This window comes from Rhodococcus sp. ARP2 (genome assembly GCF_001029585.1).
GTDB lineage: Bacteria > Actinomycetota > Actinomycetes > Mycobacteriales > Mycobacteriaceae > Rhodococcus_F > Rhodococcus_F erythropolis.
The window spans coordinates 1-56,287 of sequence record NZ_LEKE01000042.1 but is presented as its reverse complement, the minus strand read 5'-3'; the positions used below and the strand labels follow the sequence as shown (position 1 = coordinate 56,287).

Annotated in this window: 59 protein-coding genes and 1 pseudogene (1 of these 60 cut by a window edge); 27 read left to right on the top strand and 33 right to left on the bottom strand. The window is 62.8% G+C overall.

Going from position 1 to position 56,287, the window contains the following annotated elements; genetic code table 11:
* Window positions 1–446: the 3' portion of a pyridoxamine 5'-phosphate oxidase family protein gene (locus ABX74_RS09360; protein WP_029254754.1), read on the top strand. 19 nt of this gene lie to the left of the window's left edge; only the last 446 of its 465 coding nucleotides appear in the window; the start codon falls outside the window, past its left edge; its stop codon occupies window positions 444–446.
* On the opposite strand, the gene ABX74_RS09355 is transcribed toward ABX74_RS09360, so the two are convergent.
* From ABX74_RS09355 to ABX74_RS09345, 3 genes are all read right to left on the bottom strand, one after another.
* A complete protein-coding gene (locus tag ABX74_RS09355) occupies window positions 436–1,365 on the bottom strand; it encodes a cation diffusion facilitator family transporter (protein ID WP_019749454.1) in 930 nt (309 codons plus the stop codon). The two genes, ABX74_RS09360 and ABX74_RS09355, sit on opposite strands and share 11 nt — an antisense overlap.
* Window positions 1,366–1,456: 91 nt before the next feature.
* Entirely contained in the window at window positions 1,457–2,602 is a 1,146-nt protein-coding gene (locus ABX74_RS09350; protein WP_019749453.1) for an FUSC family protein, read from the bottom strand.
* The gene (locus ABX74_RS09345) at window positions 2,589–3,005 is read right to left on the bottom strand and encodes a DUF3151 domain-containing protein (protein ID WP_003944361.1); all 417 of its coding nucleotides are present in this window, start codon (window positions 3,003–3,005) and stop codon (window positions 2,589–2,591) included. Before ABX74_RS09345 ends, ABX74_RS09350 begins: the two co-directional genes overlap by 14 nt.
* A gap of 124 nt (window positions 3,006–3,129) precedes the next feature.
* On the opposite strand from ABX74_RS09345, the gene ABX74_RS30730 reads away from it, so the two are divergent.
* Complete coding sequence (locus ABX74_RS30730) at window positions 3,130–4,053, top strand: nuclear transport factor 2 family protein (protein WP_047888714.1); 924 nt, start codon at window positions 3,130–3,132, stop codon at window positions 4,051–4,053.
* Window positions 4,054–4,132: 79 nt separating this feature from the next.
* Here the strand turns inward: ABX74_RS30730 and fbaA are convergent, their stop codons facing one another.
* Window positions 4,133–5,170, bottom strand: coding sequence for a class II fructose-bisphosphate aldolase (gene fbaA / locus ABX74_RS09335; protein ID WP_021343256.1), 1,038 nt, complete (start codon window positions 5,168–5,170; stop codon window positions 4,133–4,135).
* A gap of 180 nt (window positions 5,171–5,350) precedes the next feature.
* Here fbaA and ABX74_RS09330 point away from each other — a divergent pair, with 180 nt between their 5' ends.
* On the top strand, window positions 5,351–6,088 hold the full coding sequence (locus tag ABX74_RS09330) for a VTT domain-containing protein (RefSeq protein ID WP_029254751.1): 738 nt from the start codon (window positions 5,351–5,353) through the stop codon (window positions 6,086–6,088).
* A gap of 29 nt (window positions 6,089–6,117) precedes the next feature.
* Window positions 6,118–6,780, top strand: coding sequence for a DedA family protein (locus tag ABX74_RS09325; protein WP_019749448.1), 663 nt, complete (start codon window positions 6,118–6,120; stop codon window positions 6,778–6,780).
* 11 nt (window positions 6,781–6,791) lie between these two features.
* Here the strand turns inward: ABX74_RS09325 and ABX74_RS09320 are convergent, their stop codons facing one another.
* Together ABX74_RS09320 and ABX74_RS09315 are read right to left on the bottom strand one after the other, a co-directional pair.
* Window positions 6,792–7,919: a GTP-binding protein gene (locus tag ABX74_RS09320; protein ID WP_047888713.1), complete on the bottom strand. Its 1,128-nt coding sequence runs from the start codon at window positions 7,917–7,919 to the stop codon at window positions 6,792–6,794.
* 44 nt (window positions 7,920–7,963) lie between these two features.
* The gene (locus tag ABX74_RS09315; RefSeq protein WP_047888712.1) at window positions 7,964–9,316 is read right to left on the bottom strand and encodes an LLM class flavin-dependent oxidoreductase; all 1,353 of its coding nucleotides are present in this window, start codon (window positions 9,314–9,316) and stop codon (window positions 7,964–7,966) included.
* A gap of 91 nt (window positions 9,317–9,407) precedes the next feature.
* Here ABX74_RS09315 and ABX74_RS09310 point away from each other — a divergent pair, with 91 nt between their 5' ends.
* On the top strand, window positions 9,408–10,406 hold the full coding sequence (locus ABX74_RS09310) for a GNAT family N-acetyltransferase (RefSeq protein ID WP_223257869.1): 999 nt from the start codon (window positions 9,408–9,410) through the stop codon (window positions 10,404–10,406).
* Here the strand turns inward: ABX74_RS09310 and ABX74_RS09305 are convergent.
* From ABX74_RS09305 to ABX74_RS09285, 5 genes are all read right to left on the bottom strand, one after another.
* On the bottom strand, window positions 10,369–11,076 hold the full coding sequence (locus ABX74_RS09305) for an alpha/beta fold hydrolase (protein WP_020968806.1): 708 nt from the start codon (window positions 11,074–11,076) through the stop codon (window positions 10,369–10,371). The genes ABX74_RS09310 and ABX74_RS09305 overlap by 38 nt on opposite strands.
* Before the next feature lie 11 nt (window positions 11,077–11,087).
* On the bottom strand, window positions 11,088–12,209 hold the full coding sequence (locus tag ABX74_RS09300) for a glycoside hydrolase family 76 protein (RefSeq protein WP_019749443.1): 1,122 nt from the start codon (window positions 12,207–12,209) through the stop codon (window positions 11,088–11,090).
* A 57-nt stretch (window positions 12,210–12,266) separates the two neighbouring features.
* Window positions 12,267–12,959: a TrmH family RNA methyltransferase gene (locus ABX74_RS09295; RefSeq protein WP_020906640.1), complete on the bottom strand. Its 693-nt coding sequence runs from the start codon at window positions 12,957–12,959 to the stop codon at window positions 12,267–12,269.
* On the bottom strand, window positions 12,959–13,558 hold the full coding sequence (locus ABX74_RS09290) for a DUF6636 domain-containing protein (protein ID WP_020968805.1): 600 nt from the start codon (window positions 13,556–13,558) through the stop codon (window positions 12,959–12,961). Before ABX74_RS09290 ends, ABX74_RS09295 begins: the two co-directional genes overlap by 1 nt.
* Before the next feature lie 67 nt (window positions 13,559–13,625).
* Window positions 13,626–14,408: an SDR family oxidoreductase gene (locus ABX74_RS09285; RefSeq protein WP_020968804.1), complete on the bottom strand. Its 783-nt coding sequence runs from the start codon at window positions 14,406–14,408 to the stop codon at window positions 13,626–13,628.
* 34 nt (window positions 14,409–14,442) lie between these two features.
* On the opposite strand from ABX74_RS09285, the gene ABX74_RS09280 reads away from it, so the two are divergent.
* Window positions 14,443–14,886, top strand: a complete 444-nt coding sequence (locus ABX74_RS09280) for a hypothetical protein (RefSeq protein ID WP_020906637.1) — start codon at window positions 14,443–14,445, stop codon at window positions 14,884–14,886.
* 4 nt (window positions 14,887–14,890) lie between these two features.
* Here the strand turns inward: ABX74_RS09280 and ABX74_RS09275 are convergent, their stop codons facing one another.
* On the bottom strand, window positions 14,891–15,604 hold the full coding sequence (locus ABX74_RS09275; RefSeq protein WP_021343244.1) for a lysoplasmalogenase: 714 nt from the start codon (window positions 15,602–15,604) through the stop codon (window positions 14,891–14,893).
* 49 nt (window positions 15,605–15,653) lie between these two features.
* On the bottom strand, window positions 15,654–16,334 hold the full coding sequence (locus ABX74_RS09270) for a lysophospholipid acyltransferase family protein (protein WP_019749437.1): 681 nt from the start codon (window positions 16,332–16,334) through the stop codon (window positions 15,654–15,656).
* 64 nt (window positions 16,335–16,398) lie between these two features.
* Here ABX74_RS09270 and ABX74_RS09265 point away from each other — a divergent pair, with 64 nt between their 5' ends.
* Genes ABX74_RS09265 through ABX74_RS09255 form a run of 3 tightly spaced genes read left to right on the top strand, consistent with a single transcriptional unit; the run spans window position 16,399 to window position 18,719 of the window.
* On the top strand, window positions 16,399–16,962 hold the full coding sequence (locus tag ABX74_RS09265) for a TetR/AcrR family transcriptional regulator (protein ID WP_019749436.1): 564 nt from the start codon (window positions 16,399–16,401) through the stop codon (window positions 16,960–16,962).
* A gap of 33 nt (window positions 16,963–16,995) precedes the next feature.
* Window positions 16,996–17,439 carry a MarR family winged helix-turn-helix transcriptional regulator gene (locus ABX74_RS09260; protein WP_047888710.1) on the top strand — a complete coding sequence of 148 codons (444 nt, stop codon included), beginning with the start codon at window positions 16,996–16,998 and terminating at the stop codon, window positions 17,437–17,439.
* A gap of 23 nt (window positions 17,440–17,462) precedes the next feature.
* A complete protein-coding gene (locus ABX74_RS09255; RefSeq protein WP_020906634.1) occupies window positions 17,463–18,719 on the top strand; it encodes an MFS transporter in 1,257 nt (418 codons plus the stop codon).
* 51 nt (window positions 18,720–18,770) lie between these two features.
* On the opposite strand, the gene pyrE is transcribed toward ABX74_RS09255, so the two are convergent.
* From pyrE to clpB, 5 genes are all read right to left on the bottom strand, one after another.
* Complete coding sequence (gene pyrE / locus ABX74_RS09250) at window positions 18,771–19,304, bottom strand: orotate phosphoribosyltransferase (protein ID WP_019749433.1); 534 nt, start codon at window positions 19,302–19,304, stop codon at window positions 18,771–18,773.
* Between the two features lie 74 nt (window positions 19,305–19,378).
* Entirely contained in the window at window positions 19,379–20,179 is an 801-nt protein-coding gene (locus ABX74_RS09245) for an SDR family NAD(P)-dependent oxidoreductase (protein ID WP_024487417.1), read from the bottom strand.
* Window positions 20,180–20,225: 46 nt separating this feature from the next.
* Window positions 20,226–21,113, bottom strand: a complete 888-nt coding sequence (locus ABX74_RS09240; RefSeq protein WP_020968800.1) for a hypothetical protein — start codon at window positions 21,111–21,113, stop codon at window positions 20,226–20,228.
* Between the two features lie 86 nt (window positions 21,114–21,199).
* The gene (locus ABX74_RS09235; protein WP_047888709.1) at window positions 21,200–22,171 is read right to left on the bottom strand and encodes a hypothetical protein; all 972 of its coding nucleotides are present in this window, start codon (window positions 22,169–22,171) and stop codon (window positions 21,200–21,202) included.
* A 158-nt stretch (window positions 22,172–22,329) separates the two neighbouring features.
* Window positions 22,330–24,882 carry an ATP-dependent chaperone ClpB gene (gene clpB, locus ABX74_RS09230; RefSeq protein ID WP_047888708.1) on the bottom strand — a complete coding sequence of 851 codons (2,553 nt, stop codon included), beginning with the start codon at window positions 24,880–24,882 and terminating at the stop codon, window positions 22,330–22,332.
* Window positions 24,883–25,082: 200 nt separating this feature from the next.
* Here clpB and ABX74_RS09225 point away from each other — a divergent pair, with 200 nt between their 5' ends.
* The gene (locus ABX74_RS09225) at window positions 25,083–26,261 is read left to right on the top strand and encodes an FAD-binding oxidoreductase (RefSeq protein ID WP_020968799.1); all 1,179 of its coding nucleotides are present in this window, start codon (window positions 25,083–25,085) and stop codon (window positions 26,259–26,261) included.
* A gap of 16 nt (window positions 26,262–26,277) precedes the next feature.
* Window positions 26,278–27,024: an FAD-binding oxidoreductase gene (locus ABX74_RS09220; protein WP_047888707.1), complete on the top strand. Its 747-nt coding sequence runs from the start codon at window positions 26,278–26,280 to the stop codon at window positions 27,022–27,024.
* A gap of 3 nt (window positions 27,025–27,027) precedes the next feature.
* On the opposite strand, the gene ABX74_RS09215 is transcribed toward ABX74_RS09220, so the two are convergent.
* Window positions 27,028–28,188 carry a globin domain-containing protein gene (locus ABX74_RS09215; RefSeq protein ID WP_047888744.1) on the bottom strand — a complete coding sequence of 387 codons (1,161 nt, stop codon included), beginning with the start codon at window positions 28,186–28,188 and terminating at the stop codon, window positions 27,028–27,030.
* Window positions 28,189–28,423: 235 nt separating this feature from the next.
* Here ABX74_RS09215 and ABX74_RS09210 point away from each other — a divergent pair, with 235 nt between their 5' ends.
* Window positions 28,424–29,611, top strand: coding sequence for a nitric oxide synthase oxygenase (locus ABX74_RS09210; protein ID WP_020906627.1), 1,188 nt, complete (start codon window positions 28,424–28,426; stop codon window positions 29,609–29,611).
* Window positions 29,612–29,617: 6 nt separating this feature from the next.
* Here the strand turns inward: ABX74_RS09210 and ABX74_RS09205 are convergent, their stop codons facing one another.
* Complete coding sequence (locus ABX74_RS09205; RefSeq protein WP_003944372.1) at window positions 29,618–31,003, bottom strand: CitMHS family transporter; 1,386 nt, start codon at window positions 31,001–31,003, stop codon at window positions 29,618–29,620.
* Between the two features lie 93 nt (window positions 31,004–31,096).
* Complete coding sequence (locus ABX74_RS09200; protein WP_223257868.1) at window positions 31,097–32,104, bottom strand: Bug family tripartite tricarboxylate transporter substrate binding protein; 1,008 nt, start codon at window positions 32,102–32,104, stop codon at window positions 31,097–31,099.
* A gap of 179 nt (window positions 32,105–32,283) precedes the next feature.
* Here ABX74_RS09200 and ABX74_RS09195 point away from each other — a divergent pair, with 179 nt between their 5' ends.
* Together ABX74_RS09195 and ABX74_RS09190 are read left to right on the top strand one after the other, a co-directional pair.
* A complete protein-coding gene (locus tag ABX74_RS09195; RefSeq protein WP_223257867.1) occupies window positions 32,284–33,936 on the top strand; it encodes a sensor histidine kinase in 1,653 nt (550 codons plus the stop codon).
* Entirely contained in the window at window positions 33,933–34,616 is a 684-nt protein-coding gene (locus ABX74_RS09190; RefSeq protein WP_042951073.1) for a response regulator, read from the top strand. Before ABX74_RS09195 ends, ABX74_RS09190 begins: the two co-directional genes overlap by 4 nt.
* A gap of 24 nt (window positions 34,617–34,640) precedes the next feature.
* Here the strand turns inward: ABX74_RS09190 and ABX74_RS09185 are convergent, their stop codons facing one another.
* On the bottom strand, window positions 34,641–36,215 hold the full coding sequence (locus ABX74_RS09185) for an AMP-binding protein (protein WP_047888742.1): 1,575 nt from the start codon (window positions 36,213–36,215) through the stop codon (window positions 34,641–34,643).
* 222 nt (window positions 36,216–36,437) lie between these two features.
* Here ABX74_RS09185 and ABX74_RS09180 point away from each other — a divergent pair, with 222 nt between their 5' ends.
* The 5 genes from ABX74_RS09180 to ABX74_RS09160 all read left to right on the top strand — a co-directional run bounded on the left by ABX74_RS09180 (window position 36,438) and on the right by ABX74_RS09160 (window position 41,504).
* Window positions 36,438–36,983 (top strand): hypothetical protein, encoded by a 546-nt coding sequence (locus ABX74_RS09180; RefSeq protein WP_020968793.1) that lies wholly within the window; start codon window positions 36,438–36,440, stop codon window positions 36,981–36,983.
* 126 nt (window positions 36,984–37,109) lie between these two features.
* Entirely contained in the window at window positions 37,110–38,306 is a 1,197-nt protein-coding gene (locus ABX74_RS09175) for a Rieske 2Fe-2S domain-containing protein (RefSeq protein ID WP_020906621.1), read from the top strand.
* 51 nt (window positions 38,307–38,357) lie between these two features.
* On the top strand, window positions 38,358–39,539 hold the full coding sequence (locus tag ABX74_RS09170; protein ID WP_019749417.1) for an acyl-CoA dehydrogenase family protein: 1,182 nt from the start codon (window positions 38,358–38,360) through the stop codon (window positions 39,537–39,539).
* A 39-nt stretch (window positions 39,540–39,578) separates the two neighbouring features.
* Window positions 39,579–40,490, top strand: coding sequence for a biphenyl-2,3-diol 1,2-dioxygenase (gene bphC, locus ABX74_RS09165; RefSeq protein WP_020968791.1), 912 nt, complete (start codon window positions 39,579–39,581; stop codon window positions 40,488–40,490).
* A gap of 231 nt (window positions 40,491–40,721) precedes the next feature.
* Window positions 40,722–41,504 (top strand): IclR family transcriptional regulator, encoded by a 783-nt coding sequence (locus ABX74_RS09160; protein ID WP_020968790.1) that lies wholly within the window; start codon window positions 40,722–40,724, stop codon window positions 41,502–41,504.
* A 1-nt stretch (window position 41,505) separates the two neighbouring features.
* Here the strand turns inward: ABX74_RS09160 and ABX74_RS09155 are convergent, their stop codons facing one another.
* A complete protein-coding gene (locus tag ABX74_RS09155) occupies window positions 41,506–42,207 on the bottom strand; it encodes a PadR family transcriptional regulator (RefSeq protein ID WP_019749414.1) in 702 nt (233 codons plus the stop codon).
* A gap of 239 nt (window positions 42,208–42,446) precedes the next feature.
* On the opposite strand from ABX74_RS09155, the gene ABX74_RS09150 reads away from it, so the two are divergent.
* The 3 genes from ABX74_RS09150 (at window position 42,447) to ABX74_RS09140 (ending at window position 43,694) form a co-directional block, all read left to right on the top strand.
* Complete coding sequence (locus tag ABX74_RS09150; protein ID WP_020906617.1) at window positions 42,447–42,947, top strand: flavin reductase family protein; 501 nt, start codon at window positions 42,447–42,449, stop codon at window positions 42,945–42,947.
* A 115-nt stretch (window positions 42,948–43,062) separates the two neighbouring features.
* The gene (locus ABX74_RS09145) at window positions 43,063–43,449 is read left to right on the top strand and encodes a nuclear transport factor 2 family protein (RefSeq protein ID WP_020906616.1); all 387 of its coding nucleotides are present in this window, start codon (window positions 43,063–43,065) and stop codon (window positions 43,447–43,449) included.
* A complete protein-coding gene (locus tag ABX74_RS09140; protein ID WP_020906615.1) occupies window positions 43,449–43,694 on the top strand; it encodes a hypothetical protein in 246 nt (81 codons plus the stop codon). The genes ABX74_RS09145 and ABX74_RS09140 overlap by 1 nt, the downstream gene beginning before the upstream one ends.
* Here ABX74_RS09140 and ABX74_RS09135 read toward each other — a convergent pair.
* Window positions 43,667–44,152, bottom strand: coding sequence for a flavodoxin family protein (locus ABX74_RS09135; protein WP_047888705.1), 486 nt, complete (start codon window positions 44,150–44,152; stop codon window positions 43,667–43,669). The two genes, ABX74_RS09140 and ABX74_RS09135, sit on opposite strands and share 28 nt — an antisense overlap.
* Window positions 44,149–44,349 (bottom strand): hypothetical protein, encoded by a 201-nt coding sequence (locus ABX74_RS09130; RefSeq protein ID WP_021334256.1) that lies wholly within the window; start codon window positions 44,347–44,349, stop codon window positions 44,149–44,151. Before ABX74_RS09130 ends, ABX74_RS09135 begins: the two co-directional genes overlap by 4 nt.
* Window positions 44,350–44,441: 92 nt before the next feature.
* Between ABX74_RS09130 and ABX74_RS09125 the strand changes: the two genes are divergently transcribed.
* From ABX74_RS09125 to ABX74_RS09110, 3 genes and pseudogenes are all read left to right on the top strand, one after another.
* Window positions 44,442–44,876, top strand: coding sequence for a nucleotidyltransferase domain-containing protein (locus ABX74_RS09125; protein ID WP_037126192.1), 435 nt, complete (start codon window positions 44,442–44,444; stop codon window positions 44,874–44,876).
* Window positions 44,873–45,484 carry an AAA family ATPase gene (locus ABX74_RS09120; RefSeq protein WP_047888704.1) on the top strand — a complete coding sequence of 204 codons (612 nt, stop codon included), beginning with the start codon at window positions 44,873–44,875 and terminating at the stop codon, window positions 45,482–45,484. Before ABX74_RS09125 ends, ABX74_RS09120 begins: the two co-directional genes overlap by 4 nt.
* 403 nt (window positions 45,485–45,887) lie before the next feature.
* Window positions 45,888–47,329: pseudogene (locus ABX74_RS09110) on the top strand (FAD-dependent oxidoreductase).
* 1 nt (window position 47,330) lies between these two features.
* Here the strand turns inward: ABX74_RS09110 and ABX74_RS09105 are convergent.
* From ABX74_RS09105 to ABX74_RS09090, 4 genes are all read right to left on the bottom strand, one after another.
* Entirely contained in the window at window positions 47,331–47,633 is a 303-nt protein-coding gene (locus ABX74_RS09105) for a hypothetical protein (protein ID WP_047888703.1), read from the bottom strand.
* An 82-nt stretch (window positions 47,634–47,715) separates the two neighbouring features.
* Window positions 47,716–48,546, bottom strand: coding sequence for a mycofactocin-coupled SDR family oxidoreductase (locus ABX74_RS09100; RefSeq protein WP_047888702.1), 831 nt, complete (start codon window positions 48,544–48,546; stop codon window positions 47,716–47,718).
* Between the two features lie 4 nt (window positions 48,547–48,550).
* The gene (locus tag ABX74_RS09095) at window positions 48,551–49,348 is read right to left on the bottom strand and encodes a mycofactocin-coupled SDR family oxidoreductase (protein ID WP_047888701.1); all 798 of its coding nucleotides are present in this window, start codon (window positions 49,346–49,348) and stop codon (window positions 48,551–48,553) included.
* Window positions 49,345–50,970 (bottom strand): flavin-containing monooxygenase, encoded by a 1,626-nt coding sequence (locus tag ABX74_RS09090; RefSeq protein ID WP_047888741.1) that lies wholly within the window; start codon window positions 50,968–50,970, stop codon window positions 49,345–49,347. The genes ABX74_RS09095 and ABX74_RS09090 overlap by 4 nt, the downstream gene beginning before the upstream one ends.
* Before the next feature lie 218 nt (window positions 50,971–51,188).
* Between ABX74_RS09090 and ABX74_RS09085 the strand changes: the two genes are divergently transcribed.
* Window positions 51,189–51,629, top strand: a complete 441-nt coding sequence (locus tag ABX74_RS09085; RefSeq protein ID WP_047888700.1) for a hypothetical protein — start codon at window positions 51,189–51,191, stop codon at window positions 51,627–51,629.
* A gap of 7 nt (window positions 51,630–51,636) precedes the next feature.
* On the opposite strand, the gene ABX74_RS09080 is transcribed toward ABX74_RS09085, so the two are convergent.
* Entirely contained in the window at window positions 51,637–52,296 is a 660-nt protein-coding gene (locus ABX74_RS09080) for a response regulator (RefSeq protein WP_019749393.1), read from the bottom strand.
* A gap of 176 nt (window positions 52,297–52,472) precedes the next feature.
* On the opposite strand from ABX74_RS09080, the gene ABX74_RS09075 reads away from it, so the two are divergent.
* Window positions 52,473–52,934 (top strand): hypothetical protein, encoded by a 462-nt coding sequence (locus ABX74_RS09075; RefSeq protein WP_019749392.1) that lies wholly within the window; start codon window positions 52,473–52,475, stop codon window positions 52,932–52,934.
* A 91-nt stretch (window positions 52,935–53,025) separates the two neighbouring features.
* Here the strand turns inward: ABX74_RS09075 and ABX74_RS09070 are convergent, their stop codons facing one another.
* From ABX74_RS09070 to ABX74_RS09060, 3 genes are all read right to left on the bottom strand, one after another.
* Window positions 53,026–54,201 (bottom strand): NADH:flavin oxidoreductase, encoded by a 1,176-nt coding sequence (locus ABX74_RS09070; RefSeq protein ID WP_081328998.1) that lies wholly within the window; start codon window positions 54,199–54,201, stop codon window positions 53,026–53,028.
* A gap of 132 nt (window positions 54,202–54,333) precedes the next feature.
* On the bottom strand, window positions 54,334–55,053 hold the full coding sequence (locus ABX74_RS09065; RefSeq protein WP_047888699.1) for an ABC transporter ATP-binding protein: 720 nt from the start codon (window positions 55,051–55,053) through the stop codon (window positions 54,334–54,336).
* A partial coding sequence (locus ABX74_RS09060) for an ATP-binding cassette domain-containing protein (protein WP_047888698.1) occupies window positions 55,053–56,287 on the bottom strand: 1,235 nt, incomplete at its 5' end. The genes ABX74_RS09065 and ABX74_RS09060, both read right to left, overlap by 1 nt.

The window sequence follows — 56,287 nt, the reverse complement described above, 5'->3', positions numbered from 1 at the left end:
TCTCCGAAGAAGTACCCGCTCTTGCCGACGCGGTCCAAGCACGATTCAAAGCCCACAAGCATCACGTCCTCGCAACGCTGCGCAAGGACGGTTCACCGCGCGTGAGCGGCACCGAAGTCGAAATCCTCGACGGACGTCTGGTCCTCGGTTCGATGTTCGGCGCACTCAAGGCGAAGGATCTCATCCGTGACGGGCGCTACGCCCTACACAGCAATCCCGGTGAGCACACCATGGAGGGCGGCGATGCGAAGATCGCCGGAATCGCACGCGAGGTGACCGGCGACGAGTTCGAAGCCGTGCTCGCAAGCTACACCTACGAGGTTCCGAAACCCCTGCACCTCTTTGTCCTCGACATCGACGAGGTGGTGCACACGACGGTCGACGACGAGCACATGTACGTCGATCTCTGGAAGCCGGGCAAGGAGATCACCCGCTTCACCAAGTGACGTTCTTCTCGCAATGCTCGCCGTTGGCACACGATTCCACCTGAACGGTGGCGTGGGAAAGACCGTGACTCTCGAGGACGGTGCGCGCGGATTCCAGAACGTTCGACGAATTCGCGTCACTGGTCAGGTGGACTGTCGCGACATCCATGCCGGTGGTGAGCGTCCAGACGTGTAGGTCGTGAACACCCATCACGCTCGGCAGCGCCGCCAGGTCGGCCTCGACCGCTTCGACGTCGACGTCGGCCGGCGACGCCTGCGTCAGAATGCGCAGCGATGCTGCGGCCAGTTTGATCGCACGCGGCACCACCCACAGCGAGATGAGAACACCGACGACGACGTCCGCCCACGTCCAGTTGAACAGCAGGACAAGGCCACCGGCAATCAGAACTCCGACGCTACCGACGGCGTCTGCAAGCACTTCGAGGTAGGCGCCACGCACCGCGAGGCTGTCCTTGGAATCGCCGCGCAGCATCAGCATCACGACGATGTTCGCGGCCAGACCGGCGGCCGCAGTGATGATCAGGGCGCCGCCCGGGATCTCGGGTTCGTTACCGATGCGGCCGATTGCCTCGTAGAAGACCCAGGCGGCGACGGCCAGCAGCATCACGGCGTTGGCCATGGCGGTCAGCACTTCGGCGCGGTGCCAACCGAAGGTCCTGGCCGCGGTGGTGCTGCCCTTCTTCGCGAGCAGCAAAGCCGTCAATCCCATGGCCATGCCCACCACGTCGGTGAGCATGTGGCCGGCGTCGGCAAGCAGCGCCAGCGAGTTGATCAGAATGCCGACCGTGGCTTCGAGTACGAGAAATGCAACGAGGATCGCAAGCGCGATCGCCATTTTCTTGATGCGTTGCGGTGACGGCCCTACTCCGACCGAATCTGCTGCCGAGTGGCCGTGTGAATGGCCGTGCCCTGCTCCCATTTGTCCTGTTCCCTCCCAAGTCCTTCTCAGAGCATATGCATACATTCGCATACATACAATGAGTTGCTCAGTGAGCGGGAAAAGGCAGAGGTCAGTGATCCGGCTCGTACGCCGGGTGCGGCACAGTGGGCGGCAGAGTGGCGATCGACGAGATGCGCTTCATGCCTGCTACCTGCAAGAGGTCGACGACCAGCGATCGAATCTGGGCAAACACCACCGTCGAGGACAGGCCCGCGTTCTCGACTATCGCCGGTTTCAGTTCCTTCGCCACCGAGCGCAGGACGCGCGCTGCCTCGGCCTGATCAGGCTGCTCACCCGGCTCCGCCAGGATCATGTCCTTGAGAACTTCGACGGCTTTCGACAAGCGCTCGACCTGAGCCACCAGACGAGGATCGAGGATCTCGTCGTCCCTGACCAACGTCAACGAACGACGCGCGAGCACTCGAATGTTGCGCATCGCGTTGTCGATGGGATCGGCTGTCGCCATGAGCCTTTCGAGGCGCGGTCGACTGTTCCAGTACAGCGGGGAGATTCGGCTGATCTCGCGCCCGCCGAGAAGGTTGCTGCGCAATCCGTCGATGGCACCCTGAGTAGCGCGCGCCTTCTGCAGCGCCTTCACGATCGGGTCCGGATCGTTCGCGACGAGGCCGTCTGCCACCAATTGCAGTACCTCTGACGCTGTTCCGAGAATCGATGCAGCGTCCTTGCGTGCGCGTCGTACCGGGTGCGTGGGGATGATCGCGACCACCGCGATGCCCACCAAACCACCGACAAGGGCGTCGATCATGCGATCGGGCCCGCCGCTGCCGCCCGGTGGGATCAGCGTCGCCACCAGCACGGCCGAGTTTCCGGCCTGCATGGAGAAGATCGGCCCGCTGTTCAGTAGCACCGCGACGGACATCGCCAGCACGACAACCAAACTGATCTGCCAGGGTCCGCTCCCGATGCCGGAGATGATCAGGTCACCGATTCCGATACCGACCGTGACACCCGCAACCAACTCGAACGAACGTCGTAGTCGGGCGCCCAACGACAGACCGAGCGAGACCACGGCAGCAATCGGCGCGAAGAACGGCGCATGGTGCCCGATCACCGTAGTGGCAACCCACCACGCCAATCCGGCCGCCAAGGCACATTGAATGATCGGTAGCGCCGACGTCTGAAGCCGACGCACCGATTTGCGAGCACGGTCCTTGATACCGGCCCGGCTCGGACGGAAACTGCTAACCGAGGCCAAGCGCTTCGGCGGCGTTGGGATCGCAGTCTTCGAGCAGATCTAGGCAACGCGCGTACTCGTCGGCCTCACCGATCGTCTTCGCGGCCTTGGCCAAGACAGCGACGCAACGGAGGAATCCGCGGTTCGGTTCATGGCTGTAGGGCACAGGACCGAAACCCTTCCAACCGTTACGACGCAGTTGGTCGAGTCCGCGGTGGTAGCCGGTACGCGCGTAGGCGTAGGCAGTGATGGTTTCGCCCTTGTCCAGGGCAGCCTCGGCGAGGTAGGCCCACGCGATGGAGGCAGTGGGATGGTCGGCCGCGACCTGGGCCGGGTCAGCGTGGTTGAGCAGTGCCGATTCCGCCTCGTCGTCGCCGGGAAGCAGAGTGGGCTTGGGTCCGAGCAGGTCACCGAATTGGGTCATGCGCTCATTGTGCCCGCTACGCCTTTCTGCCACAGGACCGCCTCGCCGACGGTCGGAGTTATGCCCGGTCATACCGGTCGTTACCCTGACATGGTCATTGCCGCATAAGACCGAAGGGTTACCCGTGCCGGACTCGAAAGACGACAACTCGAAAAAGAGCGCAGCCCCGAACGGTGCGCCCGAGAAGTCGGCCCCGACCGAACCTGCGACTGTGGCGATCCAGAAGGCAGACAAGAACTCGAAGGCGGACAAGAACTCGAAGGCGGACGGCGACGCCAAAGCCGCCAGCGCGCCAACCGTCGCGATCCCCAAGGCAACTCAGGCACCCACAGCAACACCAGCAGAAACACCGGCAGCAGCACCGACACCCCAGCCCAAGCCGGAGCCCGCCACCGTCGCGATTCCGAAAGCCGCGCAGCCGACACCGCCACCCCGGCAAGCTCCAACCCCGCCGCCACCGCCACAGCGCGCCGCGCCTCAACCGCCACAGCGCTCCGCGCCTCAACCGCAGCAGCGCGCCGCACCTCAACGTGTGGGTGTCGCAGCGACCCCACCGCCGGCCCAGCCGATGCCGACTCGCATCGAGCCTGCCGCGCCGGAAAAAACCAAGCGCAGCGGCAAGGGCTGGTACATCGCGGCAGCAGCGGCCGGCGTCGCCGTCCTCGCGGCAATCGGCATCGCAGTCTTCGTCTCGTCCAACAGCGGTAGCGGCGAAAGCTCACCTGAAGCCCAGGTTCAGACCGCCATCTCGACGTACGTCGATGCTCTTCAGACCGGCGATCTGGCGACGCTACGAACGTCGACGTGTGGGGCGCTGGGCGAGTACTACCGCACCATTCCGGACGCAGCGTTCGCTCAGGTCCACGACAATGCCGTCGCTCAGAAGACGATCCCGCAGGTCGGAGCCGTCGATGCGGTGCGCATCACCGACGACACCGCGATCGCGCAGGTCCAGGCAAGTTTGCCGAGCACCGGCGAACAGTCGTGGCGCACGTTCGACCTCGAGCGCCAGGACGGCACGTGGAAAGTCTGCGATCCCAGCAAGTAAGCACCTGAACAGAAAATGCGCGCCGACGAGAAATTCGTCGGCGCGCATTTTGTTCTGTGATGCTGAGTTGTGAAGCCGATCAGCCTGCGGACACCGAGCGTCCGGCCGACTTCAGGTCGTTGCACGCCTCGACGACGCGAGCCGTCATGCCTGCTTCGGCCTTCTTGAGGTAGCTGCGCGGGTCGTATGCCTTCTTGTTTCCGACCTCGCCGTCGATCTTGAGGACGCCGTCGTAGTTGGAGAAGAAGTGTCCGGCGATCGGACGGGAGAACGCGTACTGGGTGTCGGTGTCGACGTTCATCTTGACGACGCCGAAGTTCAGCGAATCCTCGATCTCGGACTTCAGCGATCCCGATCCACCGTGGAAGACGAAATCGAAGGGCTGCGAGCCTGCGGCCAGGCCGAGCTTGGCAGCGGCGACCTTCTGGCCCTCTTCGAGAACCTCGGGCTTGAGCTTGACGTTGCCCGGCTTGTAGACGCCGTGGACGTTGCCGAAGGTGGCTGCGAGCAGGTACTTGCCCTGTTCGCCGATGCCCAGAGCATCGACCGTCTTCTCGAAGTCTTCACTCGAGGTGTAGAGCTTGTCGTTGATCTCGGCCTCGACGCCGTCTTCTTCGCCGCCGACGACACCGATCTCGACCTCGAGGATGATGCGTGCAGCCTTGGAGAGGGCGAGCAGTTCCTTGGCGATTGCCAGGTTCTCGTCGATCGGGATAGCCGAGCCGTCCCACATGTGCGACTGGAACAGCGGGTTACGACCGGCGTCGACGCGCTCCTGCGAGATCGCGAGCAGCGGACGCACGTAGGTGTCCAGCTTGTCCTTCGGGCAGTGGTCGGTGTGCAGCGCGATGGTGACGTCGTACTTTGCCGCGATCACGTGTGCGAACTCGGCGAGCGCAACAGCGCCGGTGACCATGTCCTTGACGCCCAAACCGGAACCGAACTCGGCGCCGCCCGTCGAGAACTGGATGATGCCGTCACTGCCGGCGTCCGCGAAGCCCTTGATGGCTGCGTTGATGGATTCGGAGCCGACACAGTTGATGGCGGGGAAGGCAAAGGAATGCTCCTTGGCCCGACCAAGCATCTCGGCATAGACCTCGGGAGTTGCGATAGGCACGGCGGGAGTCCTCCATATACGTGTCGTTCGGAGCGCTCGGCGATGTGAAAGCGCTTCGTGTGGTCCTAGCAGTATGGCAAGTCCGACTCGTCACGTCTCTTTGCGGTCTCGGCCGCCGCCACCGACGCGATGACCTGCGGTGGTGGGAAACACTCAGATTCGGCCGGTACTCTGGCCCCCGTGAATGTGCAGGCAGCAACTGAATCCGTGACGAACCTGGCCTTGCTGCCCGGCTTCCTCGATCCCGTGAACCTCTTGAATTCCTTCGGAACGTGGGTTCTGGTGGGACTGCTTCTGGTGGTCTTCATCGAATCAGGGCTGCTGTTTCCGCTCTTGCCCGGCGATTCTCTGCTCTTCACCGCAGGGCTGATCGCGGCTTCCAAGTCGACGGAGATCGAACCGTTCGCGCCGCTGTGGGTGCTCCTGGTGACGATTCCGATCGCCGCGATTCTGGGTGACCAAGTCGGGTTCTACATCGGCGCCAAGGGCGGAACTGCCCTGTTCAAGACGGACGACGCGCGGTTCTTCAAGAAGAAGTACATCGACGAGTCGCATGCCTTCTTCGAAAAGCACGGCCCGATCACCATTATCCTGGCGAGGTTCGTGCCGATCGTGCGTACTTTTGCACCGGTTGTCGCGGGCGCCTCGAAGATGAAGTACTCACTGTTCCTGACCTACAACATCGTCGGCGGCATCCTGTGGGGTGCCGGTGTGACTTTGCTCGGCTACCTCCTGGGGCAGATCGAATTCATCCGCGACAATGTCGACTACATCTTCATCTTGATCGTCCTGGTGTCGGTTCTGCCGATCGTCTTCGAAATCGGAAAGCGAATTCTGGCGTCGAGACGTGGTGAATCGGCGAATACTTCCACTACGGACAATTCGACGGTGACAGTCCCCGAAGACCCCACCCCCTGATTGCAGAACGAGGCGAAGAACTGACCACGATGACGCTCGCATCCGGCAGTTTCTCCCCACTCGAGACTGCCGGGCCCCTGTTGGTCTGGATCATCGTCGTCACGTTCGTCTTCATCGAGTGCGCGATCATCCTCGGGTTGTTTCTCCCCGGTGACTCGCTGCTGATCACAGCCGGAATCGTGCTTGCCGGTCACGAATCCGGTGCAGGCCACGTGTGGGCGCTGTCGGTGGGCGCGATGATCGCTGCCATTGCCGGCAACCAGGTCGGTTACGTCATCGGCCACCGGACGGGCAACCACATCAAAGCCCGTAAGGGCGGCAAGTACTTCACCGAGAAGAATCTGCACCGCGTCAACATCCTGTTGGAGAGACACGGGTTCTGGGCCGTCCTGATCGCCCGCTGGGTTCCGTGGGTTCGCACCCTGTGCCCGATGGTCGCAGGCGCAGCCAAGATGAACCACACGCGCTACACCATCGCGAGCACCATCGGCGCGATCATCTGGGCACCGGTACTCCTGCTGCTCGGTTTCTACGGTGGCTCGTTCCTCGATCGCGTTCCGTGGTTGCTGCCCGCCGTGCTGATCGTGATGATGGTCAGCTTGGTCATCGGCACCGCGTTGGGAATTTGGCAGTACCGCAAGGAAATGGCCCGACCGGCCGAAGACGTCGAGGTAGAAGAAGTCCTCGACTAGAAGCTGTCTGCTCAGTGCAGGTGGCTCTGGTCCCACGCCGGAAGCGGGTCCTCGTAGCGAGTCCAGGCCCGCGGTCCTTCGCGTAGTTCGTCATCGGTCAGCAGAGCCGGATCGAGGATTCGCGACGGCGTCGCCGGGTCGAGTTTCACTCCGATGAACACGATCTCCTGCCCTGGCACCTCCGCGGCCGACGCCCACAGTTGCGCCGGTTCGATGACGAGGTTGGGGCCTGCCTGCGACCAGATAGCGGCGAACTCGGGCCGACTGGCGATCCAGCAGAAGCCTTTGCTTCGCAAGAGTCCCGCGAACTGACCGAGCGCAGCCTCGAGTCGCGCCGGATGAAAGGGTCGCGAGGCTCGATACGTGACGCTGCGTATTCCGTATTCCTCGGTTTCCGGGGTGTGCCCGCCGGCCAGTTCCTCGTCCCAACCGGGTACTTGCGCAGCCAGTTCCGGGTTGTAGAGACCGGTTTCGAGGACGCGATCGAGGGTGACTTTTCCGTGGTCGGTCCGAATCAGCTGAGCAGTGGGGTTGAGCCTTCGAAGCGTCGCCTCGACGGTTCCCGCCGCCCGCGGACTCACCAAGTCGGTTTTGTTCAGCAAGATGACGTCGGCGAACTCCACCTGATCAACCAGGAGATCGGAGATGCTGCGTCCGTCCCCCTCCCCGGCTTCGAGGTTGCGCTCGTCCAGTCGCTCGCCTTTTGCCAGTTCGCCGAGAAAAGTCGACGCGTCCACCACGGTCACCATGGTGTCGAGCTTCGCGAGCGAGCCGAGGCTGAAGCCGTCCTCGAATTCCCAGTCGAAGGTGGCCGCCACCGGCATCGGTTCGGAGATGCCGGTGGATTCGATCACCAACTGATCGAACCGCCCCTCGCGGGCCAGCGCGCCGACGGCGTCGATCAGATCCTCGCGCAGCGTGCAGCAGATGCATCCGTTGGTCAGCTCGACCAACTTCTCCTCCGTGCGATCGAGGTGGCCCTGGCCCGCGACGAGGGCCGCGTCGATGTTGATCTCGCTCATGTCGTTGACGATGACGGCGACCCGACGGCCGTCTCGATTGGCGAGGATGTGGTTGAGGAGTGTGGTCTTGCCTGCGCCCAGAAATCCGGACAGCACGGTTACCGGTAGCTGCTTCATTCCTTAATGGTAACCATTGTCATTATCGACAACGGGAGGCGGGCCTACTGCACTGCAGACGCACTACCCGAGAACTGGCTCTCGGGCCTCGGCAACCCGAAATGATCACGAAGCGTTGTACCCGTGTATTCGGTGCGGAACAGACCGCGATCCTGCAGGATCGGGACCACACGCTCGGTGAAGATTTCGAGTCCACCCGGGTAGTACGGCGGCATGACGTTGAATCCGTCAGCAGCACCGCTGGTGAACCATTCCTCGATCGTGTCAGCCACCTGCTCGGCGGTTCCGGCGAACACCCGGTGTCCGCGCGCACCCGCCAAACGATGAAGCAGTCCCCGAACCGTCGGACGCTCACGCTCGACTATGCCGGCGATCACCTGCAATCTGCTTTGCTTGTTGTCGGTGACATCACCTGCCGCCGCGAACAATTCGACAGGAACCGGTGCATCCAGTTCCAGATTCCGAACATCGGTCCCGGTGAGTGCACCGAGTTGCGCGAGCCCGTACTCCGGCGAAGTCAACTCGTTGAATTCTCGCTCGAGCGCCTTGGCTTGTTCCTCGGTGTCACCGATGAACGGGCTGATTCCCGGCAGAATCTTGACATGATCGGGGTTGCGCCCGAACTGAGCAGCCCTCGACTTGATGTCGGTGTAGAACGCCTGCGCATCGGAAAGTCTCTGGTGCGCTGTGAAAATCGCCTCCGCATACTGACCGGCAAACGCGCGACCGTCGTTGGACGCCCCGGCCTGCACCAGCACCGGGTATCCCTGCGGCGTTCGCGGTGCGTTGAACGGCCCCCGCACCCGAAGATGCCGGCCGACGTAGTTGATCTCGTGAATCTTGTTTCTGTCCGCGTAGATTCCGTTCTCCCGGTCCAGACTGATCGCGTCGTCCTCCCAGCTGTCCCACAACCGCACCACCGCGTCGACGAATTCCCTTGCACGCGAATACCGGTCGCCGTGGTCCGGATGCTTGGCCAGCCCGAAGTTGGCGGCAGCCAGATCCGTACCCGTGGTGACGATGTTCCACCCAGCGCGTCCGTTCGAGATGTGGTCGAGTGAGGCGAACAGCCGAGCCAGGTTGTACGGCTCGTAGTACGTGGTCGACGCCGTCGCGATCAATCCGATCCGCTCGGTTGCCACTGCAATGGCCGTCAACAAGGTGATCGGCTCCAACGTCCCTGCGGGACCGTGCTCGACGTCGCTGCGCAACGCGGGACCGTCGGCGAAGAAGATTCCGTCGAACTTCGCCGCCTCAGCAGTGCGAGCGATCTCCTGGAAATACGTGACGTCGAACAGACGTTCCGGTGATGTCCACGGATGACGCCACGCCGCTTCGTGATGACCGGCGGGGTGGATGAACGCGTTGAGGCTCAGTTGGCGCGGAGAATCAGACATGCCTGAATGCTGGCAACTGCCGCCGCAGTCCGACAGGGTTAGGGTTCGCGTGATTCCAACTCGGGGTTGGCAGCTCGGTATCGTCACATGGGTGAGCCGCGTAGTTGTAGCCGAGTTCGTACCGTCCGGATCGACAGCATCGGTTCTTCACCAGTGCTGTGAGGTCTTCGCCGAAGGCCAGCGTCACCTGTCCGGAACTGCGCCGACAGCGACGGCGCTGATGGAAATGATCGAGGCCGAGGACGGTTCGGCCGATGTATGGCGTTGGATCGCACGCGACGGCGGAACGGACGAGGTCCTCGGTATCGCCCAGGCGCGACGCAACTCGGCGGAACCTGATCTCGCAGAGTTTCGGATGTACGTGACACCCCACGCGCAGCGACGAGGGGTAGGACGAGCGCTTGCCGAACTCGCCGAAGTCGACATCGCCGGGTTCGGCGTGCGAAGAATCAGAGTGACGGCGCTCGTCGGAAGCGCAGCCGAGCATTTCCTGGGATCGTTCGACGGCCACCGTGTGTTGCTTCGGTTGGCCAACCAGGTTCAGCACCTCAGCCCTCCCACCGCACACAGCGCCCGCCCCGGCTATCGAATCGTCAGTTGGCGCAACCGAACCCCGGACGAGCTGGTCCACTCCTTCTCGGAGGCATTGAACCGACTCCTCGACGCGCCGGGCACCGAACTGCAGATGCCCGAACGTAATTGGGGAGCCGACGAGGTCAGATCGTGGGAACAGAAGATGACGGGTGGCTCTCAAGTACTCCTGGTGTGCTGCGCGGTCGACGACAGCGTCGGCGAAGTAGCCGCAGCGACAGTGGTGACGGTGGACGAACATGACAGCACCCACGCATCACAGCACGACACCGTGGTACTTCCCCAGCACCGCGGACACGGTCTCGCTCGGTGGGTCAAGGAGCAACAAGCGTCTGTGTTGGCAGCTGAATTTCCCTCGCTGCAAAAGATTTACACAACGGTGAACGCGGAAAACCACCCGATGCTGACCGTCAATCGGAGCCTGGGATACCAGACCGTTGCGGAGCGGATCCTGGTGGAGATCAGGAGAGTCGAGAGTGCGTCGCACAAGCCTCGGTGACGATCTTCCTCCACAGGAGCGGGTGAGACTGCCAGAAGTTGTGCGCGACACCGTCGACGACCTCGAAACTACCGTTAGGCACGAGCTCGGCCAGTTGCTGCAACGGCCACGACGGGCGAATATCGTCGGCCGCCGCGAGAAATGTCATGGGCACGGGTGAATCGGCCAACTGCCGAAACAGCTGTGGTTCATGGATCCATTCGATGAACGATTCTTGAAGCGATTGCCAGACAACAGGTTCCCAAGGTATCTGCGGGTCCGGCTCGATTCCCGCTTCGTACTGCTTCGACCAGGTCCGGTCCTTGTGGAGGCCGTGCCCCGCGATGCCGACGACGCCGGACACCGATTCCGGACAGTCGAGTGCGTACCGCACCGCCAAGTCGGATCCCCACGAGTGCCCCAGCACGACCCAGCTGTCGATCTCGAACGTGCGTCGGACGAGTTCGAGGTCCGCAACCGCCTGCGCCATCGTATGAGCGCCGCCACCGGACCGGCCGACTCCGCGTGGCTCAGGGCACCACGCGCGCATTCCTTCCGGAACCAGCTCGTCGTGAGCAAGATAGTGAACGCATCCCGGGCCGCCGGAGAGAACCAGAACGTCCGCCCCTGCCCCACCGACATCGATGTGAAGACGTACGCCGTCCGTGTCGACCACGTGCCGGGATTCCATGAGGGAAAAGCCTAACGCTTACGCGGGTATCCAGCCGCCGAGACGACAAATGCCGCCTCCATGAGCATCCACCCACCTACCTGCACCGAGAGGTCTCGCTCGGGCACGCTCGACGAGCGCACCGTTCCGGCGGCGAAGGTGGCGATGTCGCCGGACAGACTCGGCAACTGAGCATCCTTGGTCCAGTCGTGCCCGAACAGCGGCAGACCTTCGATCTGCAGTCTGTTGTTCCAGGCCGCTTCCGCGGAGGACAGAACGATCTGCGCTGCGAGTTCGCGCGCTCGCAGGTCCTCGTGAGTCTCCCAGGACAAGTTCACCACCACGAACGCGAGGTAGCGAGCCAGGATTGCGTTGAACAGTCCGCCGTCGCCTCCGCCACCGCCCGTGATGACTCCGTACTCGGTCATTCCGTCGTACACCGCGTCGACGAGTTTGTGGACTCGCTCGCGGTGGCGCGGTTCGCCCAATCGCGTCGACAACTCGGTTTCCAACCCCAGCGTGACGCCCTGACAGTACGAATAGATCGCGCGCTCGAGGGTGCCGTCGCGGCGGATACCGTCGAAGATCAGTCCGGAGTCCGGATCCCGCAGCGTCTCGTCGATCCAGTCGGCCGTTGCCTGCGCGCGCCAGAGTTTTCCGGTGCGCGCCAGCATGATTCCGGCGGGTCCGTTTGCCGGGGTGTTGTAGAAATCGGAACCTTTGCACCACGGAATACCGCCGCCGTCGGCCGGGGACCACGAATCGAAGAGTTGCGATTCGAGCGCCTGGACCGCGGTCCGGTGATCGACCGAGAACATACGTTGAGCACGTTCGAGCGAGAGGCCCAGCCACGCCATGTCGTCGTAATAGTTGTTGGTCCACGCCGAGACGTTGCGGACCCGCACACTGCGGGCAACCTTCGCCACCCGGCGACGACGCTTGGGCGTCGGGTCACGTTCGAGCGCGTCGATTGCAGTGTCGAGCAGGTGTGCTTGCCACCAGTAGTGCCACGGCTTGAACATCCGCTCGCGCCGAACAGCGGGCCAGGCAACCACGCCGAGTGCTGTCCGGGGCAGTCCCCACAGGCGCCGAAGGTGACGACTGACTATCGCGCCCTCAGCCGCATCGGCTCGCTCTGCCCACACTTCCTGCATAACTACCTATCCTGTCTGGTCGAGGCGCTACGCGCTAGCCGGAATTCGCGAGCGAGATCAGCGGGAATCGGCGAGATCGGCATGCTCACGTACCCACGCGTGCATCGCAATGCCGGCCGCGACACCGGCGTTGATGCTGCGAGTCGACCCGAATTGTGCGATCGAGACCGTCATGGACGCAACCTCTTTCGCATGTTCGGTCACTCCGGGCCCTTCTTGACCGAACAGCAGGATGCACTCTCGCGGCAGGCTTGCCGTTTCCAGCGGCACCGACCCCGGGGTGTTGTCGACGGCAACGATCGTGAGTGAATTCTCACGGGCGTACTCGACGAGCTCGCTGATGTCGGCGTGGTGAACGATGTGTTGGTATCGATCGGTCACCATGGCGCCCCGCCGATTCCAGCGCCGACGCCCCACGATGTGGACCGCGGCCGCAGCAAACGCGTTTGCCGTGCGGACCACCGTGCCGATATTGGCGTCGTGCGCGAAGTTTTCGATGGCGACATGCATCGTGTGACGGCGCGAGTCGATGTCCTCGACTATCGCTTCCCGCGTCCAGTACCGGTACTCGTCCAAGACGTTTCGACGATCACCCTCGGCGAGGAGTACGGGGTCGTAGCGCTCGTCTGTCGGCGGTTCCGTGTCGTGCCCCTCGGCCCACGGCCCGACGCCGTTGGGGTTCTCGCCCCACTCGGTGGGTCCCGGTTCACCGGCCCCACCGGAGACGTCGTCGGCTGCGACTTCGGTCATCAGTACACCTCGTTGGAATCTGCAGCCACCGTGAAGCCGTGCGTGGTCTGATCGTTGACACACGAGACGTCTGTCGCGGTGGTCGTACAGGTGAAACCCAGTTTGCTCAGCGGTTGACCGGCCGCCAACACCGGATCGGCGTCGGGACCGCCCGAGGTGTACACCTCTCCGCCCGAACACATGAAAGCACCCTCACCCTCGTCGGTGACGCGAATACCGTTGCCCCAGTTGACCATGCAGCTCTCCGGCCGCGGCGGAACCGGAGTGGTCGTTCCCTCGCACCCGGCTTCGATTCTGGTGGGCAACTTGATGATGCCGCACTGGAAGTTCCCGTCGGGAGTGGTGAAGTAGTACGACTCGTTGCGCTCGAACTGCACGTCCGTGAGCGTCGTCGTCGGTGGCAGCGTCGTGGTCGGTGGTTCGGTGGTCGTGGGGACGACGGGCGCGACGGTGGTGGTTGTCGTCGGCACTGCGGTAGTGGTGGTCGAACTTGGCTGCGCCGCTACGGTCGGCGCTGAATCCGCCTCCCCGCCGCACCCTGCGAGCACGAGCGCCGACCCGACGCCCAACAAGACGAACCCCACCCGAACACGAACCACCCGACTACCTCCACACACGTCATCTTGGCCCAGCAACAGCCGACAGTGCACTCTATCGTGTGGTCGACTAAGTGCTGGTGACGCGCTTGTTCATCAGCCGTGAGAGCCACGCGGGCGAGAACCGCGACGCACTGAGAAAGAGCTTCGCCTGCGTTCCGACCGGGTAGTGAACCTTGTGTACGCGTCCGGCGCCGCGTGTGGCCGCCCACAGTTCCTTCGCGACGTCGGTGGCAGTCAGCTTGATACCCAACGATCTGGTGGCTCCGGTGTCCATTCCAGTGACCATCGCGGTCTGGACGAACAACGGCCAGAGCGCGAGAACACGGATGTCGTGCTGTGCCCATTCCAGATCGAGCGCCTCGGTCAGGCCGCGGATCGCGAACTTGGTTGCACCATACGTCGCCAGTTCGGGCTGGCCGTAGATCGCCGAAGCGGAGCACAGATTGACCACCTGAGCGCCGACGGTATCGCGGAGGTACGGGAAAGCCGTGTGCGTGCCGTTGAGGGTGCCGGTGATGTTGATGTCGACCATTCGGCGATGCGCCGCAAGAGAAATATCCTCGAACCGTCCCGAGGAGAGCACGCCCGCATTGTTGATCAGGATGTCCAGACGCCCGGACTCCCCGGCAAAATCGGCCAGACACTGCGCCCATCCGGCAGGATCGGTGACATCCAGGACACCCGTCACGACGCTCCCACCGAAACCGTCGATCGCGGCCTTCAAGGAGGCAAGGCCGGCGTCGTCGATGTCGAACGCGCCGACGCGGTATCCGTTGCGCGCGAACAACAGCGACGTCTCCCGCCCGATTCCAGCCGCAGCACCGGTGATGAAGACGTTCGGTTCGCTCATCCGGTCAGGCTATCCTGGATATGGAGGAAATCTGATGAATCACCGTCGCGTCGTACACACCGTATGTTTCATCGCGGTGGGATATCTGATCGTGCTCGCGGTGTGGCTCGGATGGCTGGTCGAGCACACCCCACCTGGCACTCTGCCCTATCAGATCGGCGGGCTACTCGCTGCTTTCGGCTCCGTACTCGGATTCGGAATGGCCTGGGCCAATCGCCCGACCCGCGCCGAGCGCAAGCTCGAAAAGCACGGCCTCGAAGGGTGGGCACGAATCGACAAGGTCACACCCCTGCGCCGAACCGTCGACGGCGAATTGGCCAAGCTCGCACTCCGCCTCACGGTTCCAGGTTCCGATTCGTACTCGGGCCGGATCGAGTACGAGATCCGACCCGAGTTCAAAGACAAGATCACTCCCGGATCCACGGTCACCGTCATGGTGGACCCGAAGAACCGAGACCGAATCATGCTGTGCCCGTGAAAAACTAGACGCTCTTCTTGCGTCCCAGCGCCAACATGCCCTCCACCAGCATCAGTTGCGCTCCCGCGTACGACGCCAGGATCACACCCTCGGCAGCGGCGCGGCCGGCGGTCCCGCGGATGAACAGTCGACGCACCACGATCAGCCCGTCGGACGCGGTGAAGAGCACTCCGCCCAATCCGAGCCAGGAGCGTCGATCCTTGTTCGGGACGACAACGTCGAGCACGGCCTTGGACTGCGGTGCCAGAGCGGGGTCCGCCGACAACGTCGAGGTGGTTCCCAACATCAATCCGTATCCGGTGAGCGGCGTCGACACGCTCGGTGCCTTGGCACGGAGCAGACCGGACGCCGTCGACCAACCGCTGATGCGGGGTTTGAGGGCAGCACGGGTCGGCCGTGCCCCGCGGCGCAGGAGAAGAGCCGAGTAACTGGCCTGCATCACCGCGAACGAGGACGCGCCCTTGATCAGACGAGCATCGTTGTCCGGGTCGATCATGAACACGTCGCCGACGGTCGCAGCGGCGAGGCCGGCGAGAAGCAGTGCGGTATCGGCTGTTTCCGTCTCCGAGCGCTTGCGCAGCACTCGGGCCGCCAAGGCAGGTGCAATCAGCGGCTTCGCGATCTGCTGAACCCGCTCGTTACCGACCACTGCCCCGACCACCGTCGCTGCCGTCGCCGCCGCAAAAACTGCGTGCTCGATGCCCCACTTGCCCGCCATCACAATCCTCCTGTTGGTTACACGTCCAACAGCGACCGTACTGGGTCACTCAGGCAGCATCGCCGGATTTGACGTCCGCGCCGTAGACATCGACGTATTCCTGCCCCGACTGGTCACAGAGCACTGACATCAATTCGTCCGTCGCCGCGCGCACGACGGCCTGGTAGCCACGAAGTTCGCGGTACCGAGAGAAGTCGATCGGCTCCCCTACCGTGATCCGGACCTTGCTGAAGCGCCACATCCGCGTACCCGGCGGGTTGACTGCGTCGCCGCCGTGCACGACGACGGGAATGACCGGCGCCCCGGTTTCCAAGGCGACACGAATCGCTCCGGTCTTTCCCTTGTACAGGCATCCGTCGGGCGATCGCGTTCCCTCGGGATAGATCCCCCAGACGCCGCCTTTGTCGAGAATTCCGATGGCCGTGTCCAATGCCGCACGGGAGGCATCGGCGCCACTACGGTCGATCGGCACCTGACCCGCCCCACCGAAGAACCAGCGCTGCATCGCGCCCTTCACACCGGTCCCCGTGAAATATTCACTCTTCGCGACGAAGGTGATGCGCCGGCGCACCATGAGGACCAGGAAGAACGAGTCGACGACTGCCCGATGGTTTCCGGCGAGAATCACCGGCCCTTTCTTGGGGATGTGGTGCTGCCCCTCGATCGTCGGCCGCCCGAACAGCCAGAGGACCGGGCCGATCAGAACGTATTTGAACAGCCAATAGAGCACAGGGCATCACCTTTTTCCGTCTAGTAGACAGTGTCTACGTCCAGAATAATAGACACTGTCTTCCATGACTGTCAGCAGCCTTCGCGAAACACTCGTCGCCACCGGCGTCGAGATTCTCGATGCCGACGGCGCCACAGAACTGACGCTACGGGAGATCGCGCGTCGGGCGGGCGTGTCGCACGGCGCCCCGCGGAGATACTTTCCGACCCACAACAGCCTGCTTGCCGCAATTGCCTCGCACGGCCTGCGCGATCTCACCGAAAGACTCCAACCGGCACTTGTCGGCAAACAACCCGCTCGTAGCCGATTGATCTCGGCAGCAATCGAATACGTGTCATTCGCCCAGGAGCGGCCGGCGATGTTCGAGTTGATATTTCGCCACGACCTCCTCGAAGCCGCCGGCAGCAACCTCCGAGAGTCGTCACTCCCGCTCTTCGCCGCCCTGCAAGCCTTGACCGAAGAGGCCGACGCGTCCGATCCCACCACTTCTGCGGTGAACATCTGGACCGGAACCCACGGCATCGCAGTGCTGGCGGCAAATCGAAGCCTCGCGCTCGTTGCACCCGGCCTCGACATCGCGGCACTGGTCACCACAAGTGTGACGGACCACCTTTTACGGACTCGTTGATTTACATAGTTACCCTATGCAATAATATTTTTCGTGACAGATGAAGAGCAGCAACTGCACGAACTACTCGTCAACCTCGTGAGCAACACGCACCGCTTCGCGAAGCTGGCAGGTTCTTTCGCGTCCGATCAGTACCCACGCGCCTGGCTGCGCGCGCTCTCACTCCTCGAGGAATACGGCGAAATGCGGATCAGCGATTTCGCTCGACTCGACAGAAGCTCGCAGCCCTCTGCCACTGCCCTACTGCGCAAACTCGGCGAGAACGGTTACGTCGAACGCCGCGCCGACCCGGAGGACGCCCGCGCAGTGCGCGTCGCCATGACCGCGAAGGGTCGAAAGATCCTGAACGACGGCCGAAACGAGATCGCCGACGCTCTAGTCCCCCACTTCGTCGAACTCGGGCCCGAGCAGATCAAGAAACTGGCCGACGGATTGGCCGAATTGCGGTCCATCATCAAGACTTCCGACCCCAGCTGAAATACCCACCACTGAAAAAGGAGGTGGCCGTGAGCAACACGACCGCGACATCAACGCACCAGAACGAGGCTCCGCCGAGCCTCCTGAAACAACCGAAAGCGGTGTGGGCGGTAGCCTTTGCCAGCGTCATCGCCTTCATGGGCATCGGATTGGTCGATCCGATCCTCAAGCCGATCGGCGAACAACTCGACGCCACACCGTCGCAGGTTTCGCTCCTGTTCACCAGCTACATGCTCGTCACCGGCGTGGCCATGCTCATCACCGGTGTGGTGTCCAGCCGCATCGGCGCCAAGAAAACACTTCTTGTAGGCCTTGCCATCATCATCGTGTTCGCCTCTCTGGCAGGCGCTTCCAGCACCATCGGCCAGATCGTCGGATTCCGTGCCGGCTGGGGACTGGGCAATGCACTCTTCATCGCAACGGCATTGGCGGCCATCGTCGGCGCGGCCAGCGGCGGCGTCGCACGGGCGATCATCCTCTACGAGGCTGCACTGGGGATCGGTATCGCGGTCGGACCGCTGGTCGGCGGCGTTCTCGGTGACATCAGCTGGCGCGCACCGTTCTTCGGCGTCGCAGCCCTGATGGCGGTTGCTTTCATTCTCATCGTCGTGATGCTTCCGAGCGCACCCAAGCCCGAACACCACACGTCCATCGCTGCGCCCTTCCAGGCGCTGCGACACCGCGGGCTACTCACCGTTGCCATCACCGCGCTGCTCTACAACTACGGATTCTTCACGCTGCTCGCGTACACACCGTTCCCCCTCGACATGGGGGCGTACCCGATCGGATTCATCTTCTTCGGCTGGGGCCTGATGCTGGCGATCTCGTCGGTTTTCCTCGCTCCTCGCCTGCAACGACGCTTCGGCACACTACCGATGATGATGCTGGCGCTGACACTGTTCGCACTCGACCTCGGCATGATGGCGCTCTTCACCGAGAACAAGATCGTCTTGATCGTGGGTGTCGTCCTCGCCGGGTTGTTCCTCGGTGTGAACAACACACTCATCACCGAAACCGTCATGATCTCGGCTCCCGTGGAACGGTCGACCGCCTCGGCTGCTTACAGCTTCGTTCGATTCGTCGGCGGCGCCGCAGCTCCGTGGGTAGCCGGCAAGCTCGGCGAGTCCAACGTCCACATGCCGTTCTGGGTCGGCGCGGTGCTCACCCTCGCCGCCGTGTTCGTCCTGTCGAGCGGACGCAAGGTCCTCGCTCACGTCGACGACCACGATCCCGCGCCGCACAGCGTCGACGAAGCACTCGCCGTCACCGTCGGCGACTGACCCCTGTGAGTGGTTGAGGAGTGCAGGGAGTCCTTAACCACTCACGGGGCGTCAGCTCAGGTTCAGATCTTCCAGGCCCAGCAGCGATCGGTACTCGACGCCCTCGGCACCGATAATCGCGTCCGCACCCGTCGCGCGATCGACGACGGTAGCGACTCCGACCACTGTGGCCCCTGCCTCGCGCAGAGCCTTCACTGCTGTCAACGGAGAATTGCCCGTCGTGGTCGTGTCCTCGACAACCAGGACACGCTTGCCCACGATGTCCGGGCCCTCGATCTGACGCTGCATCCCATGAGCCTTCGCAGCCTTGCGAACGACAAACGCGTCGATCGGGCGTCCGGGAGCGTGCATCACCGCCATCGCAACCGGATCGGCGCCCATCGTCAAACCTCCGACGGCGTCGAAATCCCAGTCCGCGACCAGTTCACGCAGCAGCGAGCCGATCAGCGGCGCCGCCTTGTGGTGAAGTGTCGCGCGGCGAAGGTCGACGTAGTAGTCGGCTTCCTTGCCCGAAGACAGCGTCACCTTTCCGTGTACAACAGCCAATTCGCGCACCAGCGCAGCCAAATCCTCACGATCGCTCATGAGTGCTCAGCCTACCGACCACTGGCTTATGTTCGGCTTCTGCCTCTGGGCTACGTTCGACTGCTGCCTCTGGGCTACGTTCGCCCGCGGCCTCGTCCGACGATGTTGGTCAACCGGCGAACCAGCCCCTTGGGAACCAGACGCCCAGCCGTCGTGAGGACCTTGTACTGAATTCCCGGAATGCTGATGACCTTGTCGTCACCGAGATCCTTCATCGACGCCGCAACCACCTGGTCGACGCTCAACCACATCGGCTTGGGGATCGTGGACATCTCGATGCCCGCACGCTCGTGGAACTCGGTGCGGATGAAGCCCGGGCACAGCGCCTGAACGCGCACTCCCGTCCCGGCCAACCCGCCGGAAAGCCCTTCGGTGAACGAAATGACATAGGCCTTGCTTGCCGAATACGTCGAACCCCGTCCGGACAGCAGGCCCGCGACGCTCGCCACATTGACAATCGTTCCGTGCGCCGACGCGATCATGCTGGGCAGCGCCGCACGGGTCAGCCGCATCACGGCGGTGACGTTGACGTCGAGTTGAGACTGAAGAAGCGCCGGATCTGCAGTCCAGAACTCGCCGGAGGTACCGAATCCGGCGTTGTTCACCAACACCTCGACGCCCTTCTCCAGACGAAGCGCGACGTTATCGCGTCCAGCCTCCGATGCGAGATCGGCAACCAGAATCTCCGACTCGGTGCCGAACATCGTCTTCAACTCGGACGCGAGGTCGTGCAATCTGACCTCGTCACGTGCGACGAGAACCAGGTCGTATCCGAGGGAGGCGTATTTCTTGGCGAAACCGGCGCCGAGACCAGAGGTAGGTCCGGTCACCAGGGCAACGGGACGCACAGGGCGATCCGAGTGGGAAGTCGACATACCGGCCACGCTAGTGGTTATCGCGGCGGGACGGGAACCTTAAAGGTCAGTCGACCGGGCGTATTGTGCCCGAGCGCTGGGACGCCGGACGCTGAGCCGGCTTGTCAGCCGCCTCGGGCTTGCGCAGCGATTGATCCGGACGTGGCGCAGATTCCCGCGGTGCAGGCTCACGCGGTGCGGACTCACGCGGGGCAAATTCACGCGGCGGAGCTTCACGGGGCGGCTGCTCTTGACGCGAACGGGGCTGTTCTACCGGATCCGGAGTTGGGCGAGACTTCTCGGCGCCCGGCCGCGGGCGGCTCGGATCGTGATCGACCTCGAGTTCGTTGGGATCGGTGACGGGAGGCAGGACATGCAGAATGCCGGACAGGCGCGCAACCGACTCGATTGCAGCGTCCCAATCCCGGCCGTTACTGGTCACCGGAAGCGAACCGAGCGTCCACTGCCCTTCGCTCCACAGCATGCTGATCGACGGCGGAACCGATTCGGTGAACGCCACCATGCGCTGATCACAGACACGACGTGCGATCTCGAGATCGGTCGCGAAGACGACTCGTGAACCGATCGCACCCAGCAGGTTCAGGTCGCCGTCCTTGGGCGGAGCCGTCGATTTCAACCGAAGATCGATGTCGACGTCCGACCCGATCTCGCGGCGAACGGCGACGATGGTTGCGGTCTCTTCCAGGTCGAACAGCACGAACTGCTCTCCGCGACGACGGCCGCGGACGACGTCGGTGGCAGTGAGGTAGTCCTGCTTCGCCATGACCGCGCGATGCCATTCGCCTGCGAGCTGATCGTCAGTGGCCGTGTACGTGTATCCCTGCGCCTTGGCCCAGATCTGACGCACTCGCCCGGATTGATCTCGCCTCGTCCTGTCGACGTACAGGAGCGCACCCGCGCCTGCGAGTGCAATTGCTGCCAGTCCGAACCACATTCCAGTCATCACCCTCCAGGGTAGCGACTCGCGGCCTCAACCTCCCGCGACACCCTGGTGGACTCGCCTGATGTGTCGTGAACGACTCAGTTGCCGAACTTCGGCAACGACGTACTCAGAATCGTGTTGGCGGTCATCGTGCCGTTCTCCACCGGAGTTCCGTCGACGACGATGTTGTCTCCCGGTTGCAGATCGGCGATCGTGGCGCGGTTGAGCGCGATGAGGGTGGTGTCGGCTGTGGTCAGAACCGTCACCTGCGATCCACCGATCGAATCGATGACCAACGTGCCGCCGTCGTTCGACTTGACGGTGCCGACGGCTCCCCCGGCGTCGCCGATGACTTCGCCGAGCCCGCCCGGGAGCTGGCTGAGCGGGGAATCCGTCGTCGGAGTCGGCGCCGTGGTGCTGGCCTTCGGCGGTGTGGTGGTCGGCGCCTGCGTCGTGGTGGTCGGCGGAACGAAAGCGGTCTGGGTTCCCTTGTCGTTCGAACCGAACGCCGAGAACGCGACGATCGCGATCACGGCGACCAGGATCCCGACCACGCCGGCAGCCACCCACGTCGCGAGCTTGCGCTTCTTGCCGCCGCCCGACGACCCGTCTTCGATGAACGGCTGTTCCGGCGGAACTCCCCCGCCACCACCGGCAACCGGATACTGCTGTGTGTTTCCGTACTGCTGTGTATTCCCGTACTGATCCGGGTTCCCGTACTGCTGGGCCGTGTACGGCGGATATGCCTGCGTCGCACCCGGCGGCGGGGCCTGCGGATCGAACTGCGGGTTGTAGGCGGGGAAGGCCTGCGTGGGATTCGGCTGCTGTCCCTGCTGCCCCAAGTACTCCGTGTTCTGATCCGGGCCACCGTAGGGATACTGCTGCGCCCCCGGAAACTGCCCCGCCCCCGACTGCTGACCGAAGTACTCCGTCGGCTGGTTCGGATTCTGGCCGGACACCGTCCCGTACTGCTCTGTCGGCTGGTCGGGCGTACGCCCCCACACCTCGGTGGCCTCGGGATCCTCACGGCGCGGCCCACCCGAGTTACGCGGATCGTTCTGATCGGTCATGCCTGGCTCACCTTCGGTTGGGACGAAAGAGCGTCGAAGTCGTTCGGAGAGGCGCGGGTGCAGACATCCCCAGTTCGAGCATCCAGCCATCCAGGGTAGAACAAAATGCGAATGCCCCGCCGATCCACTTGGATCGACGGGGCATTCCACTTACCGAATCAGGACAGAACCAACTGATCCGCGTCCTCACTGACACCGACGTGCACGGTGTCGCCGTCCTGGACCTTGCCGGCCAGGAGCAGCTTGGCGAGCTGGTCGCCGATCGACTGCTGAACGAGTCGACGCAATGGCCGAGCGCCGTACAGCGGGTCGTAGCCGCGCACCGCGAGCCACATCCGAGCTGCACCGTTCACCTCGAGGGTGAGACGACGCGCAGCCAGACGCTTCTGCAACTGCTCGAGCTGGATGTCCACGATGTGTTCCAACTGCTCTTCGGAGAGCGAGTCGAAAACGACCACGTCGTCGAGACGATTGATGAACTCCGGCTTGAACGCGTGGCGTACCGCGTCCATGACCTGCTCCCGCGTGCCACCGGATCCCAGGTTGGAGGTCAGGATCAGGATGGTGTTGCGGAAGTCCACCGTGCGGCCTTGACCGTCGGTGAGACGGCCTTCGTCGAGCACTGCAAGCAGGACGTCGAACACGTCGGGGTGTGCCTTCTCGACCTCGTCGAAGAGGACCACCGAGTACGGGCGTCGCCGAACTGCTTCGGTGAGCTGGCCGCCGGCTTCGTAGCCGACGTAGCCCGGAGGGGCACCGACGAGTCGGGCCACCGAGTGCTTCTCACCGTATTCGCTCATGTCGATACGGATCATCGCGCGCTCGTCGTCGAAGAGGAAGTCCGCCAAGGCTTTGGCGAGCTCCGTCTTACCGACGCCGGTCGGGCCGAGGAACAGGAAGGAACCGGTGGGCCGATTGGGGTCGGCGACACCTGCTCGGGCGCGGCGAACCGCATCCGAGACGGCGACGACGGCGTCGGTCTGGCCGACGACGCGCTTGCCGAGTTCGGACTCCATGCGGAGCAGTTTCTCGGTCTCGCCTTCCATCATCCGGCCGGCCGGAATGCCGGTCCAGGCTGCGACCACGTCTGCGACGTCGTCCGGCCCGACCTCTTCCTTGAGCATCACGTCACCGTCGGAGGCGGCTCCGGAAGCGACTGCTGCCTCTTCCAGTTCCTTCTCCAGCGCCGGGATGCGGCCGTAGCGCAACTCGGCTGCCTTGCCCAGATCGCCGTCACGCTCAGCGCGCTCGGACTCTCCTCGCAGGGTTTCGAGCTGTTCCTTCATCACGCGCACCGAGTCGATGGCCTGCTTTTCGTTCTGCCAGCGGGTGCTGAGCTGATTGAGCTTTTCGCGGTCGTCGGCGAGTTCCTGACGCAGCTTCTCGAGCCGAGCCTTGGACGCGTCGTCTGTCTCCTTCTCGAGTGCCACTTCTTCGATTTCGAGTCGGCGAACAGTGCGTTCCACCTCGTCGATCTCGACGGGTCGCGAGTCGATCTCCATACGAAGTCGCGATGCGGCTTCGTCCACGAGGTCGATGGCCTTGTCCGGCAGGAACCGCGAGGTGATGTACCGGTCCGACAGCGCGGCAGCAGCCACCAACGCGGAGTCGGTGATGCGTACGCCGTGGTGAACCTCGTAGCGCTCCTTGAGACCGCGCAGGATGCCGATGGTGTCCTCGACCGAGGGCTCACCGACGAGCACCTGCTGGAAACGACGCTCGAGTGCTGCATCCTTCTCGATGTACTTGCGGTACTCCTCGAGCGTGGTGGCACCGACCAGCCGCAGCTCACCGCGGGCGAGCATCGGCTTGATCATGTTGCCTGCGTCCATCGCGGATTCACCGGTGGCTCCGGCGCCGACGATGGTGTGCAACTCGTCGATGAAGGTGATGACCTGTCCGGCACTGTTCTTGATGTCGTCGAGAACTGCCTTGAGGCGTTCCTCGAATTCACCGCGGAACTTGGCACCGGCGACCATGGACCCGAGGTCCAGGGACACGACGGTCTTGCCTCGAAGCGATTCCGGGACGTCACCCGCGACGATGCGTTGGGCAAGGCCCTCCACAATCGCGGTCTTGCCGACGCCGGGCTCACCGATGAGTACCGGGTTGTTCTTGGTACGACGCGAGAGCACCTGCACGACACGGCGAATCTCGGTGTCGCGACCGATTACCGGATCGAGCTTGCCGCTACGTGCAGCTTCGGTGAGGTCGGTGGAGTACTTTTCCAGCGCTTGGTAGGTGCCTTCGGGCTCCGGGCTGGTGACGCGAGCGCTGCCGCGGACGGTGGTGAAGGCTTCACGCAATGCGTCCTGGGTAGCGCCATGACGTACGAGCAACTGCGCGACGTCGGAGTCGCCGCCGGCCAGTCCGTAGAGGACGTGCTCGGTGGAGACGTACTCGTCGTCCATCTCGGTGGCGAGGTGCTGAGCAGCAGTGAGTGCCGCGAGTCCCTCACGCCCGAGTTGCGGGGTGGAGCTTGCGCCGGTTGTCTTGGGCAGGCGATCGACGATTGCCTGTGCTTCACGGTGTACGACCGTGGGGTCGACGCCTACAGCTTTGAGTAGTGGGGCAGCGATGCCGTCGGTCTGGTCGAGCAATGCGACCAGCAGATGGGCAGGCCGGATATCGGGATTACCCGCCGACGACGCCGACTGCAGTGCAGCCGTCATCGCAGCCTGGGTCTTGGTTGTTGGTGTGAACGAGTCCACTTGTCACCTTTCTGGCGAAGTCGAACGGGAAGAGCCGCGACCGGTTGGTATTGCGACTGTGTCAATATGCTCAACGCGGACAAACTTGAGTCTATTCCGCTCAAGTTTGTTTTCGCCAGGCCGAGTTGGTTTCGTAGGTCACATTTTGAGCCGTACTAGAATTGTGGCGAGAGTTGCAGCTGGTGTGAAAGGGGGATGGATTGGATCCGACAGTGATCGCCCGTCTGCAATCCAGCCTCGATTCTCTGACCGACGACGAAGAGAGCCGTGCGCACTTCTCGGCAGTGTTCTACACCGGCCTCTTTGCGGAACATCCTCTGTACCGCTCATTGTTCCCGGCCGGGATGGAATCGCAGGGGCACCGTTTCTTCAGAGCGATCGAGTTCGTCGTCAAGAACCTTCCCCAGCATCGCCGGATCCGGAAGTTCCTCACCCAACTCGGCCGCGATCATCGCCGCTACGGCGTCGAGCGTGAGCACTACGAGGCTGCCGGTGTTGCACTCGAGCGCGCGGTTCGGTCGATGTACGGAACCAGCGCGCACAGTCGCTACAAGTGGACGCAGGAACTGGAGGACGCCTGGTCTCAGTTCACCGACCTCGTCGTGAGCACGATGGCCGACGGCGCCGAATCCGATACGACCCCGGCGCTCTGGGGCGCAACCGTGGTCAGCCACGAACGAGTCCTCGACGATCTGGCGATAGTGCGCCTCGAAGCCGACCCCCCCATTCCGTACGGGGCGGGACAGTACGTCGGCGTTCAGATTCCCCAGCGCCCGAAAATGTGGCGGTACTACTCACCGGCGATTCCGACCAACCCTTTCGGTCAGCTCGAGTTCCACATCCGCAAGGTGTCGGGAGGATGGGTCAGCCCCGCGATCGTCAGCGAGACCAACGTCGGTGACCGCTGGGTCATGTCCACTCCCCTCGGCGGTCTCGAGGTCGACTTCACCAGCGACCGTGACGTTCTCATGATCGGATCCGGCACCGGCATCGCCCCACTGCGGGCACAGGTGATGGAAATGTCCCAACGTGCGCACAATCCGCGCGTGCACCTGTTCGTCGGCGGCCGGTATCCGTGCGACCTCTACGACCTCGAAACGCTCTGGCACATCTCGCTCAGTAATCCGTGGTTGACCGTCGTACCGGTGTCCGAAGAACCCGAAAACCCTTGGTGGCACAACGGACCGGTGTTGGAGCCACCCTTCGGAATGCACAGCCGACTGATCGGACCGATCGGAAAAGTGGTCTCGCAGTTCGGCTCGTGGGCCGACCGTCAGGTGCAGATCTCGGGGTCACCGTCGATGATCAAGACCACCGTCTACGCCTTGCGTGCCGGCGGAACTCCGCTCGACCAGATCCGGCACGACCCGCTCTACTGACTACAGGAGAACTTTCATGGCCCAGCGAACCTGGTCGAGCACAGTCGTCGAACATCACCGTCTCCGTGAGGATCTGGCGGTTGTCCGCTTGGTCGGCGATGTCGTCCCCTTCCGCCCCGGCCAGTACGTCGATGTCAGCGTCCCGCAGAATTCGCGGTTGCTCCGCCGACTCTCCCCCGCCCTGCCTCCCTCACACGACGGGAAGTTGGAGTTTCACGTCAAGACGGTTCCCGGCGGTTGGGTCAGCGGTTCGATAGTCAAGGACACCCAACCCGGTGACGTCTGGCAGATCCTCGACCCGCGCGGCAGCCTGTCCGTCGACGAGAACGGCCCCACCGTCATCATGGTCGCGGGCGGAACCGGCTTGGCCCCACTCCGGTCGATCATTCTCGATCTGGCTCAGACCCCGAACCCGCCGCAGGTGTACCTCTTCTTCGGCGGCCGAACGCTTCGCGATCTCTATGCGGCGGACATGTTGTGGCTACTCGCCGATCAGTTTCCGTGGTTGCAGCCCATTCCCGTCGTCGAAGATCTCTCCGACGGCGGCCCGCCCGACGGGTGGTTCGACCGTTTGAACGTCGACATCGGATTCGGCGACGATCATCTCATCGAAGGCACGCTCGCCGACGTCGTCGCGTCGTACGGTGCGTTCACCGAACATCAGGTCTTGGTGTGCGGATCAGCGGCCATGGTTCGATCGACGCGTGATCGATTGATCGAGGCCGGAACGCCGGCCGAGGTCATTCAGTTCGATCCGTACTGACGGTCAGTACGTCGGATCATTGCGAACGGTGTCGACGTCGATGCCCACCGCGCGAAGCCTGAATTTGGTGCTGTTGACCATGGATTCGCTGCCGACGACCTGGATGTCGTAGCCCGCCCAGTCCCCGAACGAGGTCACGACCTTTCCGACCTTGCCGACGATGCGCCTTGCCATGCCGATCGGCGGCAGCGGTTCCGGCTCGGTGTGCCACCACGGATTCTCGTCTTCTTCCGAGACCGGGATGATCGTGAGCCACGGGTGCTTCTCGGCCAGCTTCCACAGATGCGGAAGGTCGTAGAGATCGCACGGATGCTGTCCGGAGTAGAACAGTTGGACCTTGCGAGTGTTGCCGCGTCGGATCAGTTCGAGGATCTGAGCGCGAAGAGGCGCGACACCTGTTCCCGACGCGATCATCAAAAGGTCCTTGGAGTTCTCCGGAATCCCCAGGGCGCCGATGGGCGAACCGACCACCCAGGTGTCACCGACAGCGGTTTGGTTCACCATGACCGGGCTGACCCACCCGCCGGTGACCTGACGAACGTGGAACTCGAGGACTCCAGTCCCGTCGTACGGCGTGGCCGGTGAGAGGTAGCGCCACATCCGCGGCCTCGCGGCGACCTGCACGCTGACGTACTGACCGGCGCGGTATTGCATAGTCTGGTCTAGTTGCAGCTTGACGACGGCGACGCCCTTGATGACCGGGCGGCATTCGATGACGGTGGCACTCCAGGCGGGCGGGCCGTCCTCCGCGTTGGCGGCGTCCATCATCGCTGCCGAGATGATCGCGAGCGCGTTGCGCCATGCGCTGTCGACCTCGTCTGTCCACATTTCGGCGCCACCGAAAGTCTCGAGTGCTTCGATCAGGGCATTGCCGACTGCCGTGTAATGCTCGTCCGTGACGCCGTACTTGCGGTGATCGCGGCCGAGCTGCGCGAGGTACTCGAGTATCGCGTCGGACTCGTCGAGGCGTTCGACGACGTGAGCGATAGCGCCGACAAGCCGGTCCCGCTGCACATCCATCGCTGCCGGAAAGAACTCCCGGGTTTCGGGCGATCGAGCGAACAGGATCGAATAGAAGGTACGGGCGAGCCGTTCCGGACCATCTTCTACCGCAGCGACGGATTTGAAGCTCGACCGGACCAGAGAGATTGCTTGCGAATCCACGCTCATCCTCGTCCCGACTAGACGCGGCAAGACCCGCCGCGGAATTTCGTCTGCAGCTTATGTCACAAATGTCTGACTCGTAAATCATTCTGGACAAGTGTCACAATGCGACCCCATTTCGCGGTGTGACCGTCCCTTTCTTATTCTTGCGTGCAAGATAAACAAGAGCTTCGACACTCTCAATCGCCGAGCTAACGTTCAGCGAAATCTCAACCAGCCAAACAGGAGTCGTGCCGTGGATTTTGTTCGACAGGACGAATTGCCCACCGATAGCGGGCTTACGTCCCAGATCGCCTCCACCACCCCGACGCTGACCGAGCTTCAACGTCGGGAACTCGAGTGCGTCGAATTTTTCGACTCTCCGGAACTGGGCCACCTCCCGACGTCTCGGCGGCGCGAGGCCTTGCGTGAGCTCCACCGGACCGGTACCTACACGCACACAGCGGAGGAATTGCTCGTTGGCGCCAAACTCGCCTGGCGAAACCACGCCAGGTGCGTCGGTCGCGCGCATTGGCGGACCCTCAAACTCATCGACGCGCGCGACGCCGTCACGGCTTCCGCTCTCGCAGAAGCGTGCTGGGAGCACCTGCGACTGTCGACCAACGGCGGCGCTCTGCAGTCCGTCGTGACGGTCGGGCCGCTTCCCCGCGAGGACGGCCAGGAGTACCGCATCCTCAGCCCGCAACTGATCCGCTACGCCGGCTACCGGCAACCGGACGGCACCATCCTGGGCGACCCGTGGCACGTCGATCTCACCGCTCAGGTCACCGCGATGGGATGGAAGGGCGCCGGTACGGCGTTCGACGTTCTCCCCGTGCTGATTTCGGTTCCCGACGAACCCCTGCAGTACTTCGACGTCCCGACCGACCTCGTTCTCGAGGTCGAGATCGAGCATCCCGAATACAGCTGGTTCGCTGATCTGGGGCTTAAATGGCATGCCGTTCCCGCGGTCTCGGACATGAACCTCGACATCGGCGGAATCGTTTATCCCTGCACCCCGTTCAGCGGTTGGTACGTCAGCACCGAGGTCGGTGCACGCAACTTCAGCGACACCGATCGCTACAACATGTTGCCGACCATCGGGGCGATGATGGAGCTCGACATGAGCCACGACCGCACGCTCTGGAAGGACCGTGCACTGGTCGAACTGAACCGTGCAGTTATCCACAGCTACCGCAAGGCCGGCGTCATCATGGTCGACCATCACACTGTCGCAAAGCAATTCATCGATCACATCGCGCGTGAGGACAAGGCCGGGCGCAAGTGCCCGACCGACTGGTCATGGGTGAACCCGCCCATGTCCAGCTCGCTCACGCCGACGTTCCACCGCCTGTACGACGAGCCCGATCTCGACATCCGGCCCAACTTCGTGACAAAAAAGAAGAAGGGCACCGACCAAGGCCGGTGCCCCTTCCACAACTGATCGCACTCAGAAGGGGATCTGCCCCAATCCGACACCGACCACGAGCATCGTGATCGAGATCAGGCCTGCTCGCCACAGGACCTTCTTGTGGTGATCCGCCAGAGAAACACCGGCGAGCGTGACCAGCAGCAGGATCGCCGGGACCAGCGGACTCTGCATGTGCACGGCCTGCCCGGTGATCGAAGCGCGCGCCATCTCCACCGGCTCGATGCCGTACTGGGCTGCCGTCTCGGACAGCACCGGCAGCACACCGAAGTAGAACGCGTCGTTGGTCATGAAGAACGTGAGCGGAATGCTCAGGACGCCCGTGATGACGGCCAGATGCGGGCCCATCGCGTCGGGAATGACCTGGAGCAGCCACTCTGCCATCGCCTCGACCATGCCGGTTCCCTGGAAAACGCCGGTCAGCACCGCTGCTGCCAGGACCATCGCGACAACGGAGACGATGCTCGACGAATGGCGTGCGATTGCTTCGCCCTGATCCTTGACCGCCGGGAAGTTGACCGCGAGAGCGATCGACGACGCAATCATGAACAGCACCGGGATGGGCAGGATGTCCATCACGAGCACGACGAGAAGGATCGTCGTCAGCGCGGCGTTGAACCAGAGCAGCTTCGGTCGCAAGGTGTCCCGCTTGGGGTCGAGGCCGTCGATGAATCGTCCGGTGTCGCCGCCGTCGTCTTCGGAGTCGTTCGAGCCGCCGGTGCCGGCGCTACCGGTGCTGGAACTTCCACCGTTTCCGACCTTTTCGAGGATGCGCTCAGAAGTCAGGACCAAAGTCCCGATCCTGCGACGCTCCATGATCCCGAGGTGAATCGCGAATCCGAGCACCATGATCAGGCCGACGATCAACGACGGCACCATCGGGACGAACACGTCGGAGGGCGAGAGTCCCAGCGCGCTAGCCGCCCGCACGGTCGGGCCACCCCACGGAATGATGTTCATCGTCGCGTTGGACAAGCCGGCGATCACCGTCAGTACAACGGGACTGACACCGAGTTTGAGGTAGAGCGGCAGCAGCGCGGAGGTCACGATGATGAAGGTCGTCGAACCGTCTCCGTCCAGCGAGACCACCATCGCGAGCACCGCGGTGCCGACCACGAGCCGCATCGGATCGTCTCGCACCATCCGCAAGATGAGTTTGACCAGCGGATCGAAGAGGCCGACGTCGATCATGATTCCGAAGAAGATGATCGCGAAGAACAACAGCGCCGCGGTGGGTGCGAGCGACTTGATGCCGTCGGTGATCATGTCGCCGATGCCGAGGCCCGCTCCGGCGAGTAGTCCGAAGGCCACCGGCACCAGGGTCAGTCCCACCACCGGGGTCGCGCGTTTGGTGAGGATCAGGAACATGAACACCGCAACCATGAGGAAGCCGAGTGTGACGAGCATGATGAACTCCTTTTGTGCTGAGTTGCCGAGAAAAACGGCACGGCAAATCGAGCCGGTGACCTTCGTGGAGGTGAAACGAAACTTCGGTTGTGCTCAGTTGGTGCCGGGCGGATCGAGTGTCGCGTCGACGAACCGGGATTGTTCGGCGAGGAAGACAGAGAACTCGGGTTCGGTGAGAACTGCGCTGTTCCAACCATTTCGGTCGGACAGCTCGCTCCACCGTGGACTTGCCGCCAGATCCCGCACTAAATTCTGTAAATGCTGACGCTGGTCGTCCGTCAATCCGGGGGGCGCCATGAGACCCCGCCAGTTGGTGAACGTGACGTCGACGCCCGACTCCGCCATGGTCGGTGCATCCACCGCCGGAGTGCGCTCCGGCGAACTGACCGCAAGGACCCGAACCGTGCCTGCCGCAATCTGATCCAGGTACTCCCCGATACCGGTGGCGGCGACGTCGACCTGCCTGGTCAGCAGCGCCGGAAGTAGTTCTCCGCCGCCGTCGTAGATTCGGTAGGGGGACAGCGACGGATCGACGCCGACCGCCCGTGCGAACAGAAGGCGGAACAGCCCGTCCGGTCCGCCTTCACTCGAACCACCACCGATCGAGATCGACGACGGATCCGCCACCCAGGCCTGCGTCAGATCTGCCAGAGTTTTGTACGGCGAATCTGCCGGCACCAGTACAGCTTCCGGTTCGTCGACCAGTCTCGCGATCGGTGTCACGTCGGAAAGGGTGTGCTCGGACGGCAGTATCTCGAGCGAACCGAGAACGCCGAGTCCCATGACCATGAGTAGATCGGGATTTCCGCGTTCGAGAGCCAACCGGTTGAGTCCGACGATGCCACCCGATCCGGGCAGAACAACGACGTCGGCGTCGACGGTCCCTTCGTCGGCCAGTGCCTGCACCATGGTCCGGGCGGTCAGGTCGTAACCACCACCGGCCACCGAGGGCACCAGTACACGCAGTTCTTCGGAAGTCTCACCCGCTCGACCACCGGCGAAGAAGGACTCGACCGGAGTGCATCCGGTCGAGAGCACGAGAGCCATCGCGCAAGCACCGAGCAGGGCGATATGCCTGCTCAGTCGCTTCGATGTCCTCATGGCCTTGTCCTTGTCTGCTGGCTGTCTGCTGGCTGTCTGCTGGTACCGCTGTGTGAACAGGTTTCATACTGACGCACTTTGTGACTGGGGTCACCATTGGGAAAGCAAATTGATTTGTGCTCATTGTGCTCACGAACAACTGCTTTCCCGGCATCGAACCGAAGGCTAGGGTCTGGCTGGTGTCCTCAGGAAACGAGCAGGCCGAGCGAGAGCGCAAGTCGCCTCTGCGTGAGCGCCTGTTTCGGCGCCGGCACACTCTGGCGACCCAACTTCTCGAACTGCAACTTCTGATCGTCGTCGCAGTTCTCGTGTGTGTCACCGCCCTCTCTCTCGCTCAGTCGTCTGCGAGTTTCCAACGCGAGGAGGGACGTCGCGCACTCTCGGCAGCGGAATCACTCGCAGCCAATCCAGCGGTACGTGAACTACTCCCCCAGGCGCAGACTCGTCTCCGCTCCGGACTACAAGGTTCGGTCGACTCGGTGCGCGCCATCTCGGGCGTCACCTACGTCTCGCTTGCCGACGCCGACGGCAGTGTCGTCATTTCGACGCGTCCCGGCGATGTCGGCATCGACGCACGTCAGACACAGGATCGGTCATGGACGGGTTTGGTCGACACCTCCTCCGGCAAGGCAGTGGAAGCGCACGTTCCGATTCTCGGCAGTGAAGGAGGGATCACCGGAACCGCGATCGTCGGCATCGAGTACCCCTCGATCTGGACGCGACTGCTGCAATCTGCACCGAACCTCCTGGTATACCTCGCCGTGGCCTCGCTTCTCGGGGGCGTCGGTTCGATCCTGTTGGCCCGCAGGGTCAAACGGCAGACCCTCGGCATGGAGGCCGGCGAGATCCTGGACCTGGTTCGCCAACGTGAGGCGATGCTGCGTGGCCTCAAGGAAGGTGTCATCGCATTCGACGCGCAGGGAAAGGTGGTGCTGATGAGCGACAGTGCCCACCAACTCCTCGACATCCCACGCGGGAGTGCCGGTAGATCTGTGCGGGACCTCGGTCTCGACGACCGACTCCAGAGTGTACTGACCTCCGGCACAACCGAATCCGATCAGTTGGTTCTTGTCGGAGATCGACTACTCGTCCTCAACACCGTCTTGATCGAATCGAAAGGCCGCACCATCGGGTCGGTCACCACCTTCCGCGACCGCACCGAATTGCGCTCCGTGGAAGAAGAACTCGACGTGACCAAAACCAGCACGGACGCGCTACGCGCCCACATCCACGAGTTCGACAATCAGTTGCACACCATTTCCGGCCTCATCCAGCTCGGCGAGTACGACGAGGTGGTCGGCTACGTCGAGGGCCTGACCATGGAGCGCGCACAGGTCAGTGCGGCCGTGACCGACAAGATCGCCGACGTCGGCACTGCCGCACTCGTGATCGCCAAGATAGGTGCCGCTGCACAGGGATTGGTCACCGTGGAACTGACCTCGGACACGCACCTGGACTCGGTTGATCGCCGACTCGGCCGAGACCTCGTGACGGTGGTCGGAAACCTCGTCGACAATGCCGTCGACGCTGTCGGTGAGATGCCGGAAGCGTCGCGCCGCAAGGTTCGATTGTCGATTCGGGGCCGTGGCACCGCCGTCGAAGTACGGGTCGAGGACGCCGGCCCCGGTATCGCGCCGGAGAATCGCGACAGGGTTTTCGGCCAGGGCTGGAGCACCAAGGGACAATCGAGCGACGGACACGGTTTCGGCTTGGCACTGGTACGCCTGACGTGTCGTCGACGCGGTGGCGACGTCACCGTGAGCAGTCGTTCGACAGAGGGCATCGAATGGACTGTCTTCACCGCAGTCCTACACGACGGAGAGGGCGCATGATCCGGGTACTGGTGGTGGACGACGACTTCATGGTGGCGAAGGTGCACAGCGGATTCGTCTCGCGGATAGACGGTTTCGAAGTGTGTGGCGTTGCCCATTCGGCCGAGGCCGCGCTGGCCGCAGTCGGTGAGTTGCAACCCGACCTGGTGCTTCTCGACGTCCACCTGCCGGGCACCACCGGACTCGATCTGATCGCCCCGTTTCGCGAGCTGGCACCGGAGCTGGATGTTCTTGTCATCACGAGTGAGCGCGAGGCCGGCTCGGTCAAGAAGGCGCTGCGCAGCGGCGTCGTGCATTACCTGATGAAGCCATTCACGTTCGAGGTTCTCCGTGAGCGTCTCGAGCGTTACCGATCGACATACGCGAATCTCGACAGCTCCGGCGAAGCAGAACAGACAGCAGTGGACGAGGCCTTCGGTGTGGCAGGTGGCGCGCCCGGGGCGTCGTCCCACAAAGGTTTGCCCAAGGGACTCAGTCCCGAGACTCTTCTGTTGGTCGAGACAGCTCTGCGAGACGACACCGAACCCGCCTCGGCAACAGACATTTCCGAGAGAGTCGGTATCTCGCGCGCGAGCGCGAGGCGCTACCTCGAGTACCTCTACGAGTCCGGGCGGTCCACCACCTCGCTGAAATACGGAGTGGTGGGCCGCCCGGAGCGTCGTTACGTCTGGAAACGCTGACCCTTCGCTACACGACGCTGGTTCCTAGACTGCGCGGGCGCTGGTCTCCCAGTACCGCGCGCGCAGTGCCTTCTTGTCCAGCTTGCCCAGCGGTGTCAACGGGAGTGAATCCACGAAGTCGATGCTCTTGGGAGCGTGAACCGAACCCTTGGCTGCCTTCACCTTGTCGACCAGTTCCTCGGTGTCCACGGTCAGTCCGGCACGAAGCACCACGCAGGCCTTGACGGCTTCGCCCCACTTGTCGTCCGGTACACCGACTACCGCCACCGATGCGACGGACGGGTGCGCCGAGATCACGTCTTCGATCTCGCGCGGGAACACGTTGAAACCACCGGTCACGATCATGTCCTTCTTGCGATCGACGATGGACATGAACCCGTCCTTGTCCTTACGTGCGATGTCGCCGGTGTGCAGCCAACCCCCGCGGAACGCCTCGGCGGTTTCGGCCGGCTTCTTCCAGTAGCCCTTCATGATCAGCGGGCCGCGCACGCAGATCTCACCGAGCTCTCCCTGCGGCACCTCGTTGAGGTCGTCGTCGAGCAACCGGACGTCGAGCCATGGCACGGGCCGCCCACAGGTAGCGAGGCGGGCCGGATCGTCGGCGACGTGTTCTTCCTTGCGCAGCACCGAGATTGTCATGCCGCACTCGGTCTGACCGTAGAACTGGAAGAAGATCTGCCCGAACTTCTTGATGCCCTCTTGCAATCTGGCCGGGGACATCGCGGACGCTCCGTAGAACAGCGTCTGCAAACTCGATACGTCACGCTTGGGCAGATCGGGGTGGTCCATGAGCATGTAGATCATGGTGGGCACCAACATGGTTGCCGTGATCTTGTGCTTCTCGATCGCCTCGAGCACGGCCCCCGGTTCGAAGGCGGGCAGGACGATCAGAGCGCCCCCGCGCAGCAAAGTCGGGATGAAGAACGCCGCGCCTGCATGTGAGAGTGGCGTGCAGATGAGAAAGCGGTTGTCCTCGGGCCACTGCCACTCCGACATCTGGATCTGATTGAGCGCTGCACCCGAACGGAACGATCCCACAACACCTTTGGGCTTGCCGGTCGTTCCACCGGTGTAGACCATGCTGCTGGCGTCTTCGGCATCGACGTGCGCTGCCTTCAGCGGCGCAGACTCGAATGTCGCGGCCAGAGCAAGGATGTCGATCCCCACTTCGGACGGGCCCATCGAGAGCACGTTGGTCAGCGAAGGCGACGACGCCTTCAACTCGGCGGCACGATCTTCGAAGGCATTGGGATCGAAGATGAGGGTCTCGATCTCGGCGTCGTCGACGATGTACTTGTGGTCGTCGAGCGATCCCATCGGGTTCAGGGCACTCGCCCGGCAGCCGGTGATCATGGTCGCGCCCATGCTGATCAGCACCTCGGGGCGGTTCTTCGACAGCATCGCGGTGCTGGTGCCCTGAGTGATTCCCAGCGACGCGAGAGCCTGGGCGAAGCAGCTGATCTGATCGCGCATCTGCCCTCCGGTGAGGATCACGTCTCCGAGGTACAGCGCAGGCTTGTCGTGATTGCGTTCCAGAGCGGTGATGAGCAGGTCCGGACCGTATACCGGTCGGTGCAGGTCAGCGAACTCGTCTGTCATCTGGTCTTCCTTCTGCTCGGCGCGTGCAGTCATCGAGATGTGCTCCCGGTCACGGATACGATATCCAGAATTGCACAAAACTGGAACAGGTTCCACCTCTTCGATCGAATCCGAGAATGCTCCCGATCAGCGGGAAGCCTGTCGTCACCCACGAGAGCGGTGGTTAGCGTCGATGTACCCACCGAGACGACAGCGTCTCGGTCGCGTCCAACGGAGAGTGTCATGACTACCAACCTCGGTACCGCCCACTTCACGGCATCTGCTCCCCGTACGTCCACCACGCTCCTCTCGGATTTCGACTCGCTGTACGGCACCGTGCGCTCGGCACCCGACGGGTCCGTCGTCGAACAGGACGTCGTGTTCTTCGGGCGCCCTGATCCGGGCGCGCTGCTCACCGGATCCGTGAGGCCGCTGGGCTCGACTCTCGAGCGGATCACCGAATACCACGACCAGACCGGGCATCTGGTTGCCGAGGTCTTCGTCCGGGAAGCCCCGACAGCGGGCACCGGAACCGATTCCGTTGCTGCCCTTGCCGATTTCGCCGCTCGTCGTTACGGCTCGGCGTCGCTACGACGGTTCCGCGGACGTTGCACCGCAACTTCCGCGGGAGCAGATCTGAACTGCTCCGTGACGGTGCTCGCTACGTACGAGAAGGACCACGAGAGCGTCGCCGACGTAGCTCTGGTCGCCACCGATCCCACCGGGGTCGTCACCGCTCGGGCCTGGGCGACTTACGCGATCGACGATGTGGCGACACTCGCGAGCTGAATCTCTGCAGGTCACCGAGCGGGTGTTCCATCCAGCGGGAACTGCCGTATCTCCAGAGGACGCTTCGTCGTTGTATGAGACGGATCACATCACTGGAGCGTCGCAAGACGCGGCTCGGAGGAAGACATGGCACTCGGAACCGGCCCACTCACCACTACGGACGCCTCGACGCAGTCGGGCGCCGGCGAGGAAATTCGAGAAATCGAAGCGGCAGCGCCCCCGGCGCGGTTCGCGCGTGGATGGCACTGCCTCGGACTGAGCAATACCTATCGCGACGGTCAGCCCCACCAGATCGAGGCATTCGGCACCAGCCTTGTCGTCTTCGCCGACAGCAAGGGCGACATCAAGATTCTCGACGCCTACTGCCGCCACATGGGTGGCAACCTCGCTCACGGAACCGTCAAGGGCGATTCGATCGCCTGCCCGTTCCACGACTGGCGTTGGGGCGGTAACGGAAAATGTACGGCGATCCCCTACGCACGACGCGTTCCGCCGCTGGCCAAGACGCGGGCGTGGACCACACTCGAGAAGAACGGTCAGCTGTTCGTCTGGCACGATCCCCAGGGAAATCCCCCGCCCGCCGAGGTCACGATTCCCGACATCGAGGGCTTCGGAAGCGATGAGTGGAGCGACTGGAGCTGGAACACGCTCACCATCGAAGGCTCTCATTGCCGCGAGATTGTGGACAACGTCGTGGACATGGCCCACTTCTTCTACGTTCACTACTCGTTCCCCAAGTACTTCAAGAACATCTTCGAAGGTCACGTCGCGAGCCAGTACATGGAATCGGTGGGACGCGAGGACATCATCAGCGGCACCAACTACGGCGATCCCAACGCTGTTCTTCGTTCGGATGCTTCGTATTTCGGTCCGTCGTACATGATCGACTGGATCAAGAGCGAAGCCAACGGGCAGATCATCGAAACTGTATTGATCAACTGCCACTACCCCATCTCGAACAATGCCTTCGTGTTGCAGTACGGCGCGATGGTCAAGAAGCTTCCCGGTATGGACGACGAGTCCACTGCCGCGATGGCCGCGCAGTTCACCGAGGGCGTCGAGATGGGATTCCTTCAGGACGTGGAGATCTGGAAGAACAAGGCCCCGATCGACAACCCGCTGCTCTCGGAGGAGGACGGCCCGGTTTACCAGTTGCGGCGCTGGTACAACCAGTTCTACACCGATGTCGAGAACGTCACGGAAGACATGACGAAGCGCTTCGAATTCGAGATCGACACTACCCGCGCAGTGGAGAGCTGGAAGCGGGAAGTCGCCGAAAACGTTGCCGCACGAGACGCCCAGGCGCTCGAGACAACCTCCTGATTCGCAGTCGAAAACACTGCTGAGACAACCTGACTGAACGCAAGGAACAACATGACGTACGAAGTGCTCGAACAGATCAACGCGATGGCCGACGACATCTTCGCCGAAGGCATCGAGGCCGAGCGGATCGGCCGGGTGGCCGACGACACCGCCAAGAAGATGAAGGCAATCGGTTCCATCCGCATGCTCCAACCCAAGGAACACGGCGGAATGGAGGCGCATCCTCGCGAGTTCGCCGAGACCGTGATGCGCATGGCTTCGCTCAATCCCTCGGCCGGCTGGGTACACGGGATCGTCGGAGTTCACCCGTGGCAGCTCGCGTTCGCGGATCCCAAGGTGCAGCAGGAGATCTGGGGATCGGATCCCGACACCTGGATGGCATCGCCGTACATGCCCGGCGGAATGTGTATCCCCACCGACGGCGGCTACAAGTTCTCCGGCCGCTGGCAGTTCTCTTCCGGCACCGACCATTGCGACTGGGCTTTCCTCGGTGCGATGGCGTGCGACAAGGACGGCAACATGGAGATGCCGCCGCGCATGCTCCATGTGATCATTCCGCGCACCGACTACGAGATCATCGAAGACTCGTGGGATGTCATGGGACTTCGCGGCACCGGCTCCAAGGACCTCGTGGTCAAGGATGCGTACGTCCCCGATTACCGCGTCATGGACTGCGACGAGGTCATCGACGGAACGGCGGTGCGCAAGTACGGGCGCACCGAGACGCTGTACCTGATGCCGTGGTCGAACATGTTCCCCCTCGGTATCACCGCCGCCACCATCGGCATCTGCGAGGGAATGCTCTTCCACGCCAACGAGTACCAGGCCGATCGCATCAACGCACAGGGCACGGCGGTCAAGGACGACCCGTACACTTTGTTCGCCATCGGTCAGGCAACTGCCGACATCCGGGCAGCCCGCGACACCCTGCTGGCCAACGTCGACCGCATGTGGGATCGAGTGGATGCCGGCAAGGAAGTCACCTTCGAGCAGCGCGCCGAGGGACGTCAGACTCAGGTGCAGGCAGCGTGGCGCGCAATCAACGCGATCGATCAGGTCTACCCGCGCTGCGGCGGCAACGCACTGCGGATGGACAAGCCGCTTCAGCGATTCTGGCGCGACGCCCACGCGGGACAGCACCACGCAATTCACGTGCCGGGCACTGTATTCCACGCCGCCTCGCTGAGCCGTCTCGGCGCAGATCCGCAGGGTCCGCTGCGGGCGATGATCTGATCAGACTTCGACACAAGAAATCGACAGGAACAGAACACGATGACACACACTGACATCAAGGGACTTGGCTACGTCAAGATCTCGACCAACGACATGGCACGTTGGCGCACTTTCGCTTTCGATGTTCTCGGATTCGCCAAGGGCAGTGGGCCGGACGAGAACGCTCTCTACCTACGACTCGACGAGCGTGCTGCTCGCATCGTCGTCGTCGAGGGTGAGCGCGACGAGATCGTCAACATCGGTTGGGAGGTCGCCGATCACGCCGCACTGCGCCGCGTTCAGGAGTCCCTCGAAAAGAACGGCACCGAGGTGGAGCAGCTTTCGCTCGCCGAAGCGGATGCTCGACGGGTCGAAGAGGTCATCGCCTTCACCGATCCCGGCGGAGCAGCCATCGAGGTCTTCCACGGCGCGATCCTCGACCACAGCCCCGTGGTGACGCCCTTCGGCGCTCGATTCGTCACCGGCGCACAGGGTCTCGGCCACGTCGTGCTCCCGGTGATGGACAGTGCTGCGAGCTTCGACTTCTACACCGAGGTGCTCGGCTTCTACCCGCGCGGCGCCTTCCGCCTGCCGGCCCCGCCCGAATTCGGGCCGCTGCGAATCCGTTTCATGGGCGTCAACGAGCGTCACCACAGCTTGGCCCTGTGCCCGGCACCGCACGGCGGCGCACCCGGCCTGATTCACATCATGGTCGAGGTCGACACCCTCGACGCTGTCGGCCAGGCTCTCGACCGCGTGATGAAGGACGGATTCTCCGTGTCGTCGACCTTGGGTCGCCACACCAACGACAAGATGATCTCCTTCTACGTCCGCGCACCCGGCGGCTGGGACATCGAGTTCGGCACCGAGGGCGCGAAGGTGGATCAGGACTCGTACTCCTCCGAGGAGATCACCGCTGACAGCTACTGGGGCCACGACTGGTCCGGAAGCGAACCGCTGGCAGCTATGTAGTACCTGTCGGCGACGATGTACTACCTGCCGGTGACGATGTAGTACCCGCCGGTAGTAAACCGACGAAGGGGCTTGCGCGAGCATTCGCGCAAGCCCCTTCGTCGTTTCCACCGTGACGCGCCCGAAAACAGACCGGTGATCCACTTCACAAATCCAGAACTCTATGACACTATTTCTAATTGAAATAGCCAGTTCACTGGTTGTGGAGCTCTAAGAGAAGTGAGGTACACGATGACACTGCAGGCTGTGGATGCTTTAGGCGCCGATTCGGCCCCGACAGCAATTCTCGATCGCGTCTCGCTGGTTCTCGACGCCTTCGACGGTCCCGGCAGGTTGACGCTCGCTCAGGTCGTTCGGAGCACGGGCCTGCCACGCTCGTCTGCCCACCGCATGCTCGAACGTCTCGTCTCGATGCGTTGGCTGCGCCGCGACGGCCGCGACTACGAACTCGGTATGCGCCTCGTCGAACTGGGATCGCTCGCGGTTCATCAAGACCGCCTCCACGCTGCAGCCATGCCGCTCCTCCACGAGCTCTACCGCGTCACCGGCTTCGTGGTTCACCTCGGCATCCTCGACGGGCCCGATGTGGTCTACATGGAGAAGATCGGCGGACGCCTCGCTGCCGCGGTGCCGACGCGTGTCGGTGGTCGACGCCGGGCCGAGACCACTGCGATCGGTCAGGCACTGCTTGCATTCGGTTCGCCGAAGTCCTCGGGCTACGCACTGCCCCACCTCGCCAGGATTCGCGAATCAGGGGTGGCATTCGAAACCGGAAACGGCCTACCGGGATTCAGCTGTCTTGCGGCACCGATCGGCCCCATCGGCCGCGCTGTTGCCGCGGTATCCATCTGCGCGCCGTCGAAGGCTCTCCGACTCGACCACGTCAGCGCAGCGCCGGTTCGGATGGCGGCCGCTGCCATTTGGCGTGGCATCGACGGCGGATCGCTGAGCGTCACTCCGACGTTGCAGCGTCGTCACCTGCTGCGCAACATGCCGACCGCAGCCGGGGCCTGACTCAGATATTCGAGCCGTTGCCGGTGAGACCGGCTTGCTCGAGCGCCAACACGTACTCCTCGACGTTCTTCCATCTGCCAGGCGTCGAGGGCAACGGCGATCCCAGTCGGTCGTGCTCGGCGACGTTCGCGAACTCGGCGGACGCACGATCGATGTCTTCGAGTAGTTCGCGAGCAAGTTCGATCTCGGCTCGGAAGTACCGTTCCGACCATCGCAACGTCATGACCGGGAACGACCAGGCCGGCTCGTTCTCGGCATGATCTGCGTGGAGTTTCGCGCGTCGAATCTGCTCTTCGACGTTGGCGATATGGGCTTCGACCAGTGCCTTCAGTCGCTCGGGTTCGTTGAGGTGTCCCATCCACAGACGCAACATGACGCCGTGCTTGAGCACCGGGACTTCCACCGGCGCCTCCCGTGACCACGTCCGGACGGCGTCGGTTCCTGATTGGGTGATCGAGTAGAGGCGCTTGCCCCGCACCCCGGGCTCGGAAACGACCCGGGACTCCACGAATCCGATGCTTTCGAGCTTCTTCAGCTCTGCGTAGACCTGGCTGATGGACGGGCTCCAGTAGAAGAAGCCGACACTCCAGTCGGCCCACTTCTTCAAATCGTTTCCGGTCAGTTCCTCCCCGAACGTCAGCATCCCGAGCACTGCCCAGCTGGTAGCGGGAAGTCCTCGGGACACGTCATCAGGTTCGGACATGCCCGAAGTCTAACAATCACTGGTGATTTGCTGGTTTCGTAGAATCCGAACGGACCGCTGAGCGGGATCAAATTTGCCCGAGACCCCTCCACCTGACACTCGGTCGGTCCGAACCCGTGGCGAGAAGCCATTGCTGCCATTGAGTGGGACTGCCGCTGGATTACGACCGCGGCGCCACACATCGTTGCTTCTGAAGCTGTTTGCAGAGTTTTGAACAGAGATTTGAACAAGGAGACGACATGACCGTGGAAAACGCCGAGCCGCCAGTTCTGGACGGACGCACACTTCGCAACGTGATGAGCAATTTCTGCACTGGCGTCACCGTCATCACCGCTCACGATGGAGACTCACCCCTCGGCTTCACCTGCCAGTCTCTGGTCTCGGTATCGCTCGATCCCCCGTTGCTTTCGTTCTGCCCGGCGAAGACGTCGACAAGTTGGCCGAAGCTTCGCGAATCCGGAACTCTCTGCATCAATGTTCTCGCCCACGATCAGCAGGACATGTGTTCGGCGTTCGCTCGCGGCGGGACCGACAAGTTCCTCGGCGTCGAGTGGGACGCGGCCGGCAACGGTGCTCCGGCGCTCAGCGGCGCACTCGCTCGCATCGAGGCCACCGTCGAGCAGGAGCACGACGCCGGTGATCACACCATCGTCGTCGCACGAATCACCGATCTGAACGTGCTGCGCCACGATGGTCCGCTTCTGTTCTACCGCGGCGGCTTCGGACGCTTCGACGCCTGAATTTCTTGCGGGCCGTCCCGCTGCGTGGGAGATTGCGACGCCGAATCGAGACGGCACCGATAGCGTCCGAAGTAGTTGTCAGACCCTGAACTTCTCGACTGATCGGACTAACTCGATGACCACTCTCGAACCAGACACCACGGCCGCGATCACGGCGACGGTTACCACCTACCTCGACGCCGTGGCTCGCGGATCGTCAGCGGACATCGCCGCCCTCTACGCCGAGAACGCGACACTCGAAGACCCGGTCGGCAGCGAACCCCGTGTCGGCAAAGCGGCGATCACCGAGTTCTACGGCGCTCTCGAGGGCGGTTCGCAAGAGACGGAGCTTCTCACCTTGCGGGTGAGCGGATCCAGCGCGGCCTTCCACTTCCGCGTCGTCACACCGGTGGGCGATCAGGTCTACGAGGTCGAACCGATCGACGTCATGACTTTCGACGCGGACGCCAAGATCACGAGCATGCGCGCGTTCTGGTCACCGGCCGATCTGATTGCACGCTGATGCGTCAGGTCAGCTGTCGGAACTGCGGAAACCGCGTTCTGGTCGAGAAATACAGCGAAGCGCACACCAGCGTTCAATGGCTCGAAGAGTCGCAAGTGGTGTGCCCGGAACTGGGGCGTGAGAACGGTCGAGCCAACGCTCAGCGGACGTGTGGCGCTCTGCGTCAGACGATCAACGACCTTGCCGACGCCGGTGAGCTGGAGATGAGCCTGCGCAGCTACCCGGTGCCGGGCAAGCTGTCCTGAACGCTTTCGCGTAGGACTTCGGCGAACGTGCGCGCCGATTCCAAGTCGTCGGCGTTCGGCCGCCCCTTGCGGATACCTCCGAACGGCTTGAACGGAAAATACGTATCCCACGCGCGGGACGAGAAGGCTGCGACCACATCGAAGCCCTTCTGCTCGAGCAGCTGAACCAGTGGACGCGAGAAGCGATGAATCCCCTTGTCGGGAAAACCACTGGTGGCGAAGACAAAAGCCTTGGATCGCCGTTCTTCGGGGAGTGCCTCGACGAACGAGCGTAGATCTTCGTGGTACGAGCGTAGGTAGATGCCGGAGCCGAAGCCCACGAGGTCGTAGTCAGCGAGCTGCGCGGCGTCGATGTCACCGGGCTCGACCACGCGAGCATCGAGAACTTCTCCGATGACGTCGGCGATACGCTTCGTATTGCCATGGGAGACAGAGGTACACACGATGATTGCCTTCATCGACTGCCTTCTTTCGTCGCTGTGTGTGGGACGCCATCTACGTTCTCGCGCAGGTAGATCCAGGTGATGAATCCCCCGCAGATTGCAAAAATCACGGCGACAACCGAATATGCGTCGAGCGGAAACCCAGTCCAGATCAAGCCTGCAACAAGGACCATCGCACCAACAGCCAGACCTGCCGATACTTCCTTGGACATTCGCATCCCTCCCCTGGTTCATCACTGACAATTCCAGGATAGAGGTACCAGCGAAGCTACGGACAGCCGTGACGGTGGGGAATGATGCCCGTATGTCAGCACGATTGAAAGGACGTAGGCGCGCGGTCAACGCTTTGCTCGTCGACGTCGAACGATGGGCCGATGAATACGACGGAGTCAAGGCTCTAGCGCTGGTCGGGTCCTACGCGCGCGGAGCGGAGCGTATGGCGAGTGATCTTGACCTGATGATCCTGGCCGACGACGCGAACGCGCTCGCAAATGAAGACTGGTTCGTGCGGCTCCGCCCCGACGCGCGATTCATCAGAGCCGCAAACTGGGGGCCAGTTCGAGAACGACGCTTCCGCCTACGGTCCGGCCTCCTCGTCGAGCTGAATTTCGCGAGCGAGAGCTGGGCGGACGTTCCGCTCGACGCGGGCACTCGACGTGTTCTCGAAGACGGTCACCGAATCCTGTACGACACGGGGCCTCTTCGTGTCGCTGCGAGTGCTGTAGGAATTGATCGATGAGCACCGCGTCGGTCTTCGAAACCTTAGCCGCCGAAATATCCGCGTTGCGCGGCTCGCCTCTCGTCGCGATCGACGGTGTCGATGGGAGCGGCAAGACGACATTCGCGAAAAGCCTTACAGCGCAGCTGAATGCACGCAAAGCCATCGTGATTCACGTCGACGACTTTCTGAATCCGCCGGAGATTCGTCATCGTAGAGGTCGGCAATCACCGGAAGGCTTCTGGCTCGACAGCTACGACTACGACGCGCTCGAACGACATGTTCTCGATCCGTTGGGGCCGGGCGGGAGCAGAAGGTACCGACAACGGCGGGACAGCGACGCGTACCTGCATGCAGCCGATGGAGCGATAGTCCTTGTCGAAGGACTCTTCCTGCATCGAGACGAACTCGCCGAACGATGGGACTATTCGATCTTTCTCGACGTGCCCTTCGAGGAGACCGCGCGGCGAATGAACCTTCGCGACGGAACGAACGCGGATCCGGATCATCCTTCGATGAACAGATATGTGGGCGGGCAACGGCTTTACTTCGCCGCTGCAAAACCCTGGACCCGAGCCGACTGCGTCATCGACAACTCCGACCCGGGCATGCCGCGCATCCACTCCTGATATCGCGTCGAGATCGCGAGCGATACTCGTATTCCGCCATCCCTCCCTGCCTGGGAATTCTCCCGAACGGTCGCGAGAAGTCGCGTAGGGTTTCTCAATGACGTCACCAACTGCCTCCCGCATCAGAACTCTGAACTGGATCGCATTCGGGATCGGGATTCTGCTGACTGCCCTCGCAATTTACGATCTCGTTCAAGGCGAGCGTTCAACCAGTGTATGGATCGCCGTTGTGTGTTGGCCGATTGTCGCAACACTCAGTGCGGTCCAGCTATTCAAGTCGAGACCCAACAGCTGAGTACTTGATGGGCACCCACTGATCCTCAGGGAATGTCCGGAACAGGCCTTCTCTCGCTCACCGGGAAGGCACGTATGAGGCGCCACCATCCGACCATAGCTTTGTGACATGGACAACAACGTCGATGTCATTGTCATCGGATCGGGCGCTGCCGGATCCGCCGCAGCACTCCAAGCACACGCTGACGGCGCGTCGGTGGTGATTCTGGAGAAGAGTGGACGCGATACCGCGGGCGGCAACACTCGACTGTCCGGCAGTGGATGGTTCGTCAACCAGGACCCTGCCGCCGCCCGCACTTCCCTCGTTCGTTGAACGGAACGTTCACCGTTGCCGACGACGTCATCGACGCCTGGGCAGAGAATACGCAAGGACTGTCCGACTGGCTCCGCAGTCTGGGTGCAACTGTAGCGATGACCGGCGATTTCCATTCCACGGCGGAGTACGGCGAACTCGACGGAAGTTCTTGTTACGCAGGGATGGATACCATCGAAGGGAAGATGGGCAATGAACTTCTCTACCGCTTCCTCGTTTCCGCTCTCGCTGAACGCGGCATCACAACTCTTTTCGACACCGAAGCCACCAGACTCTTGACGGATGAATCCGGATCGGTGACCGGAGTCGAGATCCGTTCGGGTGAACAAACTTCGCAGATCCATGCGCGCCGAGGTGTCATCCTTGCCACCGGAGGTTTCGAAGCAAATCCGGCCATGGTGCGCGATTACCTACGCCTGGAGAATCCGAAGATCTGGGGCTCACCTTCGGCAACAGGCGACGGCCACCGGATGGCACAGGCAGTGGGCGCGGATCTGTGGCACATGAACAACATGATGACCATTACGGGAATCCCCGGCGACCTCGAAAATCCGACTGGATTCTTCCTCGCACTGTGGAACGCGCACAACTATGTGTTCCTCACCCGGGAAGGTCGACGCTTCACCGACGAGTCAGCCGAAATGCGGCACGGTCATGTGTTCAGAGAGGGTTCCTACCAACACTTTCCGGTGCAACCGATGAACATTGTGTTCGACGAGACGATGAGGTTGGCCGGGCAGCTGAGCCCCGGTCGCGACGCACTGCCCGTCGGACACATGGTCCTCGACGAAGGATACGAGTGGAGTTCGGACAATCAAGCCGAGATCGACAAGGGTTGGATCGTCAAAGCGGACACGCTTGCCGAACTCGCCGGGAAGCTCGGCTTGGACCCCACCGTCGTGGAAACAAGTGTGCACCGCTACAACGAGGCGTGCGCGGACGGCGTAGACCATTCCTTCGGCCGCAACCCGGAAACTTTGGCCCCGGTGGCAACCGCTCCGTTCTACGCCGTCTCCGGGCCGCCACTGCTGGGATGGAGTAGCGGTGGGCCGCGCCGCGACGGTCATTCCCGCGTCCTCGACACCGCCGGTAGCCCGATTCCGGGGCTGTATGCGGCGGGCGCAGTGAGTTCCACCTACAGCGCGGCGAAGGACGGTGGATTCCATATTGCCGACGCCTTCGCGTTCGGTCGTGTTGCCGGCGCCCATGCTGCCGCGCGCGCGACAGCGGGCGACTGAGTCACACCCGAGCGGCCTTGACCTCGTCGAAGAACGCGACGACGGCGGCTTCGTTCTCCGGCGGAACGGTGAGCGATGCCCGTGGACCCGCTACCGCGATGGAGTCGTCGGCGAGCCGGTTTCCAATGGTGAGCTTCAATCCCGATTTCGACGGTTTCGCCTTCACTGCAATGTGTTCGACATGCCAGCGAGCCACTTCGCTCGTGCTGGCGGCGGTGCGGTCGAAGACCTCCACCGTGCGGTGATCGAGGACCATGACGATGTTGGTCCCGACGATGACTTCCAGATAGCGTCGTTCCGCCACGGTGTGCGCCTTTCGGTTAGGTGAAACCGACGCTACACACCGTGGCGGAACCCAGCGCGACAAACCTCAGCTATTCAAAACTTCAGCGGGACGAACTCCCCGCATCCACCGGCAGGGCGACCGACGTGATGTAGCGGGCCTCGTCGGAGGACAGGAACAGTGCCGCATTCGCTACGTCCACCGGTTCGATCCACGGAATGGCAAGCATGTTCATCGTCATCGCCGCCGCAGCGAATTCCTCGCGCGTCGGGTTCTCGAGATCGGGGCGGAACTTGCCGCGCACCAACGGGTTCTGAATCATCAGAGTGTCGACGTTGGTGGGATGAACGGTGTTGACCCGCACGTTGTGCGGCGCCAATTCCTTTGCCAGCGAACGCATCAGACCAACGACTCCATGCTTGGCTGCGGTGTAGTGCGCAACTCCGACCAGCCCCCGCAGTCCGGCGATGGAACTGGTGAGTGTCATCGATCCCCCACCTCGCGCGATCAAGTGCGGCGCCGCAACCGTCGTGGTGTGCCACACCCCGGTCAGGTTCACGTCCAGCATGGTCTGCCACATCGTTTCCGACATCGTCAGAGCCCCGTCGGAAGACGTGATACCGGCTGTAGCGCACACGATGTCGAGTCCGCCGAGCGCTTCGACCCCCGAGTCCACCGCGCTGCGTAGCGTCTCGAGATCCCGAACGTCCACTACCGCAGATTCGACCTTTCGCCCCAGTGCCTCGATCTGGGCTACCGTCTCGGCGAGATCGGATTCCGACGCGGGCGGGGTGACTGTCGTTTCCACCGACGCGCACACGTCGATCGCGATGATGTCCGCACCCTCTTCGGCGAATCGCACGGCCTGAGCCCGGCCGATTCCTCGAGCCGCACCCGTGATCAGCGCGATCTTGCCTTCCAATCGAGAAGTCATCAATTCACACTTTCTGGGTCAGGCCGGCGTCGACCACCAACTGACAGCCGGTCATGTAGCGGGACTCCGCGGATGCGAGAAACAGGACGGCATTGCTGACATCCACCGGATCGACCCAGGGAACAGGTAACAGGTTGCGTGCGCTCAGTACTGCAGCGGCGTCTGCTTCCGTGGGATTCTCGATATCCGGGCACAGGTTCGCGAACACTCGCTCGTTGATGATCATCGGGGTACGTACCGAACCCGGATGCACGGAGTTGACGCGCATACCCTCCGCGCCCAACTCGTTGGCCAGCGTTCTGGCCAGGCCCACCACGGCGTGCTTGGCGGCGCTGTAATGACTCGCTCCGGCAATACCTTTGATTCCCGCTGTCGAGCTGACCAGAACGACGGATCCACCGTCACCGAAGTGCGGAACACAGGCCTTGACGGTGTGCCACGCCCCGGTCAGATTGACGTCGAGCGAGCGGTTCCACACTGCAGGATCGATGGTCCACGACGGTCCCGGCGTGTCGTACACGCCTGCATTCGCGACCACGACGTCCAACCCGCCGAGCTCGGCGACACAATCGGCGACTACCGCGGCGAGATCTTCGAAGTCACGAATGTCCGCGACGCCGGTGACCGCCACGCCTCCACGCTCGCGTACCGCCTGGGCGGTCTCCTCCAGCTCGGACTTTGCCTGCACGACATCCAACGCGATCACGGACGCGCCTTCGTCGGCGAGACGCTCGCAGTGTGAGCGGCCCATCCCGCCGGCCGCACCTGTCACGAGTACACGAAGACCCTCGAGGCGACTCATGCGTGCACCGCACTGTTCAGTTCGAAGCCTCGGTATCCCGCTGCTGCCACGTCTGCACAGATGTCGGAGTAGACACCGAATCCTCCGATGAATGGCATGAATATCCTCGGCTTTCCCGGAATGTTGGCTCCCATGTACCAGGAGTTCGCGGATGGAAACAGCGTCGCCGACGCCCGGCGTGAGCATTCGTCGAGCCAGTTGTCCACGGCTTCGGCACTCGGTTCGATGGTGTCGATGCCCGCCGAATCGAGGTGGTTGATCGCGCCCGCGATCCAGTCCACGTGCTGCTCGGCAGCGAGAATCATGTTGGACAGCACACTCGGGCTACCCGGCCCGGTGACGATGAACAGGTTGGGGAACCCGTGTACTCCGAGGCCTAGATACGTCCTTGGACCCGCATGCCAGTTCTCGCGCAACGTCTCGCCATTGCGGCCGCGGATCTCGATGCGATCGAGCGCTCCCGTCATCGCGTCGAACCCGGTGGCAAACACCAGCGCATCCAGTTCGTAGTGCGCATCGGCCGTCTTGATTCCAGCCTCGTCGATCGCCTCGATCGGTGCGGACTTGAGATCTACCAGGCTGACGTTGTCACGGTTGTAGCTCTGGTAGTAGTTCGTGTCCGTGACAATCCGCTTGGTTCCGATGGGGTGGTCGTTCGGAATGAGCAGGTCGGCGATCGCCTGATCCTGGACTTCCGAGCGAATCTTGCGTTCGGCAAACGCTGCCGCTGTCCCGTTGGCCTCGATGTTGCTCGTCTGGTCTGCGAAGGTCTTGGCGAACAGGACACCGCCGAGCTTCCACCGCTCCTCGTATGCCGCGTTTCTCTCGGCCTCCGAGACTTCGAGGGCGCTGCGAGGATCCGAAACGAACGGCGATCCACCGCCACTGCGCTTGGACAGCGCTCGACGCTCTGCGTAGCCGGCCTTGATCTCGGCGCGGCGCTTGTCATCGAGAGGCGTGTTTCCTGCCGGCACACTGTAATTCGCGGACCGCTGGAACACGTAGAGATGATCGGCCTGCTCGGCGATCAGCGGAATGGACTGGATGCCCGAGGATCCGGTGCCGATCACGCCGACGCGTTTGCCGGTGAAGTCGACGCCCTCGTGCGGCCAGAAACCGGTGTGGAACACCTCGCCACCGAAGGTCTCACGGCCCGCAATGTTCGGAACGTTTGCGGTCGAGAGGCTACCGGTAGCGCACACGACGAAGCGTGAGGTGACGTCGTGACCGCCGTCGGTCTGTACTCGCCACGTGGCAGTACCCTCGTCGAACTGTGCGCTCAGAACGCGTGTGTCGAAGGTGAAGCCAGTGCGAAGGTCGAAGCGATCAGCCACGTGATCGAGGTACGAGAGGATCTCCGGTTGCGCGGCGTACTTCTCACTCCAGTCCCAATCCTGTTGCAGCTCTTCGGAGAACGAGTAGGAGTAGTCGAAACTCTCGACGTCGCAGCGTGCGCCGGGGTAGCGGTTGAAATACCACGTGCCGCCCACTCCGGAGCCCGCCTCGAAGCCGTGGACACGCAGCCCCTGCTCGCGAAGTCGGTGCATGGCGTACATGCCAGCGACGCCGGCGCCGATGACTACGACGTCGAGTGGTGCGGTGGAGAAGTCAGGATCGGTCATGGTGGTCACGCTACGAGTGGACTGGTTGGTAGAGGAACGGGTTCTCCCGCTGGGTGGGCTACGGCAGTGGAGAGCGTTGGTGTCCACCGATCGGGGGACACCGATGTCATCCAGCACTCGGACCCGTAGGTGGACAGACCCGAAGGGATTTCGGGGCCATAGTTGTCTCATCACCGAAACACACGGTCACCGAGACCGACAAATCGAGGAGAAACATCATGAGCACCAACACAATTCGACCCGAAGCGATTTCCTTCTCCGGCCTCAGCATGGCAGCTCTGGTCGCCCGCGCCGCCGGTGCGAACGCTGTGAAGTCGATAACCGACACATCCGTCACGACGGCGATGATCAGCAATTCGGGCTTCGGGGCCCTGTATCTGGTCGACGCATCCAATCCGAACGGCGACTGGATCGTCCCGCCGGCCGACTACATCCTGCCGAACATGAACGTCAACGTGGTCGCCACGAGCAAGAATCAGAACGACTTCCCCGTCGTGCTCACGTACCGCTCCGACGACGGTGGAGTGTTTGTCTTCAGCGCCACCAACTCGAAGACCAGGGCAGATGCCGGCGGAACGTACGCCCCCGACGGCCACGACGTCACGGTGACGATGACCTCGGGTTACCCGGCCATGAACGTCACGTACGTACTGCGGTGACTCCCGTTCACTCCAACAGACCCTGCCGCATCGCGGCGGCGACGGCGGCGCCTCGATCGTTGACTCCGAGTTTCTCGTAGAGGCGCTGCACGTGGGTTTTGACGGTCGAAGGCGCAAGAAAGAGCTGGGAGGCGATGGTGGGGATACTGGCGCCCTGTGCGATCAATCCGAGGACTTCACGCTCACGGGCGCTGAGAGTCGGGCCGGACGGCTCGCTGCGACGACGCACCTCGCCTACCAGTCCGGCAGCGATGCTGGGCGGCAACACATCTCGGCCCGCGGCGCAGTCGAGCACGGCGCTCACGATCTCGGCCCGGGTGGATTCCTTCGGCAGGAATCCGGCAGCACCCGCCTGCAGAGCCTGATATACGACGGACGATTCGTCGTGAGCACTGAGCAGGAGCACCCTGGTCGGCAACTCGTCTCGAACCACTGCTGCTGCCACCTGGGTCCCGTCCAGGTGCGGCATCCGGAAATCGATCAGCGCCACCTTCGGGCGTAATTCCCGAATCATTGCGAGCGCAGCTGCGCCGTCGTCGGCCTCGCCCAGAACGTCGATGCGGTCACTGCCGGTCAGGGCCCGAACTACGCCCTCACGAAACAACGGGTGATCGTCGCCGACCACCACGGAAACCTTGCCGACCACCGGCTTCGTGCCTTCTCGCATTGCTCACTTTCTCACGCCCGTACCAGCAATGCGAGCACTTGCGCCTCCCCCGATCGGGGGACACGCGATTCAACCCCGCCACGGCCCAGTCGGCGGACATACAGCAGCCCTGATTCGCGACAAGATTGATTCATCGCCGAGAACGGCAACCACACACCAGCCCAGGAGCAGACATCATGCGTACCAACACCACTCGCTTCGTAGCAGTCACCGCGATCGCCCTCGCTCTCGGCGGAACCGCACTGGGAACCGCGGCGGTCGCCAACGCCGGCACCATGCCGACCGACGGCCCGACGGTTGCCATGACCATCACCAACAACACCGACAACCCGATGCTGCTGGACAGCGCGTCCAACCCCTACGGACAGTGGATCAACGGCCCCCGCTCCTACCTGGCTCCGCACACGACCGAAATCGTCACCGCCTACAGCAGCGATCCGCGCGGCATCGGTGTCGACGTCACCTACAACGTGGCCGACGGAGTCCAGACCGTCATGGCGGCCAACAACTACGCCGGCAACCCCACCCTCGACGGGACCCGCATCATCGGTGACCCGACGCACGTCATCCTCACCGACTACATGGCCACCGGCTACCCCACGATGAACGCCTCCTACGACGTCTTCACGCAGAACTGAACCGAGCGTTGAAGCAACCACGAACTTGATCCGCTACGGCCCACGACCCGGTATCCGCATGGATGTCGGGACGTGGTGTGCGCTGACCAACTCAGACGCGTTCGACCAACACGCAGCGGGCACCACTGAAGATCGTAGGCATGCACTTGTTGCAGTGGATGCACAGTGATTGGGTATCGGATTCGGCTGCGATCCGATTGATCAGATCCGGTTCTCTGAGCAGTGCCCGTGCCATGGCGACGAACTCGAACCCTTCCGCCATTGCGGTATCCATGCCCGCTTTGTCCGTGACACCGCCGAGCAGCACGAGCGGCAACTTCACCGCAGCACGGATCTGCCGAGCCTCTTCCAGCATGAACAGCGGCTTGTACGGATAGGCATGCAACATGCTCTTGCCCACCAACTGCACACCGAGTCGAACAGGTTGCGGCATCGCGGCGGCAAACTCGCGGATCGGCGCATCGCCCTTGAACAGGTACATCGGGTTGAGCAGTGAGCTACCCATCGTCAACTCGAGCGCATCGACACTTCCGGATGCCTCGAGCCACTGCGCCACCTGGATTGCTTCGTCCACCCAGAATCCACCTGGCACACCGTCGTCCATGTTCAGCTTGGCCAAGATCGCGATCTTGTCACCGACGGCGTCGCGCACACTGCGCGCAGTGTCGAGTACGACGCGAGCCCGGTTCTCGAGCGATCCGCCGTAGGAGTCCTTACGACGGTTGAGTTTCGGACTCAGGAACGAGCTCGCGAAATAGTTGTGACCGAAGTGGATCTCGACGGCGTCGAATCCTGCTTCGACGGCAAGTCGCGCAGCGCTCCCGTGCGCCGCCGCAATTCTGGTGATGTCTGCTGTGGTGGCAGTGCGAATCATCCTCATGCTCAACGGATTGAACGAACTCGACGGTGCCAGCGCAGGCAGTCCGGTCGACTTCTGATTCGCGACGGGGCCGGCGTGCCCGAGCTGCGCCGATGCTGCTGCCCCTTCGGCGTGAATGGCATCGGTGAGTCGTCGCAGTCCGGGGAGGGCATCGGGCCGCATCCACAGCTGGCCGTATTCGGTGCGCCCTTCCGGTGCGACGGCGCAATACGCGACGGTGGACATCCCGACTCCGCCGGCTGCCGGGCGGCGATGGAACTCGATCAGCTCGTCGGTGACCAGGGCGTCGGGAGTTTTGCCTTCGAATGTCGCGGACTTGATGATTCGATTTCGCAAGGTCACCGGGCCCAGCTTTGCCGGGGCGAGCACGTCGGGAGCAGTCATCAAGTTTGCCTCTCGCAGGGGTTGTTTGCTGGACGGTAGATCGATGGTCCAGAGCTGGCCAGCCCCCGTGCCACGGAGCGGGAAAACAACTTCAGCCCGGCCGAGGTGGCCGGGCTGAAGTGACATCGCTGCAGATCAGATGCGTCCGAAGTACGCGTCCTTGAGCACTGCCAGGTCGTCGATGTCCTTGGCGTCGGCGTCGAGGACCACCTTGCCGATGTCGAGGACCGTCACGTGATCGGCGACGCTCATCGCGGCCTCCACTGCCTGCTCCACCAGCAGAACAGCCAGGCCGGTTTCCTTGAGCTGCTGGACGCGGTCCATCACCTCACCGACGATCACCGGAGCCAGCCCGCCCGACGGTTCGTCGAGAAGGAGCAACCGCGGCTGCGCCATCAGCGCTGCGCCGATCGCGAGCATCTGCTGCTGACCGCCCGACATGGACCCGGCGGGAAGCGCACGCTTCTCCCCCAGGATCGGGAACATCTCGTACATGGACTCGACGGATTCCATCAGCTCGCCGCGCTTTGCCTTGCGGGTGTACCCGCCCAGCAGAAGGTTCTGCTCGACGGTCTGCTTGTGAAAGACCCGCTTACCCTCCTGCACGTACGCCATACCCTGCCGCACCCGCTTGTGCGCGGGAACTCCGGTGATGTCGGCACCGTCCATTTCGACGGTTCCAGAGGCCACCTTGTTGAGGCCGGACAGAGCACGGAGCGTGCTCGTCTTGCCTGCACCGTTGCGCCCGAGCAGGGCTGTCACCTGACCGGGATAGACGTCGAACGAGACATCCCAGACGACGCGCAGATCGCCGTACCCGGTCTGCAGGTTACGGACCTTCATAATCGGTTCCATCACTTCACCTCGCTGGTCTGATGGTCTACCGCGCCGATTTCTTCGAGCAGCGCATCCTCATCACCGGACTTGACTCCGAGGTATTCGCTCAACACGCGCGGGTGATGTTCGATCGTTGCCGCATCGCCGGTGGCGATCACCTGCCCCTGCGCCAGTACCACGATCTCGTCGGCCAGCGAGAGCACGAGGCGGAAGTTGTGCTCCACCAACACCACTGTGGCCCCGGCATCACGCAGTACCCGGATCAGGTCCGCCAGGCGTTCGAGTTCGTCCTCGTCGAGTCCGGACGCAACCTCGTCGAAGAGTACGACCCTCGGCTCGGCGATGACGGCGCGAGCAACTTCGAGCATGCGACGCATCCCCAGGGGCAGCGACGTCGCGATCTCGTTGCGCAGGTGCGACATCCCCACGAGCTCGAGAACACGCTCGGCCTCGACGATGTCGGCCTTCGCGATCCTGCGGAAGCTGGGCAGGCGAAGCACAGCCGACGCCATCGACGCGCGGTGCACCGAATACCGTCCGGATGCAACAGCTTCCAGAACCGTGATGTTCTCCGGAATCGTCGGAGTTTGGAACGTCCGCGCCACACCCACGCGCGCCACCTTGTGCGGCGACGACTGCGAGACCACCGTGTCACCGATTGTGATCACGCCGGCGTCCGCGGTGTAGAACCCGCAGATCATGTTGAGCATGGTCGTCTTACCCGAACCGTTGGGCCCGATCAACGCGGTGACCTTACCGGAATCTGCGGTCAGGGTTGCCGCATTGAGAGCCTGGTTGCCACCGAATGCCTTGGACACTCCGTCGACCACCAACCGTGCGCCGTTGATCGGCGCCAGTTCCGGTGTTCCGCCGCTGTTCTCCTTTGCGGTGACTACGCCCAGGCCGGCCCTGCGATCGAGTTTCGAGACGATCGCTCGCCCGACCTTGGTCAGCCCACCGGAGAGCAGCACACCGCCGATGATCAGGAAGCCTCCGTAGAAGATCAGCGAGTATTCCTGAAATGCCGTCGACTGGTTGGGACCGAGCTGCATGATCGCGGCACCGACTACGGCGCCGTACACACTTGCCGCACCGCCTAGGATGGATGCCGCCAGAACCGCTGTCGCAAAGGTGAACCCGAAGGCTTCCGGCGAGATGAACAGGTCGGTATTGGCGAACAACGCACCCGCCAGACCGGCCGGGAACGCACCGATCGCATAGCCGAGCAGTTTCATCCGGAACACCGACACAC

Coding starts and splice junctions, on each gene's coding strand:
- ABX74_RS09065 (WP_047888699.1), bottom strand. CDS start 55,053: ATGGAACCGATTATGAAGGTCCGTAACCTGCAGACCGGGTACGGCGAT.
- ABX74_RS09140 (WP_020906615.1), top strand. CDS start 43,449: ATGCGTCAGGTCAGCTGTCGGAACTGCGGAAACCGCGTTCTGGTCGAG.
- ABX74_RS09095 (WP_047888701.1), bottom strand. CDS start 49,348: ATGAGTCGCCTCGAGGGTCTTCGTGTACTCGTGACAGGTGCGGCCGGC.
- ABX74_RS09090 (WP_047888741.1), bottom strand. CDS start 50,970: ATGACCGATCCTGACTTCTCCACCGCACCACTCGACGTCGTAGTCATC.
- ABX74_RS09245 (WP_024487417.1), bottom strand. CDS start 20,179: ATGTCGACTTCCCACTCGGATCGCCCTGTGCGTCCCGTTGCCCTGGTG.
- ABX74_RS09075 (WP_019749392.1), top strand. CDS start 52,473: ATGCGTACCAACACCACTCGCTTCGTAGCAGTCACCGCGATCGCCCTC.
- ABX74_RS09135 (WP_047888705.1), bottom strand. CDS start 44,152: ATGAAGGCAATCATCGTGTGTACCTCTGTCTCCCATGGCAATACGAAG.
- ABX74_RS09080 (WP_019749393.1), bottom strand. CDS start 52,296: ATGCGAGAAGGCACGAAGCCGGTGGTCGGCAAGGTTTCCGTGGTGGTC.
- ABX74_RS09190 (WP_042951073.1), top strand. CDS start 33,933: ATGATCCGGGTACTGGTGGTGGACGACGACTTCATGGTGGCGAAGGTG.
- ABX74_RS09265 (WP_019749436.1), top strand. CDS start 16,399: ATGACTGTCAGCAGCCTTCGCGAAACACTCGTCGCCACCGGCGTCGAG.
- ABX74_RS09275 (WP_021343244.1), bottom strand. CDS start 15,604: ATGGCGGGCAAGTGGGGCATCGAGCACGCAGTTTTTGCGGCGGCGACG.
- ABX74_RS09100 (WP_047888702.1), bottom strand. CDS start 48,546: ATGACTTCTCGATTGGAAGGCAAGATCGCGCTGATCACGGGTGCGGCT.
- ABX74_RS09285 (WP_020968804.1), bottom strand. CDS start 14,408: ATGAGCGAACCGAACGTCTTCATCACCGGTGCTGCGGCTGGAATCGGG.
- ABX74_RS09345 (WP_003944361.1), bottom strand. CDS start 3,005: ATGACCCAATTCGGTGACCTGCTCGGACCCAAGCCCACTCTGCTTCCC.
- ABX74_RS09185 (WP_047888742.1), bottom strand. CDS start 36,215: ATGACAGACGAGTTCGCTGACCTGCACCGACCGGTATACGGTCCGGAC.
- bphC (WP_020968791.1), top strand. CDS start 39,579: ATGACACACACTGACATCAAGGGACTTGGCTACGTCAAGATCTCGACC.
- ABX74_RS09170 (WP_019749417.1), top strand. CDS start 38,358: ATGACGTACGAAGTGCTCGAACAGATCAACGCGATGGCCGACGACATC.
- ABX74_RS09145 (WP_020906616.1), top strand. CDS start 43,063: ATGACCACTCTCGAACCAGACACCACGGCCGCGATCACGGCGACGGTT.
- ABX74_RS09155 (WP_019749414.1), bottom strand. CDS start 42,207: ATGTCCGAACCTGATGACGTGTCCCGAGGACTTCCCGCTACCAGCTGG.
- ABX74_RS09130 (WP_021334256.1), bottom strand. CDS start 44,349: ATGTCCAAGGAAGTATCGGCAGGTCTGGCTGTTGGTGCGATGGTCCTT.
- ABX74_RS09125 (WP_037126192.1), top strand. CDS start 44,442: ATGTCAGCACGATTGAAAGGACGTAGGCGCGCGGTCAACGCTTTGCTC.
- ABX74_RS09305 (WP_020968806.1), bottom strand. CDS start 11,076: ATGGAATCCCGGCACGTGGTCGACACGGACGGCGTACGTCTTCACATC.
- ABX74_RS09160 (WP_020968790.1), top strand. CDS start 40,722: ATGACACTGCAGGCTGTGGATGCTTTAGGCGCCGATTCGGCCCCGACA.
- ABX74_RS09120 (WP_047888704.1), top strand. CDS start 44,873: ATGAGCACCGCGTCGGTCTTCGAAACCTTAGCCGCCGAAATATCCGCG.
- ABX74_RS09150 (WP_020906617.1), top strand. CDS start 42,447: ATGACCGTGGAAAACGCCGAGCCGCCAGTTCTGGACGGACGCACACTT.
- ABX74_RS09175 (WP_020906621.1), top strand. CDS start 37,110: ATGGCACTCGGAACCGGCCCACTCACCACTACGGACGCCTCGACGCAG.
- ABX74_RS09320 (WP_047888713.1), bottom strand. CDS start 7,919: ATGAAGCAGCTACCGGTAACCGTGCTGTCCGGATTTCTGGGCGCAGGC.
- ABX74_RS09220 (WP_047888707.1), top strand. CDS start 26,278: ATGGCCCAGCGAACCTGGTCGAGCACAGTCGTCGAACATCACCGTCTC.
- ABX74_RS09315 (WP_047888712.1), bottom strand. CDS start 9,316: ATGTCTGATTCTCCGCGCCAACTGAGCCTCAACGCGTTCATCCACCCC.
- ABX74_RS09240 (WP_020968800.1), bottom strand. CDS start 21,113: ATGTGGTTCGGACTGGCAGCAATTGCACTCGCAGGCGCGGGTGCGCTC.
- ABX74_RS09280 (WP_020906637.1), top strand. CDS start 14,443: ATGAATCACCGTCGCGTCGTACACACCGTATGTTTCATCGCGGTGGGA.
- ABX74_RS09085 (WP_047888700.1), top strand. CDS start 51,189: ATGAGCACCAACACAATTCGACCCGAAGCGATTTCCTTCTCCGGCCTC.
- ABX74_RS09200 (WP_223257868.1), bottom strand. CDS start 32,104: ATGAGGACATCGAAGCGACTGAGCAGGCATATCGCCCTGCTCGGTGCT.
- ABX74_RS09235 (WP_047888709.1), bottom strand. CDS start 22,171: ATGACCGATCAGAACGATCCGCGTAACTCGGGTGGGCCGCGCCGTGAG.
- ABX74_RS09295 (WP_020906640.1), bottom strand. CDS start 12,959: ATGACCGAAGTCGCAGCCGACGACGTCTCCGGTGGGGCCGGTGAACCG.
- pyrE (WP_019749433.1), bottom strand. CDS start 19,304: ATGAGCGATCGTGAGGATTTGGCTGCGCTGGTGCGCGAATTGGCTGTT.
- ABX74_RS09325 (WP_019749448.1), top strand. CDS start 6,118: ATGACGCTCGCATCCGGCAGTTTCTCCCCACTCGAGACTGCCGGGCCC.
- ABX74_RS09205 (WP_003944372.1), bottom strand. CDS start 31,003: ATGCTCGTCACACTCGGCTTCCTCATGGTTGCGGTGTTCATGTTCCTG.
- ABX74_RS09180 (WP_020968793.1), top strand. CDS start 36,438: ATGACTACCAACCTCGGTACCGCCCACTTCACGGCATCTGCTCCCCGT.
- ABX74_RS09355 (WP_019749454.1), bottom strand. CDS start 1,365: ATGGGAGCAGGGCACGGCCATTCACACGGCCACTCGGCAGCAGATTCG.
- ABX74_RS09300 (WP_019749443.1), bottom strand. CDS start 12,209: ATGCAGGAAGTGTGGGCAGAGCGAGCCGATGCGGCTGAGGGCGCGATA.